The organism is Paenibacillus sp. PAMC21692 (assembly GCF_014303795.1).
In the GTDB taxonomy this organism is placed as follows: Bacteria; Bacillota; Bacilli; order Paenibacillales; family Paenibacillaceae; genus Pristimantibacillus; species Pristimantibacillus agaridevorans.
Window position 1 is genome coordinate 5,118,668 of sequence record NZ_CP060293.1, and the last position, 57,671, is coordinate 5,176,338.

52 protein-coding genes (2 of these 52 running past the window's edge) are annotated in these 57,671 nt (G+C 49.7%); 13 read left to right on the forward strand and 39 right to left on the reverse strand.

Translation table 11 applies throughout. From position 1 onward, the window contains the following. From H7F31_RS20545 to H7F31_RS20555, 3 genes are all read right to left on the reverse strand, one after another. A protein-coding gene (locus tag H7F31_RS20545) for a right-handed parallel beta-helix repeat-containing protein (protein ID WP_261800076.1) crosses the window boundary here: on the reverse strand, positions 1–1,241 show its 5' portion. The gene continues 145 nt to the left of window position 1, outside the view; only the first 1,241 of its 1,386 coding nucleotides appear in the window; its start codon is at positions 1,239–1,241; its stop codon lies off the left edge, out of view. Between the two features lie 189 nt (positions 1,242–1,430). Further along, positions 1,431–1,763, reverse strand: a complete 333-nt coding sequence (locus H7F31_RS20550; RefSeq protein WP_187100307.1) for a hypothetical protein — start codon at positions 1,761–1,763, stop codon at positions 1,431–1,433. Beyond that, positions 1,753–2,280 carry a redoxin domain-containing protein gene (locus H7F31_RS20555; RefSeq protein WP_261800077.1) on the reverse strand — a complete coding sequence of 176 codons (528 nt, stop codon included), beginning with the start codon at positions 2,278–2,280 and terminating at the stop codon, positions 1,753–1,755. Before H7F31_RS20555 ends, H7F31_RS20550 begins: the two co-directional genes overlap by 11 nt. A gap of 179 nt (positions 2,281–2,459) precedes the next feature. Here H7F31_RS20555 and H7F31_RS20560 point away from each other — a divergent pair, with 179 nt between their 5' ends. The 3 genes from H7F31_RS20560 to arsC are packed head-to-tail and all read left to right on the forward strand — an operon-like array spanning position 2,460 to position 4,531. After that, positions 2,460–2,774, forward strand: coding sequence for an ArsR/SmtB family transcription factor (locus H7F31_RS20560; protein ID WP_087568612.1), 315 nt, complete (start codon positions 2,460–2,462; stop codon positions 2,772–2,774). A gap of 12 nt (positions 2,775–2,786) precedes the next feature. After that, positions 2,787–4,076 carry an arsenic transporter gene (locus H7F31_RS20565; RefSeq protein WP_315970507.1) on the forward strand — a complete coding sequence of 430 codons (1,290 nt, stop codon included), beginning with the start codon at positions 2,787–2,789 and terminating at the stop codon, positions 4,074–4,076. 29 nt (positions 4,077–4,105) lie between these two features. Then, complete coding sequence (gene arsC / locus H7F31_RS20570) at positions 4,106–4,531, forward strand: arsenate reductase (thioredoxin) (protein ID WP_187100308.1); 426 nt, start codon at positions 4,106–4,108, stop codon at positions 4,529–4,531. 92 nt (positions 4,532–4,623) lie between these two features. Here arsC and H7F31_RS20575 read toward each other — a convergent pair whose 3' ends face one another. From H7F31_RS20575 to H7F31_RS20650, 16 genes are all read right to left on the reverse strand, one after another. Further along, positions 4,624–5,991 (reverse strand): ABC transporter substrate-binding protein, encoded by a 1,368-nt coding sequence (locus H7F31_RS20575; RefSeq protein ID WP_187100309.1) that lies wholly within the window; start codon positions 5,989–5,991, stop codon positions 4,624–4,626. 31 nt (positions 5,992–6,022) lie between these two features. Then, complete coding sequence (locus H7F31_RS20580; protein ID WP_261800078.1) at positions 6,023–6,886, reverse strand: carbohydrate ABC transporter permease; 864 nt, start codon at positions 6,884–6,886, stop codon at positions 6,023–6,025. A 14-nt stretch (positions 6,887–6,900) separates the two neighbouring features. Further along, entirely contained in the window at positions 6,901–7,764 is an 864-nt protein-coding gene (locus H7F31_RS20585) for a carbohydrate ABC transporter permease (protein ID WP_187100310.1), read from the reverse strand. Positions 7,765–7,969: 205 nt separating this feature from the next. Beyond that, entirely contained in the window at positions 7,970–9,421 is a 1,452-nt protein-coding gene (locus H7F31_RS20590; protein ID WP_261800079.1) for a HAMP domain-containing sensor histidine kinase, read from the reverse strand. Continuing rightward, on the reverse strand, positions 9,411–10,088 hold the full coding sequence (locus tag H7F31_RS20595) for a response regulator transcription factor (RefSeq protein WP_187100311.1): 678 nt from the start codon (positions 10,086–10,088) through the stop codon (positions 9,411–9,413). The genes H7F31_RS20590 and H7F31_RS20595 overlap by 11 nt, the downstream gene beginning before the upstream one ends. 137 nt (positions 10,089–10,225) lie before the next feature. Next, positions 10,226–12,268: a DUF5107 domain-containing protein gene (locus H7F31_RS20600; RefSeq protein ID WP_187100312.1), complete on the reverse strand. Its 2,043-nt coding sequence runs from the start codon at positions 12,266–12,268 to the stop codon at positions 10,226–10,228. A 15-nt stretch (positions 12,269–12,283) separates the two neighbouring features. Beyond that, a complete protein-coding gene (locus H7F31_RS20605) occupies positions 12,284–14,638 on the reverse strand; it encodes a beta-galactosidase (RefSeq protein ID WP_187100313.1) in 2,355 nt (784 codons plus the stop codon). 24 nt (positions 14,639–14,662) lie between these two features. After that, on the reverse strand, positions 14,663–16,138 hold the full coding sequence (locus H7F31_RS20610) for an alpha-L-fucosidase (RefSeq protein ID WP_187100314.1): 1,476 nt from the start codon (positions 16,136–16,138) through the stop codon (positions 14,663–14,665). A 51-nt stretch (positions 16,139–16,189) separates the two neighbouring features. Further along, on the reverse strand, positions 16,190–17,113 hold the full coding sequence (locus tag H7F31_RS20615; RefSeq protein ID WP_261800080.1) for a metallophosphoesterase family protein: 924 nt from the start codon (positions 17,111–17,113) through the stop codon (positions 16,190–16,192). An 18-nt stretch (positions 17,114–17,131) separates the two neighbouring features. Next, on the reverse strand, positions 17,132–18,100 hold the full coding sequence (locus H7F31_RS20620; protein WP_187100315.1) for an aldo/keto reductase family protein: 969 nt from the start codon (positions 18,098–18,100) through the stop codon (positions 17,132–17,134). Between the two features lie 67 nt (positions 18,101–18,167). Continuing rightward, a complete protein-coding gene (locus tag H7F31_RS20625; protein ID WP_187100316.1) occupies positions 18,168–19,364 on the reverse strand; it encodes a Gfo/Idh/MocA family protein in 1,197 nt (398 codons plus the stop codon). Further along, positions 19,354–21,150, reverse strand: coding sequence for a right-handed parallel beta-helix repeat-containing protein (locus H7F31_RS20630; protein ID WP_187100317.1), 1,797 nt, complete (start codon positions 21,148–21,150; stop codon positions 19,354–19,356). Before H7F31_RS20630 ends, H7F31_RS20625 begins: the two co-directional genes overlap by 11 nt. 1 nt (position 21,151) lies before the next feature. After that, positions 21,152–22,573 carry an endo-alpha-N-acetylgalactosaminidase family protein gene (locus H7F31_RS20635; protein ID WP_187100318.1) on the reverse strand — a complete coding sequence of 474 codons (1,422 nt, stop codon included), beginning with the start codon at positions 22,571–22,573 and terminating at the stop codon, positions 21,152–21,154. A 75-nt stretch (positions 22,574–22,648) separates the two neighbouring features. Then, positions 22,649–24,280 carry an extracellular solute-binding protein gene (locus tag H7F31_RS20640; protein WP_187100319.1) on the reverse strand — a complete coding sequence of 544 codons (1,632 nt, stop codon included), beginning with the start codon at positions 24,278–24,280 and terminating at the stop codon, positions 22,649–22,651. Between the two features lie 60 nt (positions 24,281–24,340). After that, the gene (locus tag H7F31_RS20645) at positions 24,341–25,222 is read right to left on the reverse strand and encodes a carbohydrate ABC transporter permease (RefSeq protein WP_261800541.1); all 882 of its coding nucleotides are present in this window, start codon (positions 25,220–25,222) and stop codon (positions 24,341–24,343) included. A 20-nt stretch (positions 25,223–25,242) separates the two neighbouring features. Further along, complete coding sequence (locus tag H7F31_RS20650) at positions 25,243–26,187, reverse strand: ABC transporter permease (RefSeq protein WP_261800081.1); 945 nt, start codon at positions 26,185–26,187, stop codon at positions 25,243–25,245. 404 nt (positions 26,188–26,591) lie between these two features. Between H7F31_RS20650 and H7F31_RS20655 the strand changes: the two genes are divergently transcribed. Further along, the gene (locus H7F31_RS20655; protein WP_187100321.1) at positions 26,592–28,763 is read left to right on the forward strand and encodes an AraC family transcriptional regulator; all 2,172 of its coding nucleotides are present in this window, start codon (positions 26,592–26,594) and stop codon (positions 28,761–28,763) included. Between the two features lie 140 nt (positions 28,764–28,903). Next, positions 28,904–30,463, forward strand: a complete 1,560-nt coding sequence (locus tag H7F31_RS20660; protein WP_187100322.1) for an IS1182 family transposase — start codon at positions 28,904–28,906, stop codon at positions 30,461–30,463. A gap of 122 nt (positions 30,464–30,585) precedes the next feature. On the opposite strand, the gene H7F31_RS20665 is transcribed toward H7F31_RS20660, so the two are convergent. From H7F31_RS20665 to H7F31_RS20685, 5 genes are read right to left on the reverse strand one after another with little or no spacing between them, the layout of a single operon-like run. Further along, positions 30,586–31,638, reverse strand: a complete 1,053-nt coding sequence (locus H7F31_RS20665) for a metallophosphoesterase family protein (protein WP_187100323.1) — start codon at positions 31,636–31,638, stop codon at positions 30,586–30,588. Positions 31,639–31,642: 4 nt separating this feature from the next. Further along, positions 31,643–32,644, reverse strand: coding sequence for a metallophosphoesterase family protein (locus H7F31_RS20670; protein ID WP_261800542.1), 1,002 nt, complete (start codon positions 32,642–32,644; stop codon positions 31,643–31,645). Between the two features lie 2 nt (positions 32,645–32,646). Beyond that, on the reverse strand, positions 32,647–33,477 hold the full coding sequence (locus tag H7F31_RS20675) for an alkaline phosphatase family protein (RefSeq protein ID WP_187100325.1): 831 nt from the start codon (positions 33,475–33,477) through the stop codon (positions 32,647–32,649). 23 nt (positions 33,478–33,500) lie between these two features. Continuing rightward, positions 33,501–34,355: a DMT family transporter gene (locus H7F31_RS20680; protein WP_187100326.1), complete on the reverse strand. Its 855-nt coding sequence runs from the start codon at positions 34,353–34,355 to the stop codon at positions 33,501–33,503. Between the two features lie 17 nt (positions 34,356–34,372). Beyond that, positions 34,373–36,508, reverse strand: coding sequence for an alpha-amylase family protein (locus tag H7F31_RS20685; RefSeq protein WP_187100327.1), 2,136 nt, complete (start codon positions 36,506–36,508; stop codon positions 34,373–34,375). Positions 36,509–36,830: 322 nt separating this feature from the next. On the opposite strand from H7F31_RS20685, the gene H7F31_RS20690 reads away from it, so the two are divergent. Continuing rightward, positions 36,831–38,750 carry a DUF5696 domain-containing protein gene (locus H7F31_RS20690; protein ID WP_187100328.1) on the forward strand — a complete coding sequence of 640 codons (1,920 nt, stop codon included), beginning with the start codon at positions 36,831–36,833 and terminating at the stop codon, positions 38,748–38,750. A 74-nt stretch (positions 38,751–38,824) separates the two neighbouring features. Here the strand turns inward: H7F31_RS20690 and H7F31_RS20695 are convergent, their stop codons facing one another. After that, the gene (locus H7F31_RS20695) at positions 38,825–39,133 is read right to left on the reverse strand and encodes a hypothetical protein (RefSeq protein WP_187100329.1); all 309 of its coding nucleotides are present in this window, start codon (positions 39,131–39,133) and stop codon (positions 38,825–38,827) included. 177 nt (positions 39,134–39,310) lie between these two features. On the opposite strand from H7F31_RS20695, the gene H7F31_RS20700 reads away from it, so the two are divergent. Then, a complete protein-coding gene (locus H7F31_RS20700; RefSeq protein ID WP_261800543.1) occupies positions 39,311–40,792 on the forward strand; it encodes a cellulase family glycosylhydrolase in 1,482 nt (493 codons plus the stop codon). 60 nt (positions 40,793–40,852) lie between these two features. Further along, on the forward strand, positions 40,853–41,425 hold the full coding sequence (locus H7F31_RS20705; protein WP_187100331.1) for a TetR/AcrR family transcriptional regulator: 573 nt from the start codon (positions 40,853–40,855) through the stop codon (positions 41,423–41,425). A gap of 115 nt (positions 41,426–41,540) precedes the next feature. Here the strand turns inward: H7F31_RS20705 and H7F31_RS20710 are convergent, their stop codons facing one another. Genes H7F31_RS20710 through H7F31_RS20720 form a run of 3 tightly spaced genes read right to left on the reverse strand, consistent with a single transcriptional unit; the run spans position 41,541 to position 44,769 of the window. Next, positions 41,541–42,848, reverse strand: a complete 1,308-nt coding sequence (locus tag H7F31_RS20710; RefSeq protein ID WP_261800082.1) for an alpha-L-fucosidase — start codon at positions 42,846–42,848, stop codon at positions 41,541–41,543. 5 nt (positions 42,849–42,853) lie between these two features. Next, positions 42,854–43,951 (reverse strand): mandelate racemase/muconate lactonizing enzyme family protein, encoded by a 1,098-nt coding sequence (locus H7F31_RS20715; RefSeq protein ID WP_187100333.1) that lies wholly within the window; start codon positions 43,949–43,951, stop codon positions 42,854–42,856. 50 nt (positions 43,952–44,001) lie between these two features. Then, the gene (locus H7F31_RS20720; protein WP_187100334.1) at positions 44,002–44,769 is read right to left on the reverse strand and encodes an SDR family NAD(P)-dependent oxidoreductase; all 768 of its coding nucleotides are present in this window, start codon (positions 44,767–44,769) and stop codon (positions 44,002–44,004) included. Positions 44,770–45,011: 242 nt separating this feature from the next. Between H7F31_RS20720 and H7F31_RS20725 the strand changes: the two genes are divergently transcribed. Together H7F31_RS20725 and H7F31_RS20730 are read left to right on the forward strand one after the other, a co-directional pair. Further along, positions 45,012–45,869: a helix-turn-helix transcriptional regulator gene (locus H7F31_RS20725; protein WP_187100335.1), complete on the forward strand. Its 858-nt coding sequence runs from the start codon at positions 45,012–45,014 to the stop codon at positions 45,867–45,869. A gap of 83 nt (positions 45,870–45,952) precedes the next feature. Continuing rightward, positions 45,953–47,062, forward strand: a complete 1,110-nt coding sequence (locus H7F31_RS20730) for an AbrB family transcriptional regulator (protein WP_261800083.1) — start codon at positions 45,953–45,955, stop codon at positions 47,060–47,062. 186 nt (positions 47,063–47,248) lie between these two features. Here the strand turns inward: H7F31_RS20730 and H7F31_RS20735 are convergent, their stop codons facing one another. Together H7F31_RS20735 and H7F31_RS20740 are read right to left on the reverse strand one after the other, a co-directional pair. Next, the gene (locus H7F31_RS20735; RefSeq protein WP_187100337.1) at positions 47,249–47,857 is read right to left on the reverse strand and encodes a TVP38/TMEM64 family protein; all 609 of its coding nucleotides are present in this window, start codon (positions 47,855–47,857) and stop codon (positions 47,249–47,251) included. After that, positions 47,854–48,291: a MerR family transcriptional regulator gene (locus H7F31_RS20740; RefSeq protein ID WP_187100338.1), complete on the reverse strand. Its 438-nt coding sequence runs from the start codon at positions 48,289–48,291 to the stop codon at positions 47,854–47,856. The genes H7F31_RS20735 and H7F31_RS20740 overlap by 4 nt, the downstream gene beginning before the upstream one ends. Before the next feature lie 168 nt (positions 48,292–48,459). On the opposite strand from H7F31_RS20740, the gene trxA reads away from it, so the two are divergent. Further along, the gene (trxA, locus tag H7F31_RS20745; RefSeq protein WP_187100339.1) at positions 48,460–48,768 is read left to right on the forward strand and encodes a thioredoxin; all 309 of its coding nucleotides are present in this window, start codon (positions 48,460–48,462) and stop codon (positions 48,766–48,768) included. A 92-nt stretch (positions 48,769–48,860) separates the two neighbouring features. Here the strand turns inward: trxA and H7F31_RS20750 are convergent, their stop codons facing one another. The 5 genes from H7F31_RS20750 to fabF all read right to left on the reverse strand — a co-directional run bounded on the left by H7F31_RS20750 (position 48,861) and on the right by fabF (position 53,212). Next, the gene (locus H7F31_RS20750) at positions 48,861–49,715 is read right to left on the reverse strand and encodes an SDR family oxidoreductase (protein ID WP_187100340.1); all 855 of its coding nucleotides are present in this window, start codon (positions 49,713–49,715) and stop codon (positions 48,861–48,863) included. A gap of 100 nt (positions 49,716–49,815) precedes the next feature. Further along, a complete protein-coding gene (locus tag H7F31_RS20755) occupies positions 49,816–50,232 on the reverse strand; it encodes an Rrf2 family transcriptional regulator (protein WP_187100341.1) in 417 nt (138 codons plus the stop codon). A gap of 122 nt (positions 50,233–50,354) precedes the next feature. Beyond that, positions 50,355–51,062, reverse strand: coding sequence for a DUF4367 domain-containing protein (locus H7F31_RS20760; protein WP_187100342.1), 708 nt, complete (start codon positions 51,060–51,062; stop codon positions 50,355–50,357). Further along, positions 51,059–51,613, reverse strand: a complete 555-nt coding sequence (locus H7F31_RS20765) for a sigma-70 family RNA polymerase sigma factor (protein ID WP_261800084.1) — start codon at positions 51,611–51,613, stop codon at positions 51,059–51,061. Before H7F31_RS20765 ends, H7F31_RS20760 begins: the two co-directional genes overlap by 4 nt. Positions 51,614–51,973: 360 nt before the next feature. After that, on the reverse strand, positions 51,974–53,212 hold the full coding sequence (gene fabF, locus H7F31_RS20770) for a beta-ketoacyl-ACP synthase II (RefSeq protein WP_187100343.1): 1,239 nt from the start codon (positions 53,210–53,212) through the stop codon (positions 51,974–51,976). Between the two features lie 120 nt (positions 53,213–53,332). Between fabF and H7F31_RS20775 the strand changes: the two genes are divergently transcribed. Beyond that, positions 53,333–54,169 (forward strand): helix-turn-helix transcriptional regulator, encoded by an 837-nt coding sequence (locus H7F31_RS20775; protein WP_187100344.1) that lies wholly within the window; start codon positions 53,333–53,335, stop codon positions 54,167–54,169. Positions 54,170–54,240: 71 nt separating this feature from the next. Here the strand turns inward: H7F31_RS20775 and H7F31_RS20780 are convergent, their stop codons facing one another. Together H7F31_RS20780 and H7F31_RS20785 are read right to left on the reverse strand one after the other, a co-directional pair. Further along, positions 54,241–55,260, reverse strand: a complete 1,020-nt coding sequence (locus tag H7F31_RS20780; protein ID WP_187100345.1) for an SDR family oxidoreductase — start codon at positions 55,258–55,260, stop codon at positions 54,241–54,243. A 37-nt stretch (positions 55,261–55,297) separates the two neighbouring features. Then, a complete protein-coding gene (locus H7F31_RS20785; RefSeq protein ID WP_187100346.1) occupies positions 55,298–56,284 on the reverse strand; it encodes an aldo/keto reductase in 987 nt (328 codons plus the stop codon). A gap of 120 nt (positions 56,285–56,404) precedes the next feature. On the opposite strand from H7F31_RS20785, the gene H7F31_RS20790 reads away from it, so the two are divergent. Beyond that, positions 56,405–56,734 carry a DUF1904 family protein gene (locus H7F31_RS20790; protein WP_187100347.1) on the forward strand — a complete coding sequence of 110 codons (330 nt, stop codon included), beginning with the start codon at positions 56,405–56,407 and terminating at the stop codon, positions 56,732–56,734. On the opposite strand, the gene H7F31_RS20795 is transcribed toward H7F31_RS20790, so the two are convergent. Next, positions 56,635–56,943: a hypothetical protein gene (locus H7F31_RS20795; RefSeq protein WP_187100348.1), complete on the reverse strand. Its 309-nt coding sequence runs from the start codon at positions 56,941–56,943 to the stop codon at positions 56,635–56,637. The genes H7F31_RS20790 and H7F31_RS20795 overlap by 100 nt on opposite strands. 48 nt (positions 56,944–56,991) lie before the next feature. After that, positions 56,992–57,671 carry the final stretch of an aminoacyl-histidine dipeptidase gene (locus H7F31_RS20800; RefSeq protein WP_187100349.1) on the reverse strand. 808 nt of this gene lie beyond the right edge of the window, so 680 of the gene's 1,488 nt are visible here — the last part of the coding sequence; its start codon lies beyond the right edge, outside the window; it ends in the stop codon at positions 56,992–56,994.

Below are 57,671 nucleotides of genomic sequence, written 5' to 3' on the forward strand. Positions count from 1 at the left end.
TTTGACCAATCATCCCGATTGTTTTGGAAGAGCTCCTCGAGAAACTCCATGCCCGGCGATTGAAAGAAAAGCTGGAACGCCGCTCGTTTCTGCGTCACGCCTTGAAAAAAGGGATTGATCGCATAAGCGGTATCGCTATATCCGTCCCCATCCGTGTCGATGCCGCTGAAGCCGTCCCAATAGTTCCCGGCAATCTCGTTGTTGCTGCTTCCGCGGGCCTGAGCATCCGCGACATTCCCTTGGAAGAGGTTCCCTTCGACGACATTGAGTTCCGCCTCGAGAAGCTGGATCCCGACAAAATTGTAGATCGCTTCATTGCCGACGATGACATTGCCCGTAGACTGCTCCACGTAGAAGCCTGTCCGGTTGCCTTCGACTTTGTTGTCTCCGAATACGGAATCATGCGCGTCGAATAACAGTATCCCTTGCGAATGGACATTTTCGTTCTGTTTCGTGAAGGTATTGCCGTTTACCTCAACCTCTGTAGCCGTCATCACCATGGCGCCGGTCACATTGGCTTTGCCGACGTTGCCGCGAATGACCGTTCGGGCGGTATACATGCAATGAATGCCGTAACGCGAACGCTCGACGACGTTGTCGGTTACGATCGTATCATCGCTTTTCTCCATGTAGATACCGTCATGAGCATCGCTGACCGTGTTCCCGTCGATTCGCCAACGATGGGAATTAAAGAGGTCGATGCCGTTGCCCTTGGCAGCCATGGATACCTCTCGCGGCGTCCAATCAATCACGGTGCTTGTGATCGTACCATTATCCGCATCCTTCACAGCAATTCCGTCTGCGCCCGTAGCAATCCATATTTGCTCGATTCGAGCCCGGTCACCCGATACGACGATCGTTGCTTGCGGCTTAAACGCCTCGTCGCGGATTCGTATTCCAGCCAAGGTGACGTCATCGGCTGCGACAATTAAGGCGCTTTCTTCACTTTCGTTCAGCAGAATGGATTCTCCAGCGATCTCGGATCGAAGCTCCAGCGGTTTCCGGATCACCGCCGGTCCCAGGTAGATACCCGGCTTTAGAATAATGGTCGATCCAGGTTCGGCTTCATCCAGAATCGGTTGTAAATCGGTTGGCATGGACGCTGATGAGACATCCGCCGATCCGGTATGATTTGCCGAGGTTGACGGATGGCCGCTGGCGCTTTCCGTAGCTGCTGCAGATGATTGCCCGCCGCTGAGTAAGGCGACTACCAACCAACCCATGATGGTGGATCGAAACACAAGCCTACATCTTGGGGTCAAATCTCCTCCCTCGCTTCCCTCCAGTTGTGCGGCTATTCAAGTACTTCTTTACAGCCAATCAAATTGTAACAATGACGGCCATCCCCATACATAGCCCTTTGTAGTCAATGTCACCCTTAAGATCGACAGTCTTGTGACAAACCTGCGATTCCTTGCGAACGCGTGGAATTACCATGACCAAACGGATTCCATCAAACCCAGCTTCTCTCCTATTCGTTTCAACAGGGAATAACTCGCCGGCTCCATGAGTTTGGTGGTACAGCCGGAGTTTGAAACATAATCTTTTTCCTGGGCTTTATCCCAGGTTGTCTCCGTCAAATAATTTGTAGCCTCCGCTTCATCGAAGCATGGCGGAGCTATGTACACCTCTTGGGTATGATCGAGAATAATGCGAGTATCGTTTGGCGGAGCAAAAGGTAGAGGAACTACAAGCAGTGCTATCAGGACGAGGGTCAGACTGATGCCGACCCAACCTTTTCTGAATGTTGATTTATTTTTCATCGCTAATTTCCCCCATCAGCGCAAGAATATCTGACATCTCCGTCAATTCGCCTTCGTGACGTTTCATAATGTTCCCTTGCTCATCGATGACTACGGTCAGAGGAAGACCTGCGGCGCGATATTGCCGCTTTACATCCTGCTCGCGATCCAGCGCGATCGGAAACGCAAGCTCGTAACGGTCGACGAACTTCTTCACCGTCTCCTCTTCTTCCCCGACATTAATCGCGATCATGTCGATGCCGGCTAGCTTGTAAGCTTCATTTAGAAGCGGCAGTTCATTGACGCATGGATTGCACCAGGACGCCCAGAAGTTAAGCACGACGCCTTTTCCTTCATAATCAGATAATTTAAGCTGACCGCCGGCGAGTTGATTCAATTGGAAGGACGGAGCCGTATCGCCGTCGGCGGCCTTGCTCAGCGGCTCGGCATTGGTTTGCAGCACTACGTATACGGCGAGCGCGACCACGCCTGCCACCAGCATGGCTTGAAACCAACCTTTGCGTATGATTGAAAGCAATGTATACACACCTCTCTAACTAAACAATAGTATCTATCTATTGTAACAACGGAGGAGGTACGCAGATATGACTCGTTAGGGCTATTCATAACGTAAATAAGTATATAGTTATATTGTTATTTACTTATATAATCAGTTGCGTATATAATATAAATAGTTTTCGCGGAGGAGGCACTGTTATGGACCCGATTGATGAAATGTCGGAAGTACTTAAGCTTTTGTCGGACAAAACTAGATTAACGATACTCGCGCTTTTAAAGGAACGGGAGTTATGCGTCTGCGACATCGTGGAGCTGTTGGAAACAAGTCAGCCTAATATCAGTCAACATCTGCGGAAGCTCAAGCTGGGCGGTTTGGTTCATGAAACCAGGCGCAGTCAATGGATCTATTATTCCTTGAATCTGGAGTCCAGGCCGTATCTGCAGACCGTCATCGACCAGCTTCCCTCCATGAAAGAAAAGCTTGTCGGCCGTGCGAACTCGACTTGCGATTGATGGGGAGGCCTTATGCTGGTACTTGCTTGTTTGATTTTTATAGTCACTTTATTTTTTGTTATCTGGCAGCCTAAAGGACTAAGCATCGGCTGGTCGGCGTCCGCTGGCGCTCTTGCAGCTTTATTATGCGGAGTCGTCGATTTGCAAGACGTTTGGGATGTTACCGGAATGGTCTGGAACGCTACGCTCGCTTTTGTCGCTATCATTCTGATTTCATTAGTCCTGGACGAAATCGGATTTTTCGAATGGTCCGCTCTTCATATGGCGCGATTGGCACGCGGGAATGGAGTTCTCATGTACGTCTACGTCATACTACTCGGCGCTGCGGTAGCGGTATTCTTCGCCAACGACGGTGCGGCATTAATATTGACGCCAATCGTTCTGGCTTTGGTCAGAGCACTGAATTTCGAGGATCGGCTCGTTCTGCCTTTTATTATCGCTAGCGGATTTATTGCGGATACGGCCTCTCTGCCGCTAATTGTCAGCAATCTGGTTAATATCGTATCCGCTGATTTCTTCTCGATCTCCTTTATGGAGTACGCCAGTGTTATGATCGTGCCGGGTTTGTTTTCTATCGCTGCAAGCTTGCTTGTTTTGTTCGTTTATTTCCGCAAAAATATCCCTTCCCGCTATGATCTCGAGAAAGTGAAAGAACCTAAAGAAGCCATAAAGGATCGGACTTTGTTTCGATTATCCTGGTGGGTGCTGGGCGTACTTTTGGCGGGGTATCTGGTTAGCGAATCCATAGGCTTGCCAGTCTCTGCCATCGTGGGAATGGTGGCCGTCATCTTCATGCTATTAGCGAGACGCAGCCATGCCTTGCAAACGTGGAAGCTGGTCAAAGGCGCGCCGTGGTCCGTTGTCGTTTTTTCGATTGGCATGTATGTCGTTGTATATGGCTTGCGTAATGTAGGCTTGACCGATCAATTGGGCCGATTATTCCAGTGGGTTGCCGAACAAGGACTATTTGTTGCCGTCTTAGGAACCGGCTTTATCGCGGCGATTCTTTCCTCCGTGATGAACAATTTGCCAACCGTCATGATCGACGCGCTTGCCATTCAGGGAACGACAACCGAAGGCGTAATCCGTGAAGCATTGATTTATGCCAACGTAATCGGCTCGGACCTGGGACCCAAGATTACGCCGATTGGCTCGCTCGCCACCTTATTATGGCTGCATGTGTTAGCTCAGAAAGGCGTTAGAATCGGCTGGGGACAATACTTCAAGGTAGGACTGATCCTCACGCTCCCCACCCTGTTCATCACGCTGGTTGGTTTATATCTATGGTTGTCCTTCCTCTAAATTCATTTCATTCAAAGGAGAATTCGTATATGACGTCCAAACCGTTAGTTTACTTTCTATGCACGGGCAATTCCTGCCGCAGCCAAATCGCCGATGGTTATCTGAAGGCTATCGGAGGAGATCGTTTTGAAGTCAAAAGCGCCGGCTTGGAAGCGCACGGACTTAATCCGCGGGCAGTTGCCGCAATGCAAGAAGACGGTATAGATATTACCTCTCATACTTCGGATGTCATCAATCCGGATATTCTGAACTGCGCCGATTACGTTATTACTTTGTGCGGTCATGCCGACGAACATTGCCCCGTTGTCTCTAATGTCCATGTCGTAAAGCTGCACTGGGGCTTCGACGATCCCGCCAAAGCTGCAGGAACGGAAGAGGAAATTACAGCGAAATTCCGCGAAGTACGGGATTCCATTAAAAACCGAATTCGCGAATTTGTTGATTCGGTGCAATAGTTCTGAACAAAGCAAATAAACAGCGGCAACCTTTGAGAAGTATTAGAGTCTCGTAGGGAGCGGCTGTTTATTTTCATTCATGATGGCAATCGTTATTCATTTAAATAGGTCATTACCCTGTTTTGAATCAGCTTGCTGACTGCTTCCGCGGACTTCTGTCCGCTCATATAGGCGTTGAACTCTTCGATGGCGATCGATTGGACTTTAAAATCTACGTTGAGCTTGATGCCCGTATTCTCCAAAAGCGTCTTCATTTCCTTTGCTATCGCTTGAGCCGCGGCAGGATCGACCGCCTCAAGGCCTGGTTCCAGATTGCCGTTCGTCAGCCTGGATGCTGCTTCGTCTATTCGCATCTCAGCCACTTTCTTATTAACCGGAAATCCGCTCAGCTCAGGCGATTGTTGAATCTCCTCGGAAAGCAAATATTTCATAAATTCCCACGCTTCCTGCCGAACCTTCGATTTGCTGTTCAAACCAAGGTTAAACCAGGACCGGAACGGAATCCCGTTCGACTCGCCTTTGGTTGTCGGGCTTTTAAAGAATTGAAGCGTTGGCCTAGCCATAAACGGCATAGCTGTTTCCGGATTGCTGAATACACTTTGTGAAAATATAGCCTTATCATAATCATACGTAAATTCAGCCTGCAGTACATTTTCATCGTACATCGACTTGATTTGACGCATCATCTCCCGGAAATATTCGGAATCGAAATTCGCCGTGCCGTCCGGCAGCACGAGTTCATCATAATTGTCCTCCATATAGCTGATTAGCAAATTGAGCGGAAATACATTAATGAAAGCGAAATAATCTTGTCCCAACTGCTCCTTGGCTTGTTTGGAGATGTCTTTGAATTGCTCCCAGGTCCATGTACGGTCGTCTATGTCGATATTCGCATTCTTTAGCAAATCAGTGCGGCCTTGAATGACATCCAGATTAACGGCAAACGGCATCGCATACAAGCCGTCTCCGTCCTGAGCGGCCTTAAACACATTTTGATAATAATCGTCTTTGGCAAACTCCGGGTCCCGCTCCATTAGATCGTATAAATTAACGATAACGTTTTTCTCCACCAGTTTGTTTTGCGGCAAATTTTCCATCAGAATGAGATCCGAGCTTTTGCCGGCCATAATTTGCGTCGTAACCGTCTGCACGTATTTTTCGATATCCGCTTGTGAAATCGCAGCCGTCATGCCGTCCCCAACCGCTTCGGGAATAGCCATATAAGATTTGATTTCAATCTTTATATCCGTATGCTCCTGCTCGAACTGCCGAGCGGCGGCTTCCAAAAACGGATTGGAGCCTTGAACGGCAATAACGACTGTTTTTTTATCGCCTGTAAAATCAGCCGCTTGATCGTCACCCCCGACACCGCTGTCGAGAGAGCCACCATTGCCGCCGGAACAAGCGGCTAATAGCAGCGTCAATGCCAACAGCACAAACAATCCTTTAACTTTTTTCATGATAATCATCCTCTGCTACTAATGTATGGTTTTATCCCTTGATGCCAGAAAGCTGAATCCCCTCTATGAAATACTTCTCCGCCGCCAAATACAGCAGCAACATTGGAATCATATAAATAACGGAAGCGGCGAATGAGACGTCAAAAGCCTCTTTCTGCAGCCTGGACAAAAAAACCGATAGTGGCTGCAATTCCGCATTTTGCAGAAAAATAAGCGGCTGCTCTACCATATTCCAATAGTCGGCGAACAGCAGGACAACCAGAGCGGCTATGCCCGGTTTAACCATGGGCAGAACAATCGAAATAAAAATACGCAAATACCCGGCTCCGTCGATTTTCGCCGCTTCCATATAACCGCCCGGAATTTGCAGCATGAACTGTCTGAGCAAAAAAACGCCGAAGGCGGCAAAGATGCCGGGCAAAATGATCGAGGCCGGCCGATCCAGCAAGCCAAGCTGATCCGCCATCAAGTAGTTTGGTACAAGCGTCACTTGAAACGGCATCAGCATCGTAATCAAATACAAAAAAAACAAAGGCTCCCTGCCGGGAAAGCGCAGCTTTCCAAAAGCGAATGCGGCCAGCGCCGCAAACGCCACCTGTCCGGCAACGATCGGCACGACTAGCATAACCGAATTCCAGAACATCAATAGAAACTGCGGCGTCGATATCAGCACATTAAAATATTGGCTGAAAGAAATCTCATGGGGAATCCACTTTATATTGACAAAATCGCTTACGTTCACACTGCCCAGCATTCCGTAATTAGCTAAAATTCCCCGCTCCGTCATCAGCGAATTGACGATGGTCAAAACGACCGGCATAAGCATTACTGCGGCTATTAGCAACAAAAGCAGCGTTCGCAGCAGTGCGGCAATTCGTTCTCGTTTCTCTCGCAACCGTCAATCATCTCCTATTCCATATAAGACCTGAACACACGTTCAATTCGGAACATTACAATGACCAGCACGAATATAACAGCAGCCATTAGAGCGGCCGAAGCAGACAGCTTCTCTATATCGAGCGAAAAAAACATATTGTTCATGTAATGCTGCATCATATAAATACTATCGTGCGGATAATCTCCGGCGACCAGGTACGTCTCCCGGAACACCTTAAACGAGTTCAAAACCGACATCAGGACGACCAGAAAAGTCGTAGGCGTTAAATAAGTGAGTGTAATGCTAAACTTCCGCATTCGACTCGCCCCCTCCAAGTCAGCAAATTCGTAATAGTGCTCCGGAATATTTTGCAGACCCGCGAGAAACAACACGATGTTATAGCCAATATTTTTCCATACATAAATCAGGATAATGACCAGGGGCGACCAGTCCGATTTCATCCAATCGATCCTGGCCAAGCCAAAGTATTCCATCCATGCGTTAAAAACACCGTTCCAATCAAAGAAGATTTGCCACACAAGGACAATGGAAGCTACCGGAACAACAAGCGGCAACACATAGGCCGTTCGCAGCCATTTCCGGATAAATACCCGTTGGTTGAGAAGCAACGCCAAACCTAGCGACAGGGCCACGATGATCGGAACACTGATTGTCATGAACAAAAACGTGTTTTTCGCCGCCTTGAGAAAAGAAGAACTCGCCAGCAAGCCCTCGTAGTTGGCCAAGGTCCAACTTCCGTCCAGTCCGTCTTGGAAAGAAGTCATCGTGCTTTGTCCGAACGGAATGAGATAAAAAATAGAAAATCCGGCAAAGCCGGGGAGCAGGAAGCAAAGAGCCGCCATCATTTCCTTACTTGCTGAGCGGCCTGGTTTCATAGCCTCTACCTCCTTTCGCAGAATTCAATGACTCAAATGATCGACCTATTGCATCTTACCTGTCCAATATGACAGCGAAATGACAGCAATAACATGAAGGGAACACCGATTTCTCCACATCTCCGAGGAAATGCATTTAAAAAAGAAAAAAAGCGCCGCATATCGGGCGCTTTTCCAGTTGCTGTGTAAACAGCCTGCTTATCAATTATGTGAATGTGGCGGTTGCTAACGTGATCCGAAAAACGGTTCCTGACGGCGCTGTTCGCACTAACCCCACCTTGCCGTTATTCGATTTGGCAAGCAACTGACAGATCGGCAGTCCCAAGCCTAGTCCCTGCTTCTTCTTTCGTCCGCTGTCTCCCCGGTAATAACGTTCGAAAACAAACGGCGCTTCCGCGTCAGAAATCCCTTTGCCATCGTCGGCTACGTCGATATAAATAAACGAATCTTCCCGGCTTGCCGTTATATGAACGATTTTGGCTCCGGCTGCGGCACTGTTGCTTAACAAATTAAACAAAATTTGCTTCAAATGCTCCGAATCTCCAAACCAGATGACTTCGGAGCTTGCTGTTTCCGTAAGGAGTTCCAGTCTTTCATGCCCCGGTGTAGCTCTAAACTGAGTAGCGACCTCGCCAAATTGTGCTGACAGATCCACTTCCTCTTGCAAGGGCTCAATCGTATCTGTTTCCATAGCGGAGAAGTCGAGCAGTTCATTCACCATCGTCTGAAGGCGTTTCGATTCATTCATGCTAAGCTGCAAAAATTCGTCGGCTGTGGTGCCGGAAACCACCCCATCCTTGACCGCTTGGATCATGCCGCGAATGGAAGTAACCGGCGTGCGCAGTTCATGGGATACGCCCGCAAGCAGATCCGTCCTCATCCGCTCAAGCCGTTCCAGTCTGATCGACATATCATCGAATGAATTTACCAATCGATGAATCTCCGTTTCTTTGATTCGCGAGGAATCCGGCAGATCAGGTCTATAGTTGCCATCCGAAATTTGGCCTGCGGCATGCGCCAATTGACGCAGCGGCCGGGTCAGAGAACGTGATAAAAAATAGACGACCATCCAGCCGCAAAGGGCGATTAGTCCGATGGATGCCAGAATCAACAGATACATATGCTCAAAACTTTTATCTACTTTCATGCTCACATAATATTTCCCGGCAAAATGATTGTCGTAGACCAAAGGAACTCCGACGCGGATCCACTTCCTATGCTTGTCTGATTGGATTTCCTTCGTCGTTTCGGCATCTCGCGGCTTCGGAAAATCCGTATTCCCGCTTGGCTGGTCAGACGGCTCATGACCTCCAACGCTAACCATGCCGGTAGCAAAGTCATGAATTTGCACGAAAACGCCTTTAGGGATTGCCGGAGTAACCGGCATAGCATTAACCATCCCGGCCCGACCCGCAAGCAGCATCTCATTTACCCGTTTTTGTTCATCCTTTGCATTCGAATAATAGGATGCCAACAGTTCGGCTCGCGCTTCAAGCACTGCAACTTGCTGATTTATTGCGCTTTCCCTGATCCAATGAACGCCTAGCAAGCCGATCCCAAACAGCAATAGGACCAAAAGCAGTGTAAAACGCCATGTCCAATACCGCAAGAGTGGAACGGTAGATACGGCCTGCTCGGACCTGCCCTTAATAAACACGGAGACTATACCCCGTCCCTTTGAACGTTACAATTTCTCCTTCGCTCTCCGGCCACTCCTGCAAGCTTTTTCGTATTCGTTTGATAGCTGCGTCAACCGCCCGGTCTCCGCCCGCAAAATCGAGCCCCCAAACCCGATCAAGCAGTTGCTCGCGGCTAAAGTATTGATTGGGATGGCGCGCCAGAAAAGCGAGCAGTTGCAAGTCGCGCGGAATAAGTGCGACAGGCGTCTGTCCTCTAGCCGCAGTTTGCGCTGTATAATCAATAATCAGACTGCCAAGCCGTACAACCTCCGAATCCGCCAGGTAAGCCGAGCGCCGAAGCACAGCTTTAACGCGGGCGACCGCTTCCTCCGGATCAAAAGGTTTGGCAATGTAATCATCCGCTCCAAGCTGCAAACCCTCCAATCGATCGGGGACGCTTCCCCTTGCCGACACAATGATAACCGGACAGCTTCCCTTCTCTCGAATATGCCGCAAAATATCCATGCCCTGCGTCTCTTCCAGCATTAAATCCAGCAGAACAAGATCCGGCCGCCAGGCCTGGAAAACCTCCAGAATATCCCGCTCTCCCGTATGGCATTTAACAGCGAAGCCGTCCCGTTCCAAGTAAACTTGAAGTAGTCTGGCAATGCTAAAATCATCCTCTACGACAAATACTTTTTTCATTAAAATATCACTCCGTCATTCGGCGAAAAATTGTATATTCTAAAAAAGCCGTTTTTAGACATTCGCTTTTATTCTAGAATAGCAATGTGTCAGCCATATGACGAGCTATAGATAATTCCAGCCAATCCAATTCGGTATTATTCGTCGCCAACGATTCTAAAATCAATATGGTTTGGCGGAGGGAAGTTTTTGCGAGCTTGCACAATATGGCTGTCGTCAAGTGCTTCGTCACGCTGGGCAGCCAATTTCTTGGCGTTGTACTTGTACCAGAGATTGATGATAAGCATCTCGCCTTCGCGTACAACTGCAAATTCTTTCTGAAAGAGCTCGCTCAGGAACTCTTCTTTATCGAGCTCTAATGCAGCTGCGCCAACGATGATCAGAATGCGGTCATTCGTTGCGTACTCTTCCGGCAAGGTGTGGAAGAAGCTCCATGCTTCCTTATAACGCTCACTATCGATCAGCATTTTGAGATACTCTTCTGCCAGCGCGCGATCCGGAAAGGATTGCGAAAGCTGAAAAGCTTGGTCCATATAGCCGAGTGCAGCCGTATTATCTTCCTTGAGCGTCATCGCAACCGCTAGATTGCGATACACCCAAGCAGATGGCTGCAACTGGATGGATGTCTTCCATGCCTCCATTGCTTCGTCTTCTTTGCCAAGCTCATAGAGCATTACACCAAGATGCATATAAGCATTCCAGTTCTTGTTGCTTTCGGAGGATCGCAGGCTTGTTTCCAACAGTTCAAGCCATTCCCGCTGTACCATCCATGCGGGAGGAACGGCGTTGACATCGCCTACTGGAAACGTTCCGTTCTCAAGCAATTGTATCCATTCCACGCTTTTAGAAGCAGCATCAGCCGAAAGCAGCGAGAAGTTAAAGCCGGCAGGAATGTTGCGCTGCTGCTCATGCTTGCTTCGGCGCGCCTCTTCCAGACCGCCCCATTCCGATCCATCATATAGCTTTTCAATAGGTGCTTTTGTCGCTTCTGATCGAGCTGTTTCATGTAAGTTGTAAACATCCGCTTCCGTAATAAGCTTGTCAACACAATCCATTATATATTCGTTTGCTTTACGCCAATCCTTTTGATGGGATTGCATTGTATTTACATCCGACAAGCCGAATATTTGCGTGAAATCCCATTCCGAATGTGCAGGCATATCCAGCCCGTGTAGCTGAGTTGGAGCCAATCCAGCTTGAATTTCGATATAATTGCCTTTACCCGGGTCGGACAGGAAGTCGCACCAGCGGCGTCCACCAGGATGATGTCCCCAGCAGAACATTTTGCGATAGCGCAAGAGTGAAGTCGAACGCTCGTAAAATAGTTTGCCATCCTCATAAGCAACGGCTTCCCACGGAGCTTTGTTCTCAGCAACGGTTTGGAAAAAAAATTCGTTCGAAAACGGAAAATTGATCGGATATGATACATCCTCGCCAGGTACCGTTGCAAGCTCTGGCAATACGCCATGACCAAATCCCTTGATACGCTGATCAAAAAAAATGACTTCATCTGTTGTTGAGAACACGCGAGCCTTCTCCGTTTCTTCAACAGCAGTGTTCGTCCACCAGTACATAGGAACGGAATGATCATTATCATTAATAATGCGTACATAAGCAATAAGCTTGTCTGAGCCTGCCGGCAGATGGAAATCGATATGCCAGAACACATTTTTACAGCGCTCGTACTCGTAGAAACGTAAAAACTCATTGCCGTCATTGTCTTTCAGCATTGCTGCATGCAATGGTGCCGTGGTAGTAAACGCATGCCCGACCTGCCCGATATTCCATTCTATACCGCCAGAGAACCAAGCATTTAAAATGGCTAGATTGCCTGGCTGAAAAACAGGGTTTGTATATAAAAGGTTACGATTGGTGCGTTTGTCGATCAGGGAATATAGTCTGCCGCCATATTGCGGCATAAATACAGCTTCGAGCAATTCGTTTTCAAGAATAATTGTATCAAGAGACATTTCCATTCGTTTACGTGAGTACCGATCTTGCATGCGATAAGGCAAGAAGCGCTCGCCGGTTTCATAACCCAGCATCGGACGAAGTCTGTCCGGATAGCTGCTGTTGACAGGCACTTCGCGATCGCGTTTGCGGCTTCTGAACATCGGAAGCGGATTTTGGCTCTCTAGCGGAGCACCCGGAAGCTGTAAGGTAGATAGTTTGATAGACATTGCCTGATCACTCCTTCAATTTGGGCCGTTCACAACGATCGTATATTCCGCTTCCGCGCGAACATCCCTAATTTCCGCCTGGTGATCCTCCTCCGGTCTGGAAGGCATATAAATATTGCTTTTCTTTAATAGCGGAGAAATTTTTAGAACGATCGGTTCGTTGGCCCAAATCTCGCGGAACCGCTTTAAGCCTATCATCCAAGGAACGCCGCTATAGAACTGATCCGCAACGCATTGTCCGGCAATATAGGCCTGCGCCACGTCTCCCACAAAATCGATTACGAGCGTAATCTCGTTCGCTTCGTCGAAAGCGGAGGGATCTAACGTAATCTCCCATTCCGGTGCATTTCCTTTTTGACCTTCGTCTTCGAACAAATACTCGAAGAAGCTTGCATGTAATGACGGATCCCGGGTCGGCTTCCACGTAACATCGACTTCCCGGGATTGCAAGCCCGGCTTATACGCCTGGAATATTCCCTCTTGTTCGGCAAATAACGAAAGACCCCCTTGATCTAGGACGCTCTCGACGGGAGGATAAACCGCAAACGCCATCTGTTCGGCTTCTGTCCCGCTAATATGCAGAGCATCATCCTCAAACGTCACGTTTCCTTCGCATACGATTAATCGATCGCGTCCGAACGCTCGGCCCTTCCACAAGTGCAGCGACTGCCGCTCGTTGACCGTTAACACCTTTATAACCTCGCCTTCAACAGTCTTGACGGTAAATAAGCAAGCAAGACCCGGCCGCAGGTCGCGAACGGTAATCGCGTCTTCTTCGCGTTCTACTTTACCTTCCTTGAGTTCAATATCCGCAACGCTCACCGGATCGAATGAAAATTCCGGCCGAACTCCTGCAACCTCGAAGAATACATACAGCGTTACATCATCTTCGCGAAGCGTACATAACGGCTGAGCGGTCGCATACTTCAATCGGGCGCCGCTCATGTCCATTTGGATCGGCCAAAAGAAATAAGCGTCATGCTTGAGCGCAAACGGAGTCGCAGGAACGTTCAAGGTTTCACTCGCCAGCCGCAATTCAACCTGCACGCGTTTTTTGTCCGGCATTTCCGTCAGTCTTTGATAATTGTTAAAGAACAGGAAGCCGCTGTCTCCATTCATTCGCGCCGCAACGCGCACCGTCTTGGTATCTTCGACGGAGTACGGTCGAATATCGGGATAAACCGCAGTCATAAGCGCAAGCTTCTCTCCGAAATCGTGAATAAACAGATGAAGCCGCTTCAAGCTTTTGTAGGAGTCCCTAATTCGGCCAAACTCCCCGATCGGCGCTTGAAAATCGTAGCTTCGCACCGGAAGCTGATTACCGCGGGCATCCGACTCCTGCATCGTCGAGAGTTCCCCGAGGGGCTGAGTGCCTCCGTGATACATGTAATAACCTAGCAGATTGCAGCCGTTGGCGATTTTGACCATCGCCATTGCGGCAACATCGTCGGAATCAATGACGGGACGCCTATGATAGGTGATTTGCACTCCGCCTCCAAGTTCGCAGCAGCCGTCGGGGTAACGATCGATATCATCCAAATCTCTAATCTCCGACTCTTTTTCGCCAAACAGATCGCTGCCGATGCTCGGATCGTTGCGCATCGGATGGAAAAAATAATGCGGTCCCGGCGGAAGCGGGTTCGTATGTTTTTCCCACGGATGATCGGGATAACCTCCGAATAACGGCAGCACTTCATCTCTTGGAATGCGCGCTCCGCCGGGACCTCCCCAGCCTGTAACCGTAAACAATGGAGCTTTGATACCCGATTCCAGCGCCATGCTCTTTAATGTCCGCAAATGCTCTGCATTGTCCGTCAGCTCGTTATCAAGCTGTATGCCGATTATCGGACCGCCGTCTTGATAAGCCAGCCCATCGACCTGCCTGGAGATTTCCTCGTACAATCTTCTGGCGTATAACAAATAGTCCTCGTCGTTCGTCCGCAAAGCGCCTCTCCCGTACAACCAATCCGGGAAACCTCCGTTGCGGCATTCGCCATGTGCCCAAGGCCCGATGCGGACAAGGGCATCCAAGCCATGTTTTTGGCAAAGCCTGACGAAAGTTCGCAGATCCTTGTCGCCAGACCAGTCGAAACGTCCCTCTATTTCTTCGTGGTGAATCCAGAATACGTATGTGGCGACAATTTGGATGCCGCCTGCTTTCATCTTCAGCAGTTCTTCCTCCCATTGTCCATGAGGGCATCTAGAGAAATGAAACTCCCCCATAACCGGCAGCCAAGGCTTTCCGCCGCGGGTGAGATACCTGCTGTTCGCTTCTATTTTTTCCCCGGACGGATTCTCTCCCCCCATTTTCAAATGCCCTTCGATCAACTCCGCTTTTCCATGGCGGTTGGCATCCAGTACGTACTTCATGACTTCACTCCTGTTCTATCCCTATTAACTGCCGAAACGGATCATTCGGAATGTAAACGCTCCTTGAGCTGAGAATTCAGGCGGTAATTGAATCGTTAAGCCGTCTTCGCCGCGCGACCAATCCAGCCCTCTTGGATGTCCAAGCAGTTCGACAGACTCAATCTGTTCCGGATGCAGGTACAAACAATTGGAAAGCGATCGGATGACAACCTTCCCATCCTCAGGCATTGCCAAAACGATAGCGTACAAGCGATCGTTCTTGACGGTGAACCGAATATCGCGAGACGTAAACGCCGAGCGCGCCGTATCACTGAAAGAACCGCTTCCAACTCGCGTCGGGCCTTCTCCGAACACTTTCCAAGGGCGAGTGCTATAGATGGCTTCCCCGTTTATGGCGAGCCATTGCCCGATCTGCCGCAATATTGCTTGCTCCTCCTCCGGAATCGTTCCGTCGGCACGCGGTCCGATGTTCAGGAGCATTGCGCCGTTTTTGCTGACTATATCGATTAAATCACCGATAATCGAATCCGCCGTCTTGTATTTATGATCGGAGATATAGCTCCAGGAATTTTGCGATACAGACGTGTCCGTCTGCCAGAACAGCGGCCGTATGTCCGAGAGCTGCCCTCGCTCGATATCGAATACCGCTGTTCCTTCGGCGAACGCATCATCCTTATAGTTGATCGCGACTCCGCGGTTCCTTTCCCGTCCGATATTGTAATAATATGCCGCAAGACGCTGTAGATACGGCTTGAAAGCAGGTTGGCTGATCCACCAGTCGAACCAGAGCAGCTGCGGTTCGTAACGTACTATCAAATCGCTTGTCCGTGCGAGCCAATCTTCAAGAAACGGCTCGTTCGGCTGCGTGGCAGGAACCCAATTATTTGGATGGCAAGGCTGTGCGGGACCGTAAAGCCCGGCGTTGCGGGGATCCAACACATCGGAATCGAACGCAGCGCCTCCGTTGTAAAACCACCAATTCTCCGCATGATGGCTGGAAACTCCGAAGACGAGATGTTGGCGTCGCGCGGCGTCAGCCAGTTCGCGAATGACGTCGCGTTTCGGTCCCATGCGAGCTGCGTTCCAGTCCGTAAACGGACAATCGTACATCGGAAACCCGTCATGATGCTCGGCAACCGGAACGAAGAACTTGGCTCCGGATTGCTTGAACAGGGATACCCACTCGTCCGCGTCGAACTTTTCCGCCTTGAACATCGGGATAAAGTCCTTGTATCCAAATTTATTTTGCGTCCCATATGTCGCCACATGATGCTGGAATGCTCTGGAACCTTCCTGATACATTTGACGCGCATACCATTCGCTCTCGAACGCTGGAACGCTATACGGACCCCAATGAATGAAAATGCCGAATTTTGCGTCCTCGTACCAAGACGGAATGGAGTATTGACGAAGCGAATTCCAGTTCGCCGCGAACGTTCCCTCCCGATTGACATCGTCAATTTTTCGCAACTGTTCGGCGAGCAACCGATCTACACTCATATAGCTTCCCTCCACTGGAATTCGTCTTATTTGAACATGTTCCAATCCATTTCAACGTGGATTCTGTTCCTGTTGCCCAATCTTCTCTCCCGTTACCAGCTGCAGCCATGTCGAAAATCCGCTGACGCCTTGCTCCAAGCGAATAATCCGCGCTCCATGCGGGAAGTCTTCCCGGCCATACGTATTCAAGCCGGTGGCACGGCCATAGCATAACCGGATGCCGTACCACTCACCCCAAAAATCGTTTAAGTGGTCATGCCCGCAGAACGTGCCCATCACGCCTCCCTGCTCCACCATCGCAGTGAACATACCCGAATTGATTTTGGGACAGCATACCTTCTCCAGCTTGCTGCCGTAACCTCCTTTTTCCATCCACATTTCTTCGTATTCGGGCAGCGGAATGTGGAAGAAGGCTAACGCGGGTATAGGAGCGCCTCCGTTTTTCGATGCAAGCTCCCGGGACTGCTCCGCGTACCAGTCGATTTGTTCCCGCCTAATCCAGTCGTATCCCTTAACTGAGGGCACGGAAGAGACATCGCCCGAATCTAGAAAGTAGAGCGCGACCTCGCATTCGCCTTCAGCTTCCCCGATCTCGACGACGTAGTTGCCTTCGCCGGACAAGTGCTCCGGTCCGCGCTGCGTAATCGAATGAGGCTGTACGATGATTGCCTCGATCAATTCTGTCCGGCTAATATTTTTCTCCGTATCATGGTTGCCAAAAACATAAGCCCATGGGATGCCTCTTTCTACGACCGGCTCGACAGCTTGCCGCATCATCTCCACGGGATCCGTTGTATCCGAAGGATAAATCAAATCGCCCGTAAATACGACCAGATCCGGACTTTCGGCATCAAGAACCGCTCGTATGACTTTTTCCGTTTGCCGATCGATCTCGAGCCCGTCTTGCCAATGGACATCAGTGAACTGAATAATGGTAAAAGTACCGTCTTCCCGATATGTCATCCGATGATTCAACGTTGGACTCCCCCTGTTCTAATTTCTGTCTCCATCACTCAATATGTTTTCAATTTCGGACAACGTATCCGCCGAAAGCGAGATGCCCGAAGCAGCGACATTTTTCTCTACTTGCTCCGGTTTCGTAGCGCCGATAATACAGCTGGAAATGTTCGGAAGCCGCAGGTTCCATGCTAACGCCAGCTGTACCAAACTGATGCCTAGTCTCTCAGCTACTTGGATTAAGCTCTCGATTTGGTCTACCCGATGCTCGGAAAGCAGCCCTTGGCTTTTAATCCAATGGTTATGATCCGGATTGGTCGCGCGCGACCCTGGAGGTAACGCCACTCCCTTGCGATATTTTCCGCTAAGCACGCCGTGGGCTAACGGGGAAAACACGACTTGCCCGATTCCGTGCTTCTCGCACATCGGCACGATATCCGATTCGATGCGACGGGTGAACATATTATACTCTGGTTGGTTCACCACAATCGGGTCCAGGTGCAGTCGCTCCGCTATTCCCGCTGCTTCTGCGATTTGCCATTCCCGCCATTCGCTTACGCCGACGTACAATACTTTGCCTTGCGTGACCAGATCATCCATCGCCCTCAACGTTTCATCCAGCGGCGTATTCTCGTCGAAGCGATGGCAATAATACAGATCGATATAATCGGCGCCAAGCCTCTTTAAGCTGGCTTCGCATTGTTCCATAATATGTTTGCGCGACAAACCTTTACGATTTGGTCCTTCGCCCATATCAAAATAAACCTTCGTTCCGAGCACATAAGAGTCTCTCTCGTATCTCGCAAGCGCCCGTCCCATAACTCGCTCCGCTTCGCCGCGGGCGTACATATTGGCCGTGTCGAAATAATTGATTCCCAGTTCGTATGCCTTATGAATAACGGCCTCTACAGAAGCGGCCTGCCCAGGGTCGTCATAGGTGAGCCAGCTTCCAAGCGCGATCTCGCTCACCTGAAGTCCGCTTCTTCCCAATCTGCGGTATTTCATTGCTTCTCGATTCTCCTCCGTGCGGACATGTTGCGCACCGTTTTTTTTCATCCGACTATTGGTGAATCTATTTCTTGCCGATCCATTTTCCATTCGTAAAATCGGGAATCGCAACAGGATGTCCGCCCAAAGCGATAGAATCTTCGCTTAAGGAAGAGATGCACATCCAGGAAGCCATGTCGTACACGTCGATAGGCGTTTGCGTCCCGTTCCTCACGCAATCAAAAAATTGCTGGAAAACGAGCCAATCCATGCCGTCATGGCCTTCCCGCACTCCTTCTTGCATGTAGCGCTGCCATATCGGATGCTCATACTTTTCGCGATATTGCTCCACATTGCCCCATTGCGAATTCCATTTCGTTTCATATTGGGCATGCTCTTCCTCCAGGAACAAAGAGTGATTGTCCTCCATAAACAATCCTTTTGTGCCTCTTACCGTAAACCCTCGCGCATAGAAACGAGGCAGCGTCGTATCCAGTGTGAGCGTAATCGTCTCTCCGCGCGCGCACTTGATGACGGTCGTCACGATATCTCCTTGTTGAAAGCGGGTATCGGCGATCTCGCTATCGCCTCTATTGTTTTTAACGTATGCCTGCATGCCAACCGCCTTGGACGCAACCGACACGAGGGATAACATACGGTTTCCTTTATTAATATCGAGCACCTTGGCAATCGGGCCTAATTCGTGAGTCGGATAATTTTCGCAGTTTCGATGAATATATTCGTTTAGCCGATAATGACGGTTTTCTTTGCCGTAAGCAATTTCAGAACGCAGATCGTGATGATAACCTCCCGAACAATGTACGATTTCCCCGAGTACGCCCAGCTTTACCATGTTCAACACCATGAGCTCATCCCGGCCATAGCAGCAATTTTCCAGCATCATACATGGAATGCCCGTTCGTTCATAAGCCTCCACCAGCTTCCAGCATTCCTGCACAGAATAGGATCCGCCCACTTCGCAGGCAACATATTTTCCCTTCTCCATGGCATCAATGACGATCTGGATATGAGAGGACCACGATGTGCATAAAACGATGGCATCAACCGATTCCATCTTCAGAATTTCCATATACTTAGAAGTTGTGACAGGACGACCATTTCCTCCGAACTCGATGACGTCGGCCGCCCGCTCGCGACGATCCTCGTGCAAGTCGCATACGGCGACGACCTCCACGTCCTTCATTTTCATAATGATGATTTCGAGCAGCCCCATCCCTCTGCCGCCAAGTCCGATCAAGCCGATTTTCACTTTAGATGTCATTTTCGCCAACCCTCCTAATAAAAGCAGCCTGCCCTTTATCGATAACAAGATGTTCGTCTTTCATTAAATTCGTCTTAACGATTGCTGCTGCATGATCTTCAATCGTATTTCCGACAATTTCAACCCCGCTGCAAGCCCGCAGTCGAATGATTTCGTGCGAATCGTCGGATGCTCCGTCCCTACAGCCGTTCCTCAAAATGTCATTATCGGCCACGATCAAGCCGCTCGTACTTTTGGCCTCCAATAAAGGTGCACCGTTCAGTTCAAAGCGATTGCCGCTAATAATGACGTTGCGATGAACAGGCAGGTCGGCGGATACGTGGGTGTTTTCTGGGCGAATCAGTAGGACTGGCGCTTGGCGATTGCCGCAATCGATAAACCGATTGCCGCGGATCAGAACATCTCGAACCATACCCGATTCGAACCAGCTTTCGGCGTCGTCGGCCATCAAAATGGCGCTCATGTGCAGGTTGTCGAATTCATTGTTCTCAATCGTCACCTTGCGCCGGGTTGTTGCCAGAATGCCGCGAGTCGGAATTCTCTTAAAGATATTTCCGCTAACGAAAAGCTCGGGCGTCCAAGTGACATTTTCGATAACATCCCCGTCTTCGATCATATCCGGTACGTGAGAATCAAGCATCAGCTCGACTTCGCGCGGAGAGAGCGGTTTAACGGCGACAACGTTGCAGGTTGCGTAAGAAGACAACGAGCTTGCGGAAATAAAATCGATCTCGTCACCCGGATGGAATGCGCTAAATCCATAGCTTTGAGGATGCATGAATCTAACCCGTATCCGGCTGCCCTCCTCCACCCCCTCGATACGGAGATGGGTTCCATGGACGTTGATCGCATCATCGTGCGCTCCCTCGAATACGCTGTCGACAATGGATATATTACCTTTTATCCCGGACAGATGAACAAAATCGGCAAACGCCGCCGCCGTTCGTCCGCTGGAAGGGTCCGGCGCCAATCGCAGACGCTCGAACGTCAAATTTTCACTGAATTGTCCGACGATCCCAAGTCCATGCATATACTGCATCCAGACGTTGCGCCAGATGATATTCCGGCAGCCGACGATCAGCGCGCCGACCTGATCCCGGATGCCGTCGCGCATTTGAAACACATGACCAACCGACGTGTGCGGCGCGGAGATGAACCGCAATCGGAGCTTGCCTGGTCCGAGCTGTTCGACCTGATTAGCCAACATGATCGGGTTCGGAACTCTCCAGGTGCGATTGCTTACCGGATCATATTCCTGAGCGGGACCGCCTCGATAAGACCATCCTTCGTCAATCCAATACAGCTTATCGTCTTGCAGTCTGTATTCGGAATCCGGATGGACCTCCACGTCCCAATGACTTGCGCTTGTCGCTGTAATACGCATTTCGGAAATCGTCGGACGGGCGAAATCGATCGTCAAATTCCGTATTTCCGCTTGGATACAGCCATCCATTACGATCGGCGTCATCTTTCCGTGAAACAGAAGCCGCGAGCCGTTCCCTTCTATGTGAATCCGGCGTGCTCCTTTGAGCCGCAGGCCGATCGTCTTGGTCGGATCGGGATGCTCTTCTTCACTGACCGTATTGGAGATGTAATATGCCGACATTACGGCGTATGTCGGATACAGATCGTATTGGCCTGGCGGAAACTCAACTACCGTCGGCCCATCCGCTGCGGAAGCGGCATCGATCGCCGCTTGTATCGCGCTTGTCGCATCCGCTCCGGAATCCGGTATCGCTCCGTAATCGGTTACTCGAAAGATTTGGAATTGATCGGATAATGTCATCTTACAAATCACGTTCAGAAGGGACTATTGAGACGGCAGCGCCAGACGTCAGAGAAAGCTCCAATTGTCCGCCTGCTGCCGGGTGACCGAGTTTGACTTCCTTTAACCCATCAGAAGTGATCAAGTAAATATCGACGGCATTCACTTCATTCCAATCCGGCGGCAGATACCATAACTTCTGCGAGTATCCCGTTTTACTGAACGCTATCAACTCGGGCCGTTCTTGCCAAAGAGCCGGGAACAGTACATCATCACCCTCTCGCAACGGCTTGCCGTCACGTCGAACGGAGCGATCGGCCAGGTGGACAGTATGACCGCCGGAATATTGAACGACTCTGTTGTCGCCCTCATTATCCATCCGAATGCGATCCAGCGAGTTCAAATATTGATACTGAAGCATTCTCGTACATATTTGCTCGATAAACAATTGATGCCAATCCTCGCTCGGAGCATCTTTGTCGAAATCCCAAAAGACGTCCTCCCCGTGCACGCCCGCGCCAAATAGAAACTCCAGGTCGTGCCGTACCGGAATGCCGGGCTGCGAATAATCGCGAATCGCGGCTCCGCTCAGCAGCTTAGCGGGTCTTTCCAGAAATTGCTGTTCGTCGCATTGGTCGAACCACCAGCACCAGGGCTGCAATCCGATAAACGGATCGTTGCGCAGATGAGCAAAGTTTTCGCTCGTTACGTCGATGCCGCGCTCTCGGAAATAACGGATCGTTCGGCGCATATAGGAGGATTCCTCCTCCTGAGTGATATCGTGGAAGGCGTTCGGTCTAGGAAAATAGGCGTCCAGATGCACCGTTCCAGCACGATCAAGCTCAAGCAGCGAAATGAGCGTCTCAATCCGCTTTACGATGACACCGCTCTCCCACTCGTTTTTATAGTAAATCTGATAAGCAGGCAAATCATTGTAAGTGCCCACTTGCAGCAAGGAACCATCTGCTTTACGCGAGATCAGGTCCTTCTCCAAGTACGTGTCCCAATGCGGACTATTAGGATAAGCGTCCGTCATATTGACATGGACGCTGATCGTCGTATGATATTTTCGCGCTTCTTCCGCCAGCCACAGATAGCTGTCTCTCGCAGTCTGATCCTGCGGCCGCTTAAGATGGACATTGACCTCGTCCCAAGCCGGATATCGGTCATCATGTCCGTTATACTGCCAACCGACCAAATAGATGATCTTCGGAATTTCTCTCGTCAAAAGATCAATCTCCCGGATATAGTCTAGCGCTCGTTCGAACGTACATAAGACGCGTGAGCCCCCTTGTCCGTCCGGTACTGCCATAGCCAGCTTCATCGTGAGCGTTCGGCTGTAATCGAAGTTGTACGGACTTTCCGGAAGCATAGTTGCTTTCCAATCGTAGTAATCTCCGCAAATGGAGCGCCACTTTTCATTTCTATCCACTGAATACATCATTCCGCCCTCTTCCTCTACGCAATAGGGAAACCTGGCAGTGCCGATAATCGACACTGTCAGGTTTCGGATTAGTTCTTACTTCGATATTTGCGCGTTCATCATATCCACGATCGATTGATAATCGCCGATATTCGTTAGCTCTGTCTTGAAAGCATCCCACTCTGAGAAATCTCTTTCACCAAGCAGGAACTTAAAGATGTTTTCATCCACATACGTTTTCACTGCGGTCATGATTTGTGCTTTCTTCGCCTCATCTTCTTTGCTCAGACGAATAACTGGAGCTTGCTCATACGGTGCAATGGCCGTTTCAGGGTTCGTATAAACACCCATTCCCTCTTGCGGACGCATCTCTTCAATTTTTCCATCGCCGTAGAATCGTACGTTTTTGTACTTGATGTAGTCCGACGAATAGTTTTGTGGAGCAAAGACAAAGCCTTGACGTGTCCAAGGTTCACCAATACCGAAGTCGGACAATTCTTTCCAGTCTCCGTTTTTGTTGATAAATTCTTTCTTGCCGTCAACGATTTGATATGTTTTTCCTTCTAAACCCCAGTGAATCAGATCCGCCATTTCCTGCGAATATTGATAATCGATCATTTTGATGATAAGCTCTGGATTTTTTGTTTTCTTGGAAACCATGATGCCGTAGTTAGAATAGATGGTTTTGCCTAGCAGCGCCGGACCTAACACCCACTGGTCGCCGTACTTCTCATTTTTCGGGTTGACCGCAGCACCCCACACAACACCATCAGCCTCTACGGAATATTTCTCCCACCAGCCGCCCCATGCGAGCGGAAGCATAAAGGATTTGCCTGTCGTAACTTTAGCCTGCAACTGATCTTGCGATTGGCTCAGAAACTCTGGATCAAGCAGCTTCTCATCATACAGCTTGCGAATGTACTCTAAGCCTTCCCTGAAGGAGTCTTCAGTCGGACCATAGACGTATTTCTCTCCATTCCAGTAAATATCGTTTTTCGTATGGTTCGAAAGCGCCAACGCGTCCGCGAATTTAGGCCATTCTTGCGAGTTGACCGGATAGGAATCCGGATACAGCTCTTTCAGCTTAACCGCCGCATCATAGAACTCATCCCAGTTATCCGGGATCTTGATGTTATGCTTCTCGAACACATCAAATCGATACAAGGCTGGGTAAGCCGAACCCGAGAATCCGGTATCGTTTGTGAATCCATCGCCGAAGAAATACATTTTTCCATCTGGTGTATACATACTCTTATCTGCGAACTTGGTAGAGTTCAAATATTCACTATAGTTTGGAGCGTGTTCCTCCAGGTAAGGAGCGATGTCCAAGAGAGAGCCTTGGTTGCCGTACTGGAACATGACTTCAGCATCCTTGACGCCCGACATAATGTCCGGTGTGTCGCCGCTCGCAAGCGTCAGCTTCACTTTCTCCTCATAGTCGTCGCTATTTACGTAGATCCATTTAATATCGAGCTTAGCGCCGATATGCGCTTCCATTTTTTCTTTCCAAAGCTTATAAAGCTCGGTATCCTTCGGATCGTCTCCGAAGCTGGACATGTAGGCCGTGATCTTAATCGTTTCTTCGGTCGGCGTCGATGTTGAGTCATTACCTGAATTCGTGTTGCTTGGCTGATTCGACGGATTGTTGTTGCCGCCCTTGCTGCAGCCTGCGAGCACAAGCGTTACAGCGAGAACAATACTGAGGATGAGACCCATTTTTTTCTTCAAAGCTTAACCCCTCCATTAGTTTAATTTGTTTATCTATAATAAATAATAGAGAAACCGTAGTTAGCCTTTCACAGATCCGATCATCATCCCCGAAACAAAGTGCTTCTGCAATAGCGGATAAACGAACAGAATCGGTAAAATTGTGACGATGATCGAAGCCATCCTAATGTTTTTCGGATTCAGATTGTAAGTGTCGAGAAACCGCTGCAATCCACCCACATCCGTATAATTTTCTGTCTCTATCGTCATCCTGCGCAAAAGTAATTGAATCGGATGATCGTCGTTATCATTTAGATAAATCATCGGTTCGAACCACATATTCCAAAACATTACGGCGCCGAAAAGCGCGAATGTCGCCAGCAGCGGTTTGGAAAGCGGGATAAATATACGAAACAGAATGCCAAAATCATTCGCTCCGTCCAAATAGGCGGACTCACGCAATTCTTTGGGTATATCCTGAAAGAAGGTACGGAAGATAATAATATTGAAAGCGCTCATCGCGACGGGCAGCACAACCGCCCAGATCGAATTGAACATATTCAAATCCCTAATTAGAAGGAATTGCGGGATGAGACCTCCGCTAAATACCATGGTGATAATTACATAAACGGCCAATGGTTTGCGGAATATAAAATCGCTGATCGCTAGCGGATAAGCAAACAAGGTGGTCAGCAGCAACTGCAACGAAGTGCCGATGAGCAAAAACACAAGCGTATTCTTATAAGCGTTCAAAATGTTTTTATCTTGAAAAATGTACTGGTAGCTGTGAAAGTCGAATCCCTGTGGATACCAGGTGATTTTCCCTTGACCCACCAAGACCGGATCGCTAATTGAAACAGCAAACGTATTCAATAACGGATACAGCATAATGATACATAGAAGGATCATAAGCAAGTAATTAAAAATATCGAAAGATTTGGACCAAAGCCCTTCGTTATACACTTTCAACGTTTATCAGCTCCTTACCATAAGCTGTTTTCGGATACTTTTTTGGAAAAGTAATTTGCAAATAGGATCAAGAAGAAACTGATCACAGAGAGCATTAATCCGACCGCAGCGCCATATTCAAATTGTCCGCCTTGCACGCCTACCCGGTAGACGTAAGTTTCGATTACATCCGCCGTTTCATAAATTTTCGGATTGTACATCAATAGCACCTTTTGATAATCCGTACTAAGAATAGTCCCAAGTTTCAGGATGAGCATCACTGAGGTTGCCGGAATAATGGCTGGCCATGTGACATATCTAAGTCTCTGCCAGCGGTTTGCGCCGTCAATGACAGCTGCTTCGTGCTGCGCCGGATCAACTCCCGTCAAAGCTGCTAAGTAGATGATGGCGCCATAACCCAATTCCTGCCATATGCCCATTCCGACATAAATCGGCCGAAAAGCTTCAGATACATACAACAGCGTCCTCGGTTCTGCCCCAAACCAGCCCAGAATTTTGTTAATAATTCCGTCAATCGAAGTAAATTCATGAATAAAGCCGACGACAATGACTGCAGATAGAAAATGCGGGAAATAAGTAATCGTTTGCACTGTTCGCTTAAAAAATTTGTGACGAAGTTCATTTAGTAACAATGCGAAAATAACAGGTGCTGGAAATCCGAAAAGCAAGGAGTAAAATGCAAGCAACAATGAGTTTTTTGTAATTCTCCAGCTCATCGGAGAGTCAAAAAACGCTTTGAAATGATCGAAACCGATCCAAGGGCTCCTTAGAAATCCCAACGAAGCATCATAACTTTTGAAAGCGATTGTAATTCCATACATGGGAAAATACTTAAATACGAGTAGAACTAAAAAACCGGGCAGCACCATTAAGATCAAATAGCGCTGTTTTAAACATTTTCGCAGAAAACTATCTTTTTTTCTTAGTTGCGGCTTCTGCACTAGCTGTTGATTCTGCAAATTTCACCCCTCCAGTGTACTTTTACGTGACGATAAAAATGAAAACCCTTTCCTGAAACTGTGGCAGCAACCAAGCCAGGCTTGCTCTTGGTGAACTCAGATTACAGGAAAGGAATATTAACCGGCAATAATCAACTATTCATATCGTTTGAATAATTTCATTTTTACTCGAAAATCGACCTCATGTGAACGGACGATAATCACTCCGACGCATAAAATCAAGAACTTTCAATTATTAATGTGCTGTTCAGTATTTCAACATCGCATGACAACCAGGCAAGATCCAGCTATAATGATACAAACCAGTGGCGAAAAAATCCTGAATTGTGTATGCGGTTACAATTGAATATATAATAGAGAACAATGATCGTGCCGCTAACAAAAAAAGGGGGGGGGGCTCCAACTTGAACAAGTTGTTTCGATCTGTTTCTGCTCGCTATCACAGAAGCAGCGTTTTGTATAAGCTGCTCATCATCAACATGATTTTTATCATTTTGCTCACCAGTCTGCTGGGATTTAACTACTCGTATTTAAAAACGAATGTAAAGAATGAGGTTTTGAGTACAAATGAAAGCTTCCTTAAGCAAGTGTCCGGAGAATTGTCCGGAGAATGGCTCGCCATTCGCAACATGGTCTACAATTACAGCGTTAGCACGGATACAAAAATTCTTTCCAACATTTCAAAAGAATCGCGTTACTATTATACCGAACTAGTATCTTATAAAAACAAAATAACGCAAACCAATTTGCAGCTTCCGTTTCGAGCCCAGCTATCCACCTATTTCCCTGATCAGAATATGGTCGTCAGCAGCGACGGAACCCGCAGCCTAAACGTATTTTATGAAAATCTTGACCTTAAAAACGAAGGAGAAGTCTGTCGTTGCCTGCTGCAAAACGAATTGGAGCGGGTTAATAATTTCAACAATACAATCGTATTCTCGTACCGGCTCTTTCCGACAGGCTATATTTTTGTGCAGATCGCGAAGGACGAATTATTATCCTATTTGAACAGTCAGACCAGGCTGCTTGATAACGTCATCGTGATAAGCGATAAGGAAAATCAACCATTCATTAGTACAGCCCCTCTTGATCCGGACCTCGCCGGGCAACGGCTTCAAAATTTGTCGGGGCAGATCATGATCGATGGGAAAAAGTATACACCTATCGCCCATACAGACCCCTTGTTTACTTACACCGTTTTGTTTTCGGAAAGCCAGATGCAGGAGAAGCTTCAAAAGGCCAACGTTTACGCCTTTATTTTGTTTGCCGTTTTCTTTGCCATTAATCTCGGATTTTTATTTGTCAACTGGTCCTTGTTTAGACCGCTTAGACTTATGGCAAGAACATTTAACCAATGGACGACAGCGCCCGCTACAAAAAATGAATTCGCTATTCTCTCGGATACGTTCAAGGAGCTCAATTCCGTGACGGTCTCCATGAAACAGGAAATGACGGAGCAAGCCGACATCCTGGAACATAACGCGCTTCTGCGGCTATCAACCGACGAAAACTATATATTGAAGCCCAACATCCACCAGATGCTGTCAGCCAAGTTTGATTCTTATGCTGTTATTTATGTCTTCGAAGAGAACAACCTTGGGGAGCACTCAGCTTATTACGCTCCATTGCTAGAAGCCGCATTAAACCAAATTGGACCGTACATTCGTCTGCACCACCATAGCGAAAAATGTATACTTATCGTAAATTGCTCCGAAACCGAAACGCTGGAAGCACTAATCTATCGTGTTTTGGAGAGCGATCCCGCTCCGGTAATCAATGGGCTATTTCTTTGCGGCATCAGTTCCGTTAAAACGCAACTGAAAGACATCGGCAAAGCCATTTACGAATCGAAAGACGCGATAGACAAACATGTGCCGGACTTAACCCATTTAAAGCGCGTCAATCCATATCAAGCCCAGAACAGCGGCCAATCTTCGGTCATCCACTTATCCATCGATAAGGAGCAAGAGCTTGTCAACTATGTGCTCAAAGGAAACTCGGAAGCCGTTTATCAATTTTTTGATAAAACAATGGAAAAAACGTTAAAAAGTTTGACATTCGAGCAGTTCCAAAATATGCTTCGTTATTTCCACGACCTGCTGCTTGTCATTTTGAACAGCAAAAAAATTCCCTCCGAGGAGGTAGGGTTAACACCGCCAACACCTATGGAGAGCTACCATCTTCAATATTTATTTAATCAAATTCGCAACGGATACGCCGTAGTTGCAAAGCGATCTGCATTGCCGAATACGCCGCTTATCGAGCAAATTAAACTTTATATCGAAAAAAACTATGCCAACCCGGACTTGTCGTTAACAGTCATTGCAGATCATTTCTCGATCACTCATGTTTATTTGTCTACCTACTTCAAGAAAAATACCGGCTATAACTTGAACTATTACGTGCACCTGATACGGATACAATCCGCAATTCAACTTATCCAATTGCATTCGCAGTTAGCTATGAAAGATGTCGCCGAACGCGTCGGTTATACCAATGCCGGGACGTTTATCCGCCATTTCAAAAAAATTGCAGGTACGACGCCCACCCAGCATGTCAGGATGCAGCAGGAATAGATACAAAAAAAGGGGCTGTCCCAAAAGTCATCGTCAGTTGACTAAAGGCCCCCCTTTTCTCTAAATTGTAAAACAAAAAGAAACCTTTCCTTGGTAAAATGGAGGTACCACCCAACCACATACCAAAGGAGAGGTTTCTTTTGTACATTCAATATACCATGGACCAACTTCATCTGCCAATGGACTTGGAGGACGACATTCCTCGCAATCACCTCGTTCGTGTAGTCAATGAGGCTGTCAATCGCTTAGATGACAAGATCTTCAGGGATGCTTACCCCGGTGGAGGAAGAGACAGCTACCATCCCAAAATGCTCACCAAAGTCATCATTTATGCCTATACACAGCGGATTTACTCTTCTCGCCAGATTGCCAAGGCGATCCGTGAAAATATCATGTTTATGTGGATTGCCGGCAGACAACGCCCAGACTTCCGGACCATTAATCGGTTTCGCTCCGAGCGGATGAAAGACATATTGGAGACCGTCTTCACTGGTGTGCTTCAATTTCTTGCTGCTGAGAAGTATGTAAAGCTTGAGCATTACTTTGTAGATGGCACAAAAATCGAAGCGAACGCGAATCGGTACACGTTTGTCTGGGGTAAGGCAGTCGTGAAGCAGAAAGCGAAGCTCCAGGAAAAAGTAAAAACATTGTTTGCCACCATTGAAGCGACTGAAAAACAAGAAGATCAGGAGCAGGCCGGACAGGATCTTGCTGAGCTAGGCGAAGCATCCGAGTTGACCAGCGAGAAATTGGAATCGGCCGTTCAGCAATTGGAAGCCAACCTGCAAACTCGGCCGAAGGATAAGCCCCTTAAAAAAGCGGTACGCGCCCTTCGTAAGGACCTGTTGCCTCGTCTGCAGAAATACGAGACCCAGCAAGAGATTCTCGGAGATCGGAACAGCTTTAGCAAGACTGATCATGACGCCACATTCATGCGAATGAAAGAAGATCATATGCGTAATGGTCAGCTTAAGCCTGGCTACAATGTGCAGATCGGAACAGAGAACCAGTTCATTATCGGGTACAGCTTGCACCAACGTCCGACCGATACGCGATGCCTAAAACCTCACTTGGAGAAGGTCAAAGCAGCGCTCGGCAAGTTGCCGAAAACGGTTATTGCGGACGCTGGATACGGTGGTGAGGAAAACTACGCCTATTTGGAAAGCGAACAACTGGAAGCATTAGTGAAGTACAGCACCTACCATAAGGAAAAATCGAAGAAATGGAAGCAAGACATCAGTAAGCTGGATAATTGGCAGTACAACGAGATCGAAGATACGTGGACGTGCGCCGCAGGACGAAAACTATTATTCCGTTATGAAAGCAAGGAGAAATCGGAAAGTGGGTATGAGCTAAGGAAGCGGCACTATCGGAGCGAGAGTTGCGAGGGTTGTCCGTTTAAGGAATTGTGCACGAAAGCGAAAGGAAATCGCGAAATCAGTGTAAGTATGAAGTATTTAAGTTACAAGCAGCGAGCACGCGAGAAGCTCAGAAGTGAGGACGGGTACGCCCTCTCGGTTCGAAGGATGATTGAGCCGGAAAGTGTATTCGGGCAAATAAAGAATAACCGCGGATTCAGACGTTTTCTGCTTCGAGGCCTGCCAAAAGTGAGCCTAGAGGTCGGGTGGCTTTCGCTCGCCCACAATTTGCTCAAGAAGGCGGCAATAGACCAAAAAGCAGAAATGGTGGTGCAGGGATAGCCTCCCTAGCACCACCATTTTTCCATTTTAGACGCTTCATTCATCAAGTGAGCTATTACATAAGCGAACGATCTTACTTTTGAGACAGCCCCTTATGTTCTGATCCGGTGCTGCCGGACCGATCATACTTCAAAGATTACAATCCTGTCTTCTCCCGCTCCGAACCGGGTCATTCGCAATTCGCCTTTCGAACAATCTATACTGATGATATCGAACGCCGTCTCGCTCGTCGTACCAACCGTCCTATCGGGGCTTTCGTCATAATTTCGGTAGCTAACCGCGTTAAGAGTCGAAATCAGCGGTATGCCGTCTTGGTACAGTACCTGGTCGATATGGACGTGTCCGAACAGACATGCGACGACTTGATTGCGATTTGTTTTTATTATTTTCCAAATTTTCTCACCGTTTTCGACTTCTCCGTCAACATATCCCTTAACCCCTCGCTGAATAATTGGCAAATGCGAGAAAATGACGACCTTCCAGCTTTCTCCGTCCGGCATGCCGCAAAAATCGAATGCCTTATGCTCGAACCAATCCACCTGTCTGTCTGAGAAGGCGTACTCCCATTGTCCGTTTTGCTGCAGCATTCCGTCCGCTTTTACTTTGTAGAAAATATCGACGCTGTTTAGCATAACGATTCTCGTCTTTTTTTCCGGAATATCGTAGTAATAATAAAGTCCGCATTCGTTGCCTTTGTCAAATGAAACGGTTCCGTCCAAACTGCGGTAAATATCCGTGTAGGCTTCGACCGGGAAAATGACATTGTTAGCGCCTTTTAATTTCAGGCGAAAATCCTCAATCGAGTTGTCATCATGGTTACCTCTCATTGGGAAGGCGGGACAGTCTGGCATTCTGATCGCATCCATCAACTCCGATTGGGCTAACAGAACATCTTTTTTGGGCCCATTCTCCATGATGTCCCCCCCGATAACCATACAATCCAAAGAGAGCGCTTTAATGGCGAGTTTGATCGCAGCCGTTGTCCGCAGCTGATTGCCTCCCAGTTTATGATGGGGATCGGTGTAAAACACGATATCGACACTTCCTGTCGTCTGCGCCTGCTTCGCCCGATCGATCGTTTCGCTTAAAGGTAGATGATAAAAGTCCGGTAATTCGTGATATGGTTCAGCCAGATCCTCTTGGCCCCGTCCATGCTCAGACGTTTCCACTCCCATCCGTTCATTCATCTCCTTCATCGTTTTTGATGCTGATCATTCTGTCCTCGCCTGCTCCGAAGCGGATGATCGAAAGTTCATTTTTCGCCTCATTTAAGCTGACGATATCGAATGCCGTTTCGGATGCCATATCTTTTAATCTCCCGTAGGTGGCCGCATTAAGAGTAGAAATCATCGGAATGCCGTCTCTCACCAATACTTGATCGCAATGGACATGGCCGAAAAAACAAGCCGCGACGTGCTTTTGATTTCGTCTAATGATATCCCACATGGCTTCCCCATTAGCTACGTCGTGATCAACGCCTTCCAAGCCGTCCTGGATAATCGCGACGTGTGAAAAAAACAAAACTTTCCATTCATCGCTGCCCGGCTGCCGGCCAAAATCGAAAACTTTGCGTTCAACCCAATCCAGCTGTCTTTCGGAAAAAGCATATTCCCATTGTCCGTTATGCTTAAGCTCCCCGCTGTCCGCAGTCTGGTACGGAATATCGATACTATTTATAATGACGATTCTCGTCTTTTTGCCGGGTATGTCATAGTAGTAATATAAGCCGAATTCGTTTCCTTTATCGAAGGCTACTTTGCCCTCCAATGGTTTAAGCCAGTCCTCGTAGGATTGGTTCGGAAAAATGACATGATCTACGCCGCCCGTTTTTAAGTGGAAGTCCTGAATGGAATTGTCGTCATGATTGCCTTTTACCGGAAATACGGGACATTCTTGCACCCGAAGCGCATTAAGGATTTCCATTTGCGACCGTTCAACCTCCTCCTTCGGGCCGTTTTCGCTGAAATCTCCTCCGCATACGATCGCATCTACAGGAATGTTTTGCGCCAGCTGCCGGATGACTGCAGCCGAGCGAAGCTGATTGCCTCCGGACATGTGGTGCGGATCCGTGTAGAAAATAACTCGAACCGTATGTTCATTTTGCTCCTTCATCGTTCGTTTAATGGCCTGCGAAACCCAGTACTCGTAAAATTCCGGTATTTCGTTGTTAACCTTGGTCATGTTCACCGAGTGTCCTCCTTAAATAAACCAGCAGGCACTTTTGCAGACCATGTATCGGGCGGATCGATTCCCAGCGCATGGACGACAACAGCCGCTGTATCTTCAATCGCAACAGGCTCCGCTTCGGCATTCGACACGACGTTTGGACCAGCGCATCCCCAGAAAATCGTCACATCCTTCGGATGATCGCTTCCATGGTTGTTCGGGTCCGCGCCGCCCCCGCCGTGATCGGACAGAAATATGATCAAAGTGTCTTCCAGCTTAATTTTTGCCTGAAGAATGTCGAGAATTTGACCAATCAACTCATCTGTTTCTTCTATAACCTCATGAAATAGTGTCGTGCCGTAACCAAAAGAATGTCCAGCCCCGTCGATCCCGTCGAATTGAATAAACATAAGCTTAAAATCCGAATATTGTTCGGAAAACGCGGCCACTTCATGAACCAAATGTTTATCCGCATGGACGTTGGAGACATAGTCTGCGACGCCCGCTTCGATAATGCCGTCATTGATCGGCTTCCACGCGCTAAACGAGGCGATAACATCTGACGGATCCGCTTCCTTTACAAGTCGCATAAACGACGGATACGGCGAATCGATCGGATATTGGCGATGCTCCGCTCTTTCGTTGGTAAGACCGTGCAAATTCGGTTTTACCCTATGGAACATGGATCCCCAACATTCCCCGCTAATAGTGGGAAGTACTGTTTGTGCCTCGTACGTAATAAATCCGCCCTGCAAAGCTTTATCGATATTCGGAGTGTTTGCTTGATCGATCATATTGCCGGCCCCGTCAAGACCGATGATTACTACTCTTTTCGTTGCTTGCTTCATTTTCTTTCATCCCCTTTTGATCATTATCCGCTTATGCCGACTACGATAATGCCTGCCGTAATCGCCGTTGCAGTCATCAATCTTCTGATTCCATTTTTCTCTTTCAGAATCCATATTCCCAACAAAGTAGCGACAACCGTTCCGATTTCCCTGATCGGAGCGATATGGGATACCGGGGCCAGGTTCATCGCCATCAGGAATAAGAAATACGAACCGGGCATCAGCACCGATCCGAGCAAAATCATTCCTTTATTTTTTCTCCACTCGGACAATAACGTTTTTCCGTTTACCATCGTTCGTACATTCCCCAGCATAAATCCGATGTTGGAAGCCGCTATCAGAGTAAGCGGAGTTACGTATTGCAGTGTCATTTTATCGATCAGCACATACGATGTCGTGCATAACCCTACCCCTAGCGCGGTCAAAACGGGTATTAACTGTACCGCTTGACCGGGATTTGAGCGTTTATTCCATTCGCTTAACCCCAATATGCCGAGCAGGATGATGGCAACTCCCGCCCATCCCCCTATGGACAGTCGCTCGCCCATAAAAATGACGCTAATTAAAGGAATAAGCAGTACTCCCGTTCCACGCTGAATCGGATAGACTTGGGACAAATCGCCCAGCTTATAGACCTGGGATAACATAAATGCGTAAGCCGCTTGTGCCGCCATGGACAACAAGAGCAATAAATAGACTTGCGGCGGATACCTTTCGCTCAACAATTCCATCAATAAAATGGGAATCAGAATGACATTTGCCGTCATGACGATCAGTGCGAGATACGCTTGCTTACTTTCACTTCGCTTGGCGAAAAAATTCCATATTGCATTCATTGTGCCTGAAATGATGACCAACGACATCGCAATCCAAAACATACGTTAACCTTCCTTCATCAACTAAATCGGAGATCAGCCTTACCTTGTTCTTCTTCCCACCGAATACTCAACTTTAGCAGGCGGCCATCCTCGCAATCGCTGTCTTCGACTGCGATTGCGAGCCCAATACCGCTGCAATTCTCGTAGCCGTACGAGGAAGGAACCGAAATCCAATAATGCTCTGTCGTTCCCGGCACTCCCCGCAAATCGAGAAGCAATCGTCCGTCCTCCCAGCGTTCGTCTGCAACGCTGACCGCATCCATGCTGACATGTCTGGAGGAACCGATCAATTGCGGCCGGTTTTCTGCTTTGCACAAACCGACGATCTGGCAATGCCCGAGCTCCAATGCTTCTAGCGCGATAGATCTGGTCCGTTTCCCCAAATAACGCTGTTTCCAAAAATCGAACGCATGGTAAACGTCAAAAGGATCCAACGCCAACGCTTCTAGCTCCAGCTCGGTTTCCGTTAGAGGCACAACCGCAAAACGGCCCGCAACACACCACCGGCGAAACGGCAGATCAAAATGAATCGCCCACAACGACGCAGTCGCATGCGATTGCTGCGCTTCGGCATTCAAGCCGAGCAGAGCATAGGCGAACGCATCATCCATTTGGCCATCGCTGCGCTGTGGCAGGGACAAATCCAATGGGAAGGTCATGTCGAGCGGCCCCGTTTCTCCAGTCGTCGTTGCCAGCGCAGGGATGCAACGCTGAATGGAATGAATTCTGTCCTTATCATAGAGCTCTGTATTGTCGCTGATCATCAACAGACCGCCCGTTAACGAAACGAGCGACAACAGCGATTGGCCCCACGCTTCCTCCGTACGCATGCATACGTAATCGGGATCGTTTAGATACAGTATGCGCTGAGTATGATACCACCGGGCTGTTTCAACCATTTGCTTGCAAATCGCCGACCAGCTCGGATTCGAATCTCCTGCGATTCTGCACGCGTCGACGATGCCCGCCGCCTCCGTCAACACGCCCCAGCAAGCGAGGAAAAAGGAGTCGTCTCCAATCTGCTCCCTTGCGCATTGGAGATAATTGCGCAAACTCGCGGATGCCTCCTCATTCGAAAGAAGTCCGTCATTGACTGCCTTATGCAGACCGTCGTACAGGAAATGACGAATTTGATCGGTTTTGAAATAAGTGTAGCCTTTGTCCTTTAATTCCCTGTACAGCGGCGCCACCTGCTCGGCCAACGTATTCGGGTCCGTTTTTAAGACGTTAAAAATCCACTGCCCATATAAAGGATCGCCTTTCAAGTCGCGTTCAAAATAATCGCGGTTCGCTTCCACGAATTCCGGATTCGTAACCATTGCGCTTGACCATATTCCAGCTCTAAAACCACGACCCTCTATGCTGGAAATTAATCCGTCATGTCCTTCCGGAAAGCGATTATTCGTTTGAACCCAAGCATCGGCGACGATTCCGTCCTTTGTTGGAGGAATGTCTTCCGTTTGATATCCGTCGTCAAGCTGGATCACATTCATCCCATAAGGCTTGAAGTGAGTTTCCAAGAACGCCGCAGTTGTTTCGATATCCTTGCCGGTAACACGCTGTGCAAACGCTTCCCATGAGCTCCAGCCGGTAATCGGCTGCACATTCGGACGCCATTGCCATGGACAATGGTGTTCAAATTGAAGATGACGGCGATAATATTGCATCCGTAAATTGACAAACCAAGGCTGTAAACCTCCCTGAACTTCCAATTCCGCATGCCAATCCCCTGTTTCGCTCTGTTCCAGGCGCGATTTTGTCCACGCCCAGTCCGCGCTGTGCCAATCGATCAATAAGTCCTGAATGACATCGTAAAGCCCGTTAACTCCTTTAAGCAAAGGTTTGCCGATCTGACCAAGTATCGCTTGGTCTTTAACCGCTCTTTGCGGCCGCATGTTGAGCGCATCTTTACTTAAATGAATTTTGACTTTGACCATAGCAGGCTTATCCAAGGCCACATATATTTGCTGCACAAACGGGCTGCTCTGTATATTGCCGTTAGAAGCTTGACGATAATACGGCTTTGTCCCCTCCGGAATGAAAATCGAAAGCAAAGGTTTGCCGTTATAATCGTAGTGAAGCGAATGCTCGCTTTCTTCCCACCTGTGCGATGCTTGAGCGACGGGCGGTTCCTTTCTAGATATCGATTTCATCAAGTGACCTCCATAAAAGATTATTAGTTGCGCACGGATAATTATCTCTACACTGCTATGCTAAGCATGATCGGATCTGGAGGCAACAGTCATAATTTAATCTGATACCCGAAAAAGCATGGACGGTATATTCAGTTTTTCATATGTCAGTCATATCTTTATTCGAACGACTATTACCCCTCGCTTTCGTAACGATCTTAAAAACAGCAAATTGTTGAGCGGTCCGTTGCATGCTAGATTGAAAAACAGGAGGATTGTACGGAGGGACCATTCCGACGTACAATGCTTAACGATTAGGTCAGAGAGGATGATCATTGGGACCATGCAAGAAAATGATAACGTTATCTTATTAGAAAACGGCGGCACAAAAATTTTTCTGGACAAGGAAAGTTTAAGCGTACGCGTCGAGAAGGATAATGTCGCTTGGGAAACCGTTTCCGGGGCGGCGAGCTTCGCCGTCGGATTCGAACATTCCGCTCGGGTTTGGATTTCACTTAATCAAGCTGAGAACAAACAGTTTTCCCCTATCGACTCGGGTTTCCTTCAAGGCGTCCGTATTCATCTTGGCCCATTTTCCAGCAACGGCAAAATTATCGGAGTTCAAGCAGATGTTACCGTCCTGCTAAACACCCACAGCGGCGAACTCGTTTTTGAAGTCCATGGGATCAGCTGCGGAACGGAAAATGAGGTCTCCGAAGTCATTTGGCCGGGATCATTTGCCTTTTCCGGCGATCGGGAGACCGACTATACGGTCGTACCCGCTATGCAAGGCTACCTGATTCCGGCAAATTGGCAGAAGCCGATTCGGCGATACCATAAAGGGATGATGTTCGATAGGGATGCCTATATGCCTTGGTGGGGACAGGTCAAAGAAGGAAACGGATATTTGGCCATCATCGACACGCCTAACGATGCGCGCCTCTCCGTGGAGCATCTCCCCCTGGTTCACACCCATGCGGAGGTCGTATGGATTCATTCGCTAGAACGTTTTGACTATAGCCGGAAGCTGCGTGTCCGATTTGCTAAGGATTTGAACTATGTCGGCATGGCCAAAATGTATCGTCGATATGTACGAAGTTTGGGAAAATTACGCACGTTGGCGGAAAAACAGCTTCGAAATCCAAAGCTGTCTGAATTAATTGGCTCGGCCGTCGTCCATACCAGTGTACATACTCGCATAGCGCCGGAATCTTATTACTTTGATAAGGAGCATCCCGAGAATAACGATTTTGCCGTTCCCTTCGAGGAGAGAGCCTTGCAGCTCGCGGCGCTCCAGCAAAAATATGCGGGGAAGCTCTATGTCCACATAGATGGATGGGGACGCAACGGCTACGACAATCTCCATCCCGACGTGCTTCCTCCAAGCCCGAAAGGCGGAGGCTGGGAAGGCATGCGGAAACTCCAAAAGGTGTGCAGGGATGAACATATTTTATTGGCGCTGCACGACAATTATCGGGACTTCTATCACGATGCCGATACTTACAATCCCGAGCTGACAATCAAGCATCGGAACGGCGAACAGGAATTTTGCGATTATTGGGCAGGAGGAGCTCACAGCTGGCTTTGCACAACGTTGTCGAAAGGTTATTTAGAACGCAATCACGATAAACTTAATGAAAACGGCCTATATCCGGATGGGGTTTATATCGATGTGTTCGCCGTTGTACCTGGCGACGAATGTTATGATCCGAGACATCGGATGACAAGAACGGAGTGCATGGCTTACCGTGCCTCCTGCTTCGAAGAGATCCGTTCCAGAGGGATGATCATCAGTTCGGAGGAACCAACCGATTGGGCCGTGCCTTATCTGGATTTGGTCCATCATGCTCCGTATGCCCTCTATCCCGGTCCCGGAGAAGGCCCGGCTATCGGCATTCCTACGCCATTATTCTCCCTTGTTTATCATGACGCGATCGTCGTGCCGTGGTCCTTGGATAGAGGAGCCTGGGGAATTCCGGAGACGGATCTCGGCCTGCTTCATGGGCTGTTGAATGCCGGCGTTCCTTATTTGCCCATCCAGCCTTCGGACAACGAAATTCCGATCGTCAAAACAATGGCCCGACTCCATCAGCTAATAGGATCGCTTGAAATGACAAACCACGAATTTATGGACGGAAGCTGGCGCCAGCAACGCACTACGTTTGCAGACGGTACGATCATCGAGGTCGATTTGGACGGTGACCGTTATACGATCCAAATGGCGGACGGTGAACTCATTTCGGAGGCAGACGTTCATTTGTAATAAGGATGCGGATAACGCGGAAAGCTGTCCCCATAGTAGAGAACTCTACACCAGGGACAGCCTTCTTCGTTGTTTTAAGCTTTAATCTGATAATGAGCGGTTGTAATCGGTCCTTTGTTGCCTTGCGTGTCAATTGCATACATTTCGATGTCGTACACTCCCGGAGGCGCTTCCCAAGGGATGACATACGACCATGAGAACGAGCGGTCGCCTTCCCGCTTCATCGCGTCGTATATACCATAATCCGATATTCGCATGATCGATCTCTCCAACGCCTCGCCGCTGTTGCCGGCATCGCCATACTCGATCTGCAGCCTAACCCTCTCTCCGCGTCGCCCGATCTCCGGATCGAACGTCACTTTGGCATCATTAGCAATACTCATTTTATCACCCTCGATTTTTATTGTACTGACTAGTCAGTTCAATATTAGGGTTAACTGCCTGCCATGTCAATAGGGTAAGCAAAAAAATTACGAATTGACAGTCCTCCCTTATCCGACATATATTTAGACTGACTAGTCAGTACAATTTCACTAAAAGGAGACTGCCCTTTGAAAAACATGACAACTAGTGGTTCCAGGTTTATCGACGCTCAAGGACGTCAAGTCATTCTTCACGGCATTAGCATGGTTTGCAAGGATAAAGAGAAAGGTTATCTCGATAATTGGACAGAAAAAGATTTTCTGAAATTAAAGCAATGGGGATTTAACGTCATCCGACTAGGCATCATATGGGACGGAATCGAGCCTCAACCGGGACGGTTCGACGGCCCATACATTGAAAACGTTCGGGGGATGATCCGAATGGCGGATCGTTACGGTTTGTACGTCTTTCTGGATATGCATCAGGATTTGTACAGCTCGTTGTACGCAGACGGCGCTCCCGCCTGGGCTACTCTGATCGACGAACATGTATACGTAAAGACAGATCTGTGGAGCGACGCTTACTTATTCGACCGGGCGGTGCAAACCGCGTTCGACCATTTCTGGAGCAACACTCCCGCGTCCGACGGCATCGGCCTGCAGGATCACTATGCTGCGGCTTGGCGTTTTGTTGCAGAGCGGCTGCGCGATGAGCCTAACCTGATCGGATACGATATGATGAACGAACCTTTTATCGGCTCCAAAGTTGATGAGATGGTTGGGAGCATGTTTACCGCTTACGGAGAATTGGTGGCGGAACAAACAGGTCAGCCTCCCGACATGGAGGAGCTGCTCGACATTTGGACCGATCACGGGAAAAAGCTGCAAGCGCTCGAAATGCTGAATTCCGTCGACGCATATCGTTATGTCATGCAAGCGACTGCTCCAGCGCAGGACGTTTTCGAAAGAACCGTGTTATCCCCTTTCTTCCAGAAGATCGGCCAGGCCATCCGCGAAGTCGATCCGGAGCGGATTTTGTTTCTCGAAACGAATTACTTTTCCAACCTTGGCGTTGCCAGCTCGATCCAGCCAATCAAGGACGCGCAAGGGCAACGCGACGCGCAGCAGGCATACGCGCCTCACGGCTACGACCTGGTAACCGATTCCGAATTCGTGCATGCCGCGGATAGCCGCCGCATCGACTTTATTTTTGACAATCATGTGCAAACCCACGACAGACTGGATATGCCAATGCTGATCGGAGAATGGGGAGCCTACGGAGAATCCCGGCTAGCGGAGCAAGCGTGTCTCGACGTACAGAAAAACTTCGAACGGATGTTATGCGGTGACGTTTACTGGTGTTATTTGTATCCTGATATGGATCAATTCAGCTCCTTTAACGGAGTGTGCAGGGGTATTCCGTCAGAGGTGGCCGGAACTATTTTAAGCTATCATTACGAAAGAAGCAGCAGCTTCTTCGAGATGAAATGGGACGAGGACGGCAGTATCGACGCTCCGACGAGAATCTACTTTCCCGATATCGAAGTCATGCGGTCAGGTTCGATGTCGCTAACTTCTTCCGAAAGAGGATTTGAATGGTCTGGCCTGGAAGGAACGAAAGCGGGATATCTGAGCATTTCGTCATCTGGAGGAGGCAAAAGATCTCTGCAGATCGGTTAATTCCTGAGGATGTGGTATACTTTACGGAAGATCGAGTTGTAGGAAAGGACCGATAGTACGGTGAGCAAAAATAAAATTATCGATGCCGCGATCAAGCTTTTTTCCGAGCAAGGTTATTACAGGACAAATATGGACGACATTGCCAAAGAAGCCAACGTGGCCAAAGGCACGCTTTATTATCATTTCTCGGGCAAGGGCGAACTCTTTGAGAGGATCGTGACGGACGGCATTCAAATGCTGATGGACAAGATCGAGGAAGTGCTGCGGCAAAACGAGGACCCGGATTGGCAAATTCGAACAATCGTAAGCAAACACATCGAGCTGTTCCTGCATTACGGAGAACTTGTTCATATTATTTCCAACGAAATCACAAACGGAATCGAGCCGGATATTTTGGAGCGGATCGTGGCGCTTAAAAACAAGTATATCGCTTTCGTGGCGGACGTTCTGCGCTACGGACAAGCGGACGGCGCCCTAAACGAAATGCATTGCGAATTGGCGGCGGCCGGCCTGATCGGCATGATCCAAAGCGCAAGCTTGTACGTTATCCATCATCACGGTAAGGGAACGGTCGAAGAGTTGCACGAAACGATTAACGCCTTCGTGCTTCCAGCTCTGCTGAAGAAAACTTAAAGGCATTATGCTTACAGCCTTATAATCGAACCGTGATTTTCTTTCATATGTTACTGCAAAGGCCTTCCCAAGTTGTGGAAGGCCTATGCCGCTATTCATTGTTAATCCCCTTTTTTCACCCCGGCCACACCGGTTTGCCGTCATATTCGACCGCGACGACCGTATTCCAATCATCGCAGTCAGCCGGATCGAGCTCGATCCGCAATCTGCTGACGTAGTAGTCGCCGTCCACGCCGCCGGAGAAACCGTGCGTTCGCTCTGTTCGATACGGCAGCGGCTGACCGGAGCCAACAAGATGCACGCTCCTGACTTCCCCGCCGATTTCGCGAAGTTCGATTGGAGATCGTGGCAAGTCTCGGACATGCAGATAGATGATGTTGTCCTTCGTCGTCATGGGTCCGTAGAACACGGGAGGATAGTGTTTTGGCGCTCGCTTCGTCCCGTAGATGCTTTCGCCCCAGCGAGACAACCATCTTCCGATTGCAATCAGGCGTGCCCTCGCTTCTTCCGGCCATGTTCCGTCTGGACGAGGCCCAACGTTCAAGAGCAGATTTCCGCCTTTCGTCGCAACCTCCAGCAAAGTGCCCAGCAACGTAATCTCGCTTTTATAAGTGGATGCATCGGGATGATAAGCCCATTGATGGTTCATCGTCATGCAGGTTTCCCACCATTCTTCCGGCGGATGATGCGGTACAAATTGCTCCGGCGTCTCGTAGTCTCCCGCACCGGGGAGACGATCATTAATGATCAGATGTGGCTGAAGATTTAGCATCATCGTCTTTACCTCGCTGCTCCGCCAGCGATCCGCGCCGAAGCCGGGAACGTCGAACCAGATCAGATCGATCCGGCCATAACCCGTGAGCAGCTCCCGGAGTTGTTCGACGAAACGTTGATGGAAATTCCACCACCTATCCGGGTCATAAGTATTCGGTTTTGGAGATTGTATGCCCGCCGCAATCGGAATCGTGGCGAAGTCCGGATCATGCCAGTCGATCGTCGTAAAGTAGAGTCCTACTTTAAGTCCTTCTTCTCGCGCGGCCTCTACGAACGGAGCAATCAGATCCCGGCCCGGTCCTCGCTTCACGGCGTTATAGTCGGTAGTGGCGGTATCGAACAGACAGAAGCCGTCATGGTGTTTGGCCGTCAGGACGATATAACTCGCCCCTGCTTCCTTGGCCATTCGAGCCCATTCCTTGGGATCGTAGGACTGCGGATTAAATTCATCCGCCAAATTTTCATAGTCCTCCACCTTCATATGTTGGCTGCTATGGGACATTAACGGCCAGGAAGCCTCGATGCCCCGGACCGAATAAGGTCCCCAATGAAGAAAAATACCAAATCTCGCTTCGTCGAACCATTGCGCTTCCGGATGTAAAGCTTTCATCGATTCGTTCTCCTTTGGAATTTTATCGTCGTGCCGCAATCTTGTTACTTCACTCGATACTCGTCAAAATAACGAGGAAGGATCGTCGTCGAAGCTCCTGGCAGCTGCGGCAGCACATAAAAGCCGTCCTTGACGGTTGCGGGCTCCTCGAAAATATGCCGGATCCACGGAATATACTCCAGCATGACGGCCCCCGGCGTTGCAGCCACAAGATGCTGATGGATCTGCCCCATGTCGCCGACATGAGGGCATACCGGAATGTCGTAGGCCGCGGCAAGACCAGCCACCTGCAGCCACTCCGTTACGCCTGCGACGCGGGTAACATCGACTTGAACGTACTCTACAGCGCCCGACGCGATGTAGTCGCGGAACGCGTATTTGTTATAGACATGCTCGCCGAGGGCGATTGGTACGTTCAATTCATCCGCCAGCTTCTTGTGACCGGAAATATCATCGGGATTTAACGGCTCCTCCAGCCAAATGAGATCGAATTGCTCCAACTTTTTGCCCCAGGTCATGGCTGTCGTGATGTTCCATTGCTGGTTCACGTCGATCATAAGGCCGGCTTTATCGCCAATAGCTTTCCGGACCGCCTCTACCCGCTCGTAATCTTCCCTTGGATCCGGCTTGCCGACCTTCATCTTAACGGCGGAGAAACCTTGCTCGAGAATAGAGGTCATATCCTCCACAAGCCGCTCCTTGCTCCAATTCAACCAACCGCCGTTGGTGTTGTAAGCTTTGATCCCTTCCGGCTTATGGCCACCCAAATATTTCCATAGCGGCTTTTCCGACGCCTTGGACATGATGTCCCACAACGCGATGTCCACTGCCGCCAGCGCCATATGAGTCACGCCGGAACGGCCGATCCAGTGCATGGGTCCAAATCGCATTTCGTCCCAAAGCTGCTTCACCATAAAGGGATCCTTGCCGATGAGCGCCGGAGCGTAATAACGGTCAATTGTATCGGCAATCATTTCGTCGCCTTTTGCGCATGTTCCCGTGTAGCCATACCCCGTCACGCCTTCATCGGTCTCGATGCGCACTCCCGTCACGCCCCAATGAGTAGCCACGTTAATTGCGTCCGTAATGGGCGGCATAATCGGAACATGCAAAATAAAGCTTTCCGCTTTCGTGATTTTCATAAAAAATTCCTCCTTGAAGTGTCGTAATCGAATATGCGTAAAACAACCCTTTAATAGCCTAACGATGCTCCTCCGTCTACCGGCAAAGCAACGCCGGTCACGAATCGGGACAAATCGCTGGCGAAAAAGATCGCGGCGTCCGCGACTTCTTCCGGCGTCGCCGGCCGGCCCAGCGGATGCATGTCGTTTAAAATGATCCGCGTCTTGGCGGGATCATCCTGTTCCTCGATCCATTTTTCCAACAACGGCGTTGATACGCCGGCGGGGCAGATGCAATTGACGCGCACTCCGTCGGAGGCGTAGTCCAGCGCGAGCGACTTGGTCATGGCGACGATCGCGCCTTTTGTAGAGGCATATACCGCATTCTGCTTCTGCCCGACTAATCCGTTTAAAGAAGCCATATTGACGATGCTACCTTTGGATTCACGCAGCAACGGGATGGTATGTTTGATCAATAAATAAACGCTTTTCATGTTAATATCGATAACCCGCTGCCACTCCGTCTCCTTTACATCTTCCAGCGGCTTGGGCAAAATCGTGGCCGCGTTGTTGATCAGAACGTCCAACCTGCCGTATCGATCGCGAATCGTGCCAGCTAAGTGCCGAACCTCCCCTTCGTCCGCTACATCGGTTCGAATCGAAACAGCGGGTGAACGACCGGTTTTTCCCGCAATAGCTTGCGCGACCCGCTCGCCGCTCTCCCCGTCCATATCCGCGACAATGACCGTCGCGCCCTCTTCCGCTAATCTGATCGCCGTTACTTCGCCGATACCGGATCCGCCTCCTGTGATGAGACAAACCTTATTGTTAGCGAGCATAGACGGACTACCCCCTTTCAACTTTCGTCTATTTGCATATTAATCCGTTATTGATTCCTGGTTGATTGAGTTCGAATTCTTCTAACATCGTAACATGACAATGAATAACTGTATTTATCTGCTCCTCCAATCATTTGATAAATAATCCGGTAACTCCGATTAATATTGCTTCAAAAATGAAATGGAATAAGGTAAGCTTTCACTACGAGATTGAAATAATAGTTGCAAAGGGATGAGCATGCATGAAACGGCTGCACGAGTTCGAACCTTACGTTGGAGATGCATTGCCCTATCTATATGATGGGGGTTACGAGGAGAAGCTGCGGGTATGCAATGTGTTTGCGTTTCACTTGTTTAACGATGGTCCTGGAGAAATGGAGATCGACGGCATAAAACATCCCATCGGTCCAAAAACGTTGGTTTTTTTAAGGCCGAACCAACCGCACGCTTTTCATATCGATGCGAAACATCCTCTCTCTTCTTACAATATCTATTGCGATTTGTGGGACAAAGAGCATCCGCTTTCGGGAAACCGGGCATTCATTTATGCGCCTGCCCCTTTCTCCTTCGAAACAAATCGGCAGGCTGCCATGCCGACTTGCGCCGATTTGGACTCCTTGCCCAGCGTGTTTTCCCTGCAGTCATACCCCTGGTTATATGAATCCATCGTTCAACTAACCCGATTGTTCCACGATACTCTTTATTATAGAGATGAGTTGGTGAGCGGCTTGATGCGGAGCTGGCTGCTGGGTTGGTACAATGCGGTCCACTCGCGTCAGCCTTCCGATTACCGTATCGTACGACTCCTTGCCTACTTGAACGAGAATCCAGAAGATCGTGCTTCGATCGACGCATGGGCAGCTTCCTGCGGGATGAAACGCTCTTACTTCCATGCGCTGTTTCTGCGCGAGACCGGCATGGCGCCGAAGGCTTACCAGCATAAGCTGCTGATGAGGCGCGCAGCCAACCTGTTGCAAGAGAGCGAGTTGACGGTTACCGCCATCGCGGATCGATTGGGGTATCCTTCCATTCACCCCTTTACAAGACATTTCACCGCCGCATACGGTGCTAGTCCCCGACAATTTCGGTTAAATCGGTAAAACGGGTTTATCGTCCTGCTATTATCATGTATGATAATAGTTCAGTACTAAACGATTCGACTACTTAGAGGATGATTGGCGATATGAGATGGCTTCGAGCACAACATCGTTTGTTTATCACATTAATAACTTCTATTGCGGGAGGATGCGTCTTCTATTTCCTGCATATTCCCCTGCCGTGGATATTGGGTCCCATGACGTTCGTGTTACTGGGATCGACCCGCTTTAAAAATCGGTTCGCATGGAACAAATCCCTGCAGAACGCGGGCATGATGATTATTGCTTATACGATGGGACTTTCCTTTACGGCAACGGTCCTGCACGAAATTTCTCGCCATTTGCCCAAAATGCTGCTGATGACGGTCATTCTTGTGGTGTTTAGCGTAGCGCTGGCAGCGATTCTAACCCGTCTAACGGGCGGCGATTTCCTGACCATGCTCATGGGCACGGTACCCGGGGGCTTAAGCCAGGTCGTTTTATTGGCTCAGGAGACAAAAGGCGTCAATGTGACGATCGTTACGGTCATGCAGGTCATGCGGCTGATGACGATTATCGTCATGGTTCCGTTATTATTATTCAGTCCCATTGTCGGCGCAAAACATAGCAACACGCTTGCGCCGCTTGCAGGCGAAATGGGAGCAACGACAGCCGCTGGTCAGAGCATTCTTATAAATGCTGCCCTTTTTGCCCTTGTTTGCGTTCTATTCGCATGGGGGGCAGGGAAGCTGAAGCTGCCTACGGCTCCGCTTCTTGGACCGCTGTTCGGCACCGCATTGCTTCAAATTCTCGGTTTGTCAGGTCCCGAGCTGCCGCCTATCGTACTGATTGCGGCTCAAATCTGCATCGGCGCCTTTCTGGGTTTGCTCTTTAAGCCAGCGGAGTTTACGAACCGGTTCAAGACGCTGGCTTTAGCGCTTGCTTCCAGTCTGCTGCTTATATTGGGGACTTACTTGCAAAGCTTAATCTTGTCGGCGGACGAATCCATGTCGCTTCTGACAGCTCTGTTAAGTCTGGCTCCGGGCGGCATGGACCAGATGAGCATCATTGCTCACGAGACCGAGGCGGACGTCTCCATCGTCGTCGTTTATCAATTATTCCGGCTGCTGTTCATGTTTTTTGTCGTGATCCCGCTGCTCAAGCTCGTTGTGGACAGACTGCAGAACAAAAACCGTCAGTCTCGTGCCGGCTCATGATCCGTCAAAAGCCCAAAAAACTCGTCTCCAACGCGGAGACGAGTTTTTGGTATTAAACGTTATGATGATCGTGTCGTATCTTACGCCTCGAGCTCGTGGAAGAAGGCTTATTTGACTTACCTCGGTTTTCCGGAGAGCAAACCGTCGTCGTTTGTCACCGTTGCGGCAGACATTATGGCTATAATACTAGCGAAATCGTCGATATGCTGCCAGGATGACGAGCAAAAAAAGCATATAAAGGACAATAACCCGAATCGCCCCGCCGATGCTGGACATCCATTGATCTCCAACCAGGGCAAAAACGAACATGGTAGGCAGCTTTCCGATCAGCGTTGCGACCGCGAAAATTCGGAACGGCATCCGGCTGAGAGCCGCGTAGACGTTGACGACGATTGCGGGAACGAACGGAAGCAGCCTGGCGAACAAGACGGCGATAAACGCATTGCGTTCCACTTGGACAGTGAACTTGCCTATCGTAGGGTTCTTGGATAGCAGCCGGCTGCCTTGCTCATGGAAGGCAAACCGCACGAGATAGAACATGATGGCGGCAGCCGCGGTCGATGAAAGAGCGTTCGCGATTCCTCCCCAATAGGGGCCGTACTTAGCTCCGATGATGCCTGCTACGATGCCGTATGGAACGATTGGAACAAGACCGAATAAAATCGCCGCCCCGATGAGAAGGATGTGATGGGACGCGCTATCCTCTTGCAGCCACTGCATGATCGGCTCCCGATAAAGCAGCAATAGGGCGACGGAAGCCGCATAAGCAGCAATGACCAGACTTTTTTTGATCATGTATCTCTTCCTTCTGCATTTGGTTTGGCCTGATCGTTAATGGTTCTTAGGCTTTCGCTGACAGAAAGCGCGCTTCCAGCAGCCACTCTTTCGTGGTTGATGGAATGGATTCGATCGATCAAATTGTTCCGGATGCCGTTCAAACTGCGAATTTGCTCGTCGATTTCTTCCAACTTCTGCTGATAGATGGGCAGCACTTCCTCGCAGAACGATTCTTTATTTCGGATGACGCAATGGAGGAAGCTCGCGATTTGATCCGTAGTGAGCCCCAGATTCAAATAAAATCGTATCGTTTGAACTTGTTGAACGGCAAGCGGCGAATATTCGCGATAGCCGTTGTCTTGGCGCAGCGGCGACAAAAGTCCCTTCTGTTCGTAATATCTGAGCGAACGCAGGCTGCTTCCGGTCAATTCCGCTAATTGTCCGATCTTCATCGGGAGTCCTCCCTTCTTCGACCATTATCCTTCTATTATAAACCTTAACGCAAGTGTCAGGGTCAAGGAGTTGACCATGACATTATTGGCAGGGATTATACTGAAGGCGCAGCACGATTGGCAAGAGCAATCGTACGTACTCTGCAAGAATGAAAGGAGCGAATAGGATTGGCCATTCTAGATGCAACGGAAAGCGATTTTGATGAAGTGATCCAATCGGAGAAGACGGTGCTCGTGGACTTCTGGGCGGCGTGGTGTCCGCCTTGCAAGCGGCTTTCGCCTATCTTGAAGGAGCTCGACGAGGAGCTTGAAGATTTCAATGTCGCCAAGGTGAATGTTGACGAACACCCGGAGCTCGCTAGCCGCTTCGGCGTGATGAGCATGCCGACGTTGATCGTCTTCCAGGACGGCCTGCCTGTCAAGAAAGCCATCGGCTTCCGCCACAAGGAAGCACTGACGGAGCTAATTGCCCGTTAGATGTTAAGATAACGGAAGGATGAACGCAAGCACTAAGAAGGACTGTGCCCTGGTCTAAAAATCAGAGGCACAGTCCTTTCTGTCTAGCTATATTACTTCACGAAATCGGCTAATGCTTCTCGGACCGGCGTAGCGGGCCTGCCCAGAAGTTTTTCGAAATCGTTGCTTACGATCTCCAGATGTCCTTCCCGAATGCCTTGTTGAATGCCGACGAGAATCGGCAGAACGAATTCAGGTATGCCCGCGCCTTTCATGATATCGGAATATGCCTCATCGTCGATATGCCGTACCTGCACGTCCTTGCCGATCGTATCCGCAAGCGCAGTCGCCAATTCGTTTTGCGTTAGCAGGTTGCCCGAGAGTTCGTAGATCGAATTATCATGCCCTACTCCGGCGAGAACGGCAGCAGCTGCTTCCGCGTAATCTTGCTGCGATGCCCAGCCCACTTTGCCAGATGCCGCGGAAGTGACCCATGGCGCGCCGGCTGCAGAGGCTTTGATCGCTCCCAGTTCATTCTCCAGGTACCAGTTATTGCGCAGGAACGAGTATGGAATACCGGTAGCGACTATGGCCGCTTCCGTGACGCGATGAACTTCGGCAAGGAAGATGCCGCTCTCGCTCGCGTTAGCAAGACTTGTGTAAGCGATGAAATCTACACCGGCGCGTTTGGCCGCATCTACCGCATGATTGTGCTGTCTGATGCGAGTCTCGTTATCTCCGTCCGCCGATATGATCAGCAAGCGAACAATGTCTTGAAAGGCGGAATCCAGCGTTTCAGGGCGATCGAAGTCGCCGAGTCTCACGTCTACTCCTTGTTCTTTGAGGTGTTGCGCTTTCTCCGGATTGCGTACGCTGACGGCAATATCGCTTGCAGGCAGTTTACGCAGCAAAACTTCCACAATTTTCGAACCCAATTTCCCCGTTGCTCCCGTTACCAATACTTTCATCTGATGTTCCTCCTCTTTTTTACGTTGTCACCATTTTTGTTATAACATACATAGTTACAACGTATTTAAAAATAAAAGCTCTTGGATTAGAGCTTCCACTTCAAACAAACTTCGCGGTAATTCCGCTTAAAGTCGTCTCAGCCAGTCGATTCTCTAACGCGAGTTGCGCTTCATCCATCTCCGATTGCAGCGCCGCTTCGATATTTCTGCCGACCGGGCATCGTTCGTTGGGATCCTCGTGGAACCGAAACAGCCGTTGATCCTCGACGACATCGACCGCCTTATAAATATCCAGGAGCGTAATGTCTGCCGGAGATTTCAGCAAAGAAGCGCCGCCCACGCCGGGACGCACGTCAATAAACCCTGCCTTCTTAAGCATGCCCATAATTCTACGAATGACTACGGGATTCGTGCCTACGCTTCCGGCTATATAGTCTCCCGTACATTCGTTCGGAAAGCTTGCGATCAGGGACAACGTATGAACCGCAATCGAGAATCTCGTACTGATCTGCTTCATGTTTGAATCACCACCGTTGTAACCATTGTAGTTACTACAAGTAGTCATGTCAAGCGTTCTTCTCGAAAAAAATCCCCGCCGTCCATGTCGACAGCGGGGATGAATACCAATCGTTGTACCGTTCAGTTGATCGATTCGGCCGCCTGCACGGCTTCGTCTGCGGTCAAATTGCCCACGATTCCGTATTGGATGCCGTTCTCGATCCAATACAGCTCCACAAGCTCCGGCTGCTCGAATACGAATCCTTCGGCTCCCTTTACCTGAACGGGAGAGAACATGTCTTGCGGGAAGGCAGCCTCCATGCGGCTTACCGAATACGTGAACGATCGATCGCCCGCTGCATACGTGAACACGACATCCCGAAGCGGCTCTCCTTCCATGCCCGCTGTCGTAATATCTTTAAGCAGGAAGCCTTCCGGAAGCAATGAAGGTACAAGCAGACCTTCGCCGAAAGCAGCTTTGGCTTCCTCTACCGTAACTAATTTCGCCGTAATGAGCTGGGAAAGTCCCGTCCCTGTCCCAGTGCCGGACGATGCGCCTCCATCCGCTGGCGGTTGGCTGACACCCGTATTTCCCGTTTGCGGAGCGGGATCTGACGACGGCCCGTTTAACAGCGGGTATCCCGCGAATACGACGAAGGCCATAACCACCGCGGCCGTTCCTGCAATCCAGGCTTTGGGGAGGGAGAAACCTCTTCGCTTCTGCCCTGCCGCCGCCGCTTGACTGCGAATTTTGTCCTTGGTTGCCTCGCTAAGTTCCATATTGTTAAACATCATATTATCCGACTCCTCTCGAAATTGTTCGCGTAATTGACGGTCGATATCGTTCATCTTCCGTGTCCCTCCTTCTTCATTACCTTCGCGAGCGCTTCGCGGGCCCGATGCAGACGGTTCCGTACGGTTCCTTCGGGCGCGCCGATTGCATCCGCGATTTCCTTCGTTCCCAGATCCAAGTAATAATAAAGATACAACGCTTCCTGATAAGGCATAGATAATTGAAGCACATATCGCAGCACTTCGCTCTTCTCGAATTTCTCCAGCGCTTCCTCTTCCACGCTAATCGTTCTGCCTCGATCCATGCGGACTGGATCAGTGGGCTGTTCCGCGAACATGCGGGCGCCCATCTTGTCCCGGCATACATTGACGGTTATTGTCGTTAACCATGTTCGGACGCTGCTGTCTCCCCGGAAGGACGTCCACTTGCGATATGCCCTTAGAAATGTCTCCTGGCTAATATCCTCCGCGAGATGCCGATCGCCTGTGTAAAAATAGGCAGTTCGCATGACAGTCGAGCCGTAGCGGTTCATGAGCAGCTCGAGCGCCGCATCGGGATCGCGAGGAATGTTTTCGTTTTCGTAGCTATTGGAGCCGGCCGGCCTCACTGGATCATCACCTCCAACCTATTAGACGGTCATTGGTTCGTTTTCGCTGCATATTTCTTCAGAGGTTGTTCAAAAATTTCGCTTTTGATCACGAAGTATGCCAAGAAGCCTACTCGACATCGAATATTGAATGCAAGCGAAACTAAGCGATTGCTTTCGAAGTATGTTTCCTCCGGAAACATTGCAGGTGCTCACGTAGCTTCCACTACGCTCCGCTCCTCAGTTTCTACTTTCATCCAATCTTCTCGGTGCTGAAAACCGAACTTTTTGAACACGCACTTTTATTTTTTTCCTGCACGCCAAAAAGCATCCGGCTGACATAGCCGAATGCTCCCTTATTGCCGAAATTTATACCATTCCTTATCCCTCAAAGGTTCTGACGATAATAACCGCATTGTGGCCGCCGAATCCGAACGAATTCGACATGCCGATCCGTAAATCGGCTTTTCTAGCGGTATTGGGCACGTAGTCCAGATCGCATTCGGCATCCGGTTCCGTCAGATTGATGGTTGGCGGGATAATGCCTTCGTTCAGGCTTTTCACCAATGCGATCGCTTCGACGCCTCCTGCCGCGCCGAGCAGATGTCCAAGCATGGATTTGTTGGCGGTGACGGGGACGCGGTATGCATCGTCTCCGAATAGTCGCTTGATTGCGGCCGTCTCCGACCGGTCCCCTAGCTCCGTGCTCGTAGCGTGCGCGCTTATGACATCCACCTCGTCCGGAGTAATACCGGCGTCTCGAATCGCCTCTCGCATCGCCAAGTAAGCACCGTCGCCTTCAGGATGCGTAGCCACCATATGGTATGCGTCCGAGCTGGCTCCGTATCCAATGACCTCGGCAAGAATGCGGGCACCTCGCCGCTTTGCGTGGCTGAGGGACTCCAGTACGACGATCCCAGCTCCTTCCCCCATGACGAAGCCGTCCCGATCCTTATCGAAGGGCCGACTGGCGCCGGCAGGATCATCATTTCGCGTCGACAACGCGGTCGCATTGGCGAAGCTGGCCAGCGAGATGCGTGTCACGGCGGCCTCCGCCCCGCCGGCCAGTATAACGTCCGACCTTCCGGCTTGAATGCGGTGGAACGCTTCCCCGATAGCGGTATTGCCGATGGAGCAAGCCGTGACGGGAGACAGAGTCGGTCCGTGCAGGCCATGCCGGATGCTGATGCTCGCCGCAGCCATATTGGATATCAGCATCGGCACAAGCACGGGACTGACTTTGCTTGGACCTCGGGCAAGCAGCGTTGCGTGCTGCTCCTCCAGCGTCCCGATTCCGCCGATACCGGATCCCACATAAACCCCAACACGCTCGCGATCGATCGTAGCCAGATCGAGCTTTGCGTCGAGGATGGCTTGGTCGGCTGCGGCAACGGCGAATTGCGTGAAGCGGTCCATCCTTCGATATTCCTTTGCGCCGTACAGCTCCTTGCCGTCAAAACCTTTGACGGATGCAGCGATCGTTACCTTGTAGCCGTCCACGTCAAAAGCATCAATTTGCGTAATTCCCGAAGTCCCCCGCACAAGCTGCTTCCACGTTTCTTCTACGTCCAGACCCAACGGCGTAATGGCTCCCATGCCTGTAATAACAACTCGTTCCATAAGCGATACCTCCATGCTCATCTATTTGTGTTACTCATCTTGCCATATGATTTATCCTATTACAAGTTGTCGTTTATCCTAGTATAATAAGTACCAGTATGAGTTATTGGAGGTTCACTCATGAATCGTCAAACGAAGCTTCAAGTTTTATCAGAGTTTCTGAAAGCCGCTCGCGCACGACTTACTCCCGCGTCAGTCGGTCTGCCCGAAGGAACGCGCAGGAGAACGCCGGGCTTGCGCCGGGAGGAAGTCGCATCGCTCGCTAACGTCAGCGCTACTTGGTATACGTGGCTGGAGCAAGGCCGCGACATCACCGTATCGCCTGCCGTTCTTGATGGCATAGCGACAGCGCTTCGACTGACGACGGACGAAAGAAAATACGTATTCTCGCTTGCGCGAGATTCCGTTGCTGCCGTCCATGCTCCGGAGGAAAAGGCTGCCACGATCAGCCCTTCCCTTAATCGGATGATTACGGAACTGCGAGGTTGTCCAGCGATCATTTCCGACCGCAGATGCAATATCGTCGCATGGAATGAGGCCGCCGGCCGGGTGTTCATGGATTTCGGGAATTTGCGTCCCGATGAGCGAAATATGATTCGGCTGTTGTTCGCCCGGCGTGAATTCAGACGGCTGGCGGTGAATTGGGAGAGCTTCGCGCGGGAGTATTTGGCCATGTTTCGCGCCTATTACGGTCAATACGCGGACGATGAATGGTACGAGATGTTTTTGGAGGAGATGATGGATGCTTACCCCGACTTCTCGCGGTTGTGGGCTGCCGGCAGCGTGAGCTATGCGCCGGAAGTATTGCTTGAATTCCGTCATGCCTCCGCCGGAAAAATGCTGTTTCAATTAACGTCGCTCCACGTTCACGGAGACGCGGATCTGAGATGCAGCATCTACACGCCTGCCCAGCACTCCAATACGGATGCGAAAATGTCGGCGTTAATGGCGAAATAATTGGCGGCAAGGCGATATCAACGGCAAAAGGCATCGTCGACGACGATGCCCTTTTCCTTAACATTCATGCCTTATGATCCCTTGACCGCCGCAAGCGCGCCATCCATCGCTCGTGCTACTTTGTCGCACCAAGCGTCGAACTCGGCATCCTCTCTCTGAAGCTCAGGGTGGCCTAAAATATGCCGAATTGTCGCCTTAATGCCTTGATCGAAGCGAGTTGTAGCCGTAAATCCGGGTACGAGCCGCTTCAGCTTCGAATTGTCAAAGACGACGGAATTCGCCTTGTCCCCGATCAGACCGCCCGTATAGTCCATTTCGCTGCAAGCCGCGAGGAAGGACGAAGACACGTGAACGGCATTCAGCTTCACGCCGAGCGCGGACGCAATGCATTCGTAGATTTGATTCCATGTTAAGGACTCGTCCGACGTAATTTGCACCGCTTCTCCGATGGCATGAAGGTTGTCCATCAACCCGATGAAACCTTGCGCGAAGTCCGAATTGTGGGTCATCGTCCATAACGAGGTGCCATCTCCGTGGATAATGACGGGTTTATTCTCCAGCATGCGCTTCGCCACTTGCCATGAGCCGTTTCGACCGTGCACGCCAAGCGGGATGGATCTTTCGTCGTATGTATGGCTCGGCCTGACGATCGTAACCGGGAAACCTTGCTCCCTGTATTGTTTCATCAGATAATCCTCGCAGGCGATCTTGTTGCGGGAATATTGCCAGTATGGATTGGCAAGAGGCGTCCCTTCGGTAATCCGATAGTCGGATAGCGGCTTCTGGTAGGCGGACGCCGAGCTGATAAAGATAAACTGCTTGGTCTTGTCCTTAAACAGGCGGTAATCCCGTTCCAGCTGCGAAGGCTCGAACGCGATAAAATCGGCGACGACGTCGAAAGACAGCTCCGAGATCAACTCGGCTACCTTGGTTTCGTCGTTGATGTCGGCTTGAATGGAGATGACGTTATCCGGCAGCGCAGACTGCCTGTTCCCTCGATTGAGCAAATACAGCTCATGTCCTTGTTCAGCCAATTGCTTAGTAATCGCGGAGCTGATCGTTCCGGTTCCTCCAATAAATAACGCTTTCATCCTTTTCTCCCCCTATCAACTTAATCTATCATTTAAGTTAAGCTTTCAACGCTCCAACGACCGGATGCGGAACGTACGGAGCTTCCAATTCGGCAATTTCGTCCTGAGTCAGTTTGACGGATAGCGCGGAAACCGCTTCATCCAGATGCGACAGCTTTGTAGCGCCGATAATCGGAGACGATACGTTCTCCTTCTGCAGCAGCCAAGCCAGAGCGACCTCGGCACGAGAAACCCCGCGCTGCTCGGCAATGGCGGCAACACGATCTACAATCGGTCGATCGACATCTGCGGTAGCGTCGTATTTCATCTTTTGGGCAGGGTCGGTCTCGGATCGATGCGTCGTGACCGACAGGTCACGGGCAAGTCTGCCCGAGGCTAGAGGGCTGTACGGGATGACGCCGATTCCCTCTTCCTTGCATAGAGGCATCATCTCGCGCTCTTCTTCCCGATAAATCAGGTTAAGATGGTTCTGCATGGCCGTGAACCGGGTCCAACCGTGTCGTTCGGCGACATGCAGCGCCTTCTGGAACTGCCAGGCGAACATGGCGGAAGCGCCAATGTACCTGACTTTGCCGGACTTCACGACATCATGCAACGCCTCCATCGTCTCTTCGATCGGCGTGTTGTAGTCCCAACGGTGGATTTGATAGAGATCCACGTAATCCGTACCGAGACGTTTCAAGCTGTTGTCGATTTCGCTCATAATCGCTTTGCGGGACAGACCGGCGCCGTTAGGACCTTCCTGCATGCGGAAAAATACTTTCGTAGCTATAACAACCTCGTCGCGTCTGGCGTAATCCTTTAGAGCGCGGCCAACGATTTCCTCGCTGGAGCCGATGCCGTATACATTCGCCGTATCAAAGAAATTAATGCCAAGGTCCAGCGCCTTTTTGATAAACGGACGGCTCCGCTCCTCGTCGAGCACCCATGGATGATTCCAGCGCGTTGCATCGCCGAAGCTCATGCAGCCCAAACAAATGCGCGATACATCCAATCCCGTACGGCCTAATTTCACAAATTCCATTCCAACTCCCCGCTTTCTATTCGCAATTGAAATACCTTGTTATGTATCCACGTCTGTACCATAACGTCACTTTGTTCTATAATGATTAGATGTTAACGATGAAAGAGGAGCTCCATCCCTTTGCCACATCTATTATTTCGCGGCGTGCCTGCCGAAAAGCTTCAAACAGCCGCCCTGCCTATGGCGGAACGATTAGCCGCGCTTTGCGGCTGCGGCACGGATAACTTCACGCTAAATGCTCTGCAGATTACGAATGTATTCGGCGCCGGCCCCGGCGATCCTCCATTTGTTTTCGTCGAAGTCGGCTGGTTTGAACGCGGAGGCGAGACCCGAGCCGCTTTCGCCCGAGTTCAACCCTCCGTCAAATCCGCGCGAAGTTCGCTTGCGATCTCGACCATCTTCGGTACAACGGCCTCGTTCGTGACCGCTACGTACAAATCCCCCATGTAATGCCGGAAGGGAATTTCCAGCTCTCCATAGCTCCACATGAAGAAATCGCCGTCGATGGACATCGTGGCGCCCGGCCCTTTAACCGTATAGACGGACGTATATACAAAGTCTGGTTTCGCCGCAAAATATTGTTTGCATTCCTCCAGCGTAATCTCCTGAACCTCTGCAGGCTCCTGAAATGCTCTTGTAATCCGATATCTTTCGCTCAACTTATAAGCCTCCTTGCTTTAATTCCATTCTCTTCTATCATACCACGCTTATTGCTTCAGCGCGCGCAGCACATCGACCAGGAACGCCCAGGAACGCTCCACGGACGTAATCGACAGATGCTCTTGCGGCGTATGGATATCGTAGAGATTGGGGCCATACGACACGGCGTCGAGCTCCGGCAGTTTACCGACCAGCACGCCGCATTCCAATCCGGCATGAATGGCTTTGACTTCAAGAGCCTTGCCGAACCGCCGCATGTATACCTCCTCTAAAACGGGACGAAGTTTGGAGTCTGCAAGGTACGGCCAGCCCGGGAAGTAGCTGTCGAAGCGGAAGCCGCAGCTGACAAGGCCGGATAACGTCTCCATCCTTCGGAGTACATCGTCCAACTGTGATCGATGCGAGCTGCGCGCCAGACTTTGCATAACGATGGACTCATCGCCGGTTGAAACAATGCCGAGATTGGAGGAGGTGCGAACCAGATTCGGGATCGTCTTGTCCATACTATGCACGCCGTTCGGAATGAGCTCCAGCAGCCCGATCGCTACCGACTTCGTTGCGTCGTCGAACAGCTTGCCGTCTTGCGGCGAATCTCCTCCCCAATCTGCTGAAACATGCAGCTCTACGCGGATATCTCCGTCCGATACGCGGAATTCATCGCTGAGTACGGTGTTGAGATCGGCGATCACCTCTTGCGTCGCCTCCAGATCACTCTGGCGGATATACA

Bases quoted from the DNA above. Each gene is read 5' to 3' on its own strand.
- H7F31_RS20780 (WP_187100345.1), bottom strand. From the start codon at position 55,260: ATGAAAGCGTTATTTATTGGAGGAACCGGAACGATCAGCTCCGCGATT.
- H7F31_RS20560 (WP_087568612.1), top strand. From the start codon at position 2,460: ATGGACCCGATTGATGAAATGTCGGAAGTACTTAAGCTTTTGTCGGAC.
- H7F31_RS20605 (WP_187100313.1), bottom strand. From the start codon at position 14,638: ATGAAGTACGTACTGGATGCCAACCGCCATGGAAAAGCGGAGTTGATC.
- H7F31_RS20670 (WP_261800542.1), bottom strand. From the start codon at position 32,644: ATGACCAAGGTTAACAACGAAATACCGGAATTTTACGAGTACTGGGTT.
- H7F31_RS20600 (WP_187100312.1), bottom strand. From the start codon at position 12,268: ATGTCTATCAAACTATCTACCTTACAGCTTCCGGGTGCTCCGCTAGAG.
- H7F31_RS20755 (WP_187100341.1), bottom strand. From the start codon at position 50,232: ATGAAGCAGATCAGTACGAGATTCTCGATTGCGGTTCATACGTTGTCC.
- H7F31_RS20680 (WP_187100326.1), bottom strand. From the start codon at position 34,355: ATGTTTTGGATTGCGATGTCGTTGGTCATCATTTCAGGCACAATGAAT.
- arsC (WP_187100308.1), top strand. From the start codon at position 4,106: ATGACGTCCAAACCGTTAGTTTACTTTCTATGCACGGGCAATTCCTGC.
- H7F31_RS20620 (WP_187100315.1), bottom strand. From the start codon at position 18,100: ATGAAATACCGCAGATTGGGAAGAAGCGGACTTCAGGTGAGCGAGATC.
- H7F31_RS20575 (WP_187100309.1), bottom strand. From the start codon at position 5,991: ATGAAAAAAGTTAAAGGATTGTTTGTGCTGTTGGCATTGACGCTGCTA.
- H7F31_RS20760 (WP_187100342.1), bottom strand. From the start codon at position 51,062: ATGAACGATATCGACCGTCAATTACGCGAACAATTTCGAGAGGAGTCG.
- H7F31_RS20725 (WP_187100335.1), top strand. From the start codon at position 45,012: ATGAAACGGCTGCACGAGTTCGAACCTTACGTTGGAGATGCATTGCCC.
- H7F31_RS20735 (WP_187100337.1), bottom strand. From the start codon at position 47,857: ATGATCAAAAAAAGTCTGGTCATTGCTGCTTATGCGGCTTCCGTCGCC.
- H7F31_RS20665 (WP_187100323.1), bottom strand. From the start codon at position 31,638: ATGGGAGTGGAAACGTCTGAGCATGGACGGGGCCAAGAGGATCTGGCT.
- H7F31_RS20610 (WP_187100314.1), bottom strand. From the start codon at position 16,138: ATGAGTGTAGATCGGTTGCTCGCCGAACAGTTGCGAAAAATTGACGAT.
- H7F31_RS20585 (WP_187100310.1), bottom strand. From the start codon at position 7,764: ATGAAACCAGGCCGCTCAGCAAGTAAGGAAATGATGGCGGCTCTTTGC.
- H7F31_RS20625 (WP_187100316.1), bottom strand. From the start codon at position 19,364: ATGACATCTAAAGTGAAAATCGGCTTGATCGGACTTGGCGGCAGAGGG.
- H7F31_RS20750 (WP_187100340.1), bottom strand. From the start codon at position 49,715: ATGAAAGTATTGGTAACGGGAGCAACGGGGAAATTGGGTTCGAAAATT.
- H7F31_RS20695 (WP_187100329.1), bottom strand. From the start codon at position 39,133: ATGAGTATTGCTAATGATGCCAAAGTGACGTTCGATCCGGAGATCGGG.
- H7F31_RS20595 (WP_187100311.1), bottom strand. From the start codon at position 10,088: ATGAAAAAAGTATTTGTCGTAGAGGATGATTTTAGCATTGCCAGACTA.
- H7F31_RS20730 (WP_261800083.1), top strand. From the start codon at position 45,953: ATGAGATGGCTTCGAGCACAACATCGTTTGTTTATCACATTAATAACT.
- H7F31_RS20675 (WP_187100325.1), bottom strand. From the start codon at position 33,477: ATGAAGCAAGCAACGAAAAGAGTAGTAATCATCGGTCTTGACGGGGCC.
- H7F31_RS20685 (WP_187100327.1), bottom strand. From the start codon at position 36,508: ATGAAATCGATATCTAGAAAGGAACCGCCCGTCGCTCAAGCATCGCAC.
- H7F31_RS20550 (WP_187100307.1), bottom strand. From the start codon at position 1,763: ATGAAAAATAAATCAACATTCAGAAAAGGTTGGGTCGGCATCAGTCTG.
- H7F31_RS20785 (WP_187100346.1), bottom strand. From the start codon at position 56,284: ATGGAATTTGTGAAATTAGGCCGTACGGGATTGGATGTATCGCGCATT.
- H7F31_RS20690 (WP_187100328.1), top strand. From the start codon at position 36,831: ATGCAAGAAAATGATAACGTTATCTTATTAGAAAACGGCGGCACAAAA.
- H7F31_RS20740 (WP_187100338.1), bottom strand. From the start codon at position 48,291: ATGAAGATCGGACAATTAGCGGAATTGACCGGAAGCAGCCTGCGTTCG.
- H7F31_RS20720 (WP_187100334.1), bottom strand. From the start codon at position 44,769: ATGCTCGCTAACAATAAGGTTTGTCTCATCACAGGAGGCGGATCCGGT.
- fabF (WP_187100343.1), bottom strand. From the start codon at position 53,212: ATGGAACGAGTTGTTATTACAGGCATGGGAGCCATTACGCCGTTGGGT.
- H7F31_RS20715 (WP_187100333.1), bottom strand. From the start codon at position 43,951: ATGAAAATCACGAAAGCGGAAAGCTTTATTTTGCATGTTCCGATTATG.
- H7F31_RS20775 (WP_187100344.1), top strand. From the start codon at position 53,333: ATGAATCGTCAAACGAAGCTTCAAGTTTTATCAGAGTTTCTGAAAGCC.
- H7F31_RS20635 (WP_187100318.1), bottom strand. From the start codon at position 22,573: ATGATGTATTCAGTGGATAGAAATGAAAAGTGGCGCTCCATTTGCGGA.
- H7F31_RS20630 (WP_187100317.1), bottom strand. From the start codon at position 21,150: ATGACATTATCCGATCAATTCCAAATCTTTCGAGTAACCGATTACGGA.
- H7F31_RS20700 (WP_261800543.1), top strand. From the start codon at position 39,311: ATGACAACTAGTGGTTCCAGGTTTATCGACGCTCAAGGACGTCAAGTC.
- H7F31_RS20565 (WP_315970507.1), top strand. From the start codon at position 2,787: ATGCTGGTACTTGCTTGTTTGATTTTTATAGTCACTTTATTTTTTGTT.